At 71.1% G+C, this 56657-nt stretch carries 53 protein-coding genes and 1 tRNA gene (2 of these 54 cut by a window edge); 24 read left to right on the top strand and 30 right to left on the bottom strand.

Annotated features, from left to right (window positions below):
* The 3 genes in view from A4R43_RS21455 to A4R43_RS21445 are tightly spaced (at most 2 nt apart) and all read right to left on the bottom strand, a layout consistent with a single transcriptional unit that may run on beyond the window.
* Positions 1 to 1010 carry the 5' portion of an adenylosuccinate synthetase gene (locus tag A4R43_RS21455; protein WP_113693975.1) on the bottom strand. 166 nt of this gene lie to the left of the window's left edge, so the window shows 1010 of its 1176 coding nt (coding positions 1-1010); the start codon lies at positions 1008 to 1010; its stop codon lies off the left edge, out of view.
* Positions 1007 to 1981, bottom strand: a complete 975-nt coding sequence (locus A4R43_RS21450) for a hypothetical protein (RefSeq protein ID WP_113693974.1) — start codon at positions 1979 to 1981, stop codon at positions 1007 to 1009. Before A4R43_RS21450 ends, A4R43_RS21455 begins: the two co-directional genes overlap by 4 nt.
* A gap of 2 nt (positions 1982 to 1983) precedes the next feature.
* Positions 1984 to 2970 (bottom strand): adenylate cyclase, encoded by a 987-nt coding sequence (locus A4R43_RS21445; RefSeq protein WP_113693973.1) that lies wholly within the window; start codon positions 2968 to 2970, stop codon positions 1984 to 1986.
* Positions 2971 to 3086: 116 nt separating this feature from the next.
* Here A4R43_RS21445 and A4R43_RS44045 point away from each other — a divergent pair, with 116 nt between their 5' ends.
* From A4R43_RS44045 to A4R43_RS21420, 5 genes are all read left to right on the top strand, one after another.
* Positions 3087 to 3956, top strand: coding sequence for a TIGR03086 family metal-binding protein (locus tag A4R43_RS44045; RefSeq protein WP_113693972.1), 870 nt, complete (start codon positions 3087 to 3089; stop codon positions 3954 to 3956).
* 20 nt (positions 3957 to 3976) lie between these two features.
* Positions 3977 to 4384 carry a VOC family protein gene (locus A4R43_RS21435; protein ID WP_113697781.1) on the top strand — a complete coding sequence of 136 codons (408 nt, stop codon included), beginning with the start codon at positions 3977 to 3979 and terminating at the stop codon, positions 4382 to 4384.
* Positions 4385 to 4438: 54 nt separating this feature from the next.
* The gene (locus tag A4R43_RS21430; protein WP_113697780.1) at positions 4439 to 5062 is read left to right on the top strand and encodes a VOC family protein; all 624 of its coding nucleotides are present in this window, start codon (positions 4439 to 4441) and stop codon (positions 5060 to 5062) included.
* Positions 5059 to 5496, top strand: coding sequence for a pyridoxamine 5'-phosphate oxidase family protein (locus A4R43_RS21425; RefSeq protein ID WP_113693971.1), 438 nt, complete (start codon positions 5059 to 5061; stop codon positions 5494 to 5496). Before A4R43_RS21430 ends, A4R43_RS21425 begins: the two co-directional genes overlap by 4 nt.
* 208 nt (positions 5497 to 5704) lie before the next feature.
* Positions 5705 to 6259: a DUF3558 family protein gene (locus A4R43_RS21420; protein ID WP_113693970.1), complete on the top strand. Its 555-nt coding sequence runs from the start codon at positions 5705 to 5707 to the stop codon at positions 6257 to 6259.
* A gap of 31 nt (positions 6260 to 6290) precedes the next feature.
* On the opposite strand, the gene A4R43_RS21415 is transcribed toward A4R43_RS21420, so the two are convergent.
* Together A4R43_RS21415 and A4R43_RS21410 are read right to left on the bottom strand one after the other, a co-directional pair.
* Positions 6291 to 6617 carry an antibiotic biosynthesis monooxygenase gene (locus A4R43_RS21415; protein ID WP_236809255.1) on the bottom strand — a complete coding sequence of 109 codons (327 nt, stop codon included), beginning with the start codon at positions 6615 to 6617 and terminating at the stop codon, positions 6291 to 6293.
* A 47-nt stretch (positions 6618 to 6664) separates the two neighbouring features.
* A complete protein-coding gene (locus tag A4R43_RS21410; protein ID WP_113693968.1) occupies positions 6665 to 7009 on the bottom strand; it encodes a hypothetical protein in 345 nt (114 codons plus the stop codon).
* 110 nt (positions 7010 to 7119) lie between these two features.
* Between A4R43_RS21410 and A4R43_RS21405 the strand changes: the two genes are divergently transcribed.
* The 7 genes from A4R43_RS21405 to A4R43_RS21375 all read left to right on the top strand — a co-directional run bounded on the left by A4R43_RS21405 (position 7120) and on the right by A4R43_RS21375 (position 13851).
* Positions 7120 to 8304 carry an MFS transporter gene (locus tag A4R43_RS21405; RefSeq protein ID WP_113693967.1) on the top strand — a complete coding sequence of 395 codons (1185 nt, stop codon included), beginning with the start codon at positions 7120 to 7122 and terminating at the stop codon, positions 8302 to 8304.
* A 25-nt stretch (positions 8305 to 8329) separates the two neighbouring features.
* The gene (locus A4R43_RS21400; RefSeq protein ID WP_113693966.1) at positions 8330 to 8893 is read left to right on the top strand and encodes a TetR/AcrR family transcriptional regulator; all 564 of its coding nucleotides are present in this window, start codon (positions 8330 to 8332) and stop codon (positions 8891 to 8893) included.
* Positions 8894 to 9057: 164 nt separating this feature from the next.
* A complete protein-coding gene (locus tag A4R43_RS21395; RefSeq protein WP_236809254.1) occupies positions 9058 to 10386 on the top strand; it encodes a GntP family permease in 1329 nt (442 codons plus the stop codon).
* Between the two features lie 17 nt (positions 10387 to 10403).
* Positions 10404 to 11579: a CaiB/BaiF CoA transferase family protein gene (locus tag A4R43_RS21390; protein ID WP_113693964.1), complete on the top strand. Its 1176-nt coding sequence runs from the start codon at positions 10404 to 10406 to the stop codon at positions 11577 to 11579.
* On the top strand, positions 11576 to 12373 hold the full coding sequence (locus tag A4R43_RS21385; RefSeq protein ID WP_113693963.1) for an HpcH/HpaI aldolase/citrate lyase family protein: 798 nt from the start codon (positions 11576 to 11578) through the stop codon (positions 12371 to 12373). The genes A4R43_RS21390 and A4R43_RS21385 overlap by 4 nt, the downstream gene beginning before the upstream one ends.
* A 12-nt stretch (positions 12374 to 12385) precedes the next feature.
* Complete coding sequence (locus A4R43_RS21380) at positions 12386 to 13315, top strand: LysR substrate-binding domain-containing protein (protein WP_113693962.1); 930 nt, start codon at positions 12386 to 12388, stop codon at positions 13313 to 13315.
* Complete coding sequence (locus tag A4R43_RS21375; protein ID WP_162788537.1) at positions 13312 to 13851, top strand: AAA family ATPase; 540 nt, start codon at positions 13312 to 13314, stop codon at positions 13849 to 13851. Before A4R43_RS21380 ends, A4R43_RS21375 begins: the two co-directional genes overlap by 4 nt.
* A 13-nt stretch (positions 13852 to 13864) precedes the next feature.
* Here A4R43_RS21375 and A4R43_RS21370 read toward each other — a convergent pair whose 3' ends face one another.
* Entirely contained in the window at positions 13865 to 14644 is a 780-nt protein-coding gene (locus tag A4R43_RS21370; RefSeq protein WP_113693960.1) for an NBR1-Ig-like domain-containing protein, read from the bottom strand.
* Between the two features lie 253 nt (positions 14645 to 14897).
* On the opposite strand from A4R43_RS21370, the gene A4R43_RS21365 reads away from it, so the two are divergent.
* Positions 14898 to 15716, top strand: coding sequence for a peptidoglycan-binding domain-containing protein (locus A4R43_RS21365; protein ID WP_113693959.1), 819 nt, complete (start codon positions 14898 to 14900; stop codon positions 15714 to 15716).
* 54 nt (positions 15717 to 15770) lie between these two features.
* On the opposite strand, the gene A4R43_RS21360 is transcribed toward A4R43_RS21365, so the two are convergent.
* Positions 15771 to 16691: a helix-turn-helix domain-containing protein gene (locus tag A4R43_RS21360; protein WP_113693958.1), complete on the bottom strand. Its 921-nt coding sequence runs from the start codon at positions 16689 to 16691 to the stop codon at positions 15771 to 15773.
* A gap of 71 nt (positions 16692 to 16762) precedes the next feature.
* On the opposite strand from A4R43_RS21360, the gene A4R43_RS21355 reads away from it, so the two are divergent.
* Positions 16763 to 17764 (top strand): saccharopine dehydrogenase family protein, encoded by a 1002-nt coding sequence (locus A4R43_RS21355; protein ID WP_418190835.1) that lies wholly within the window; start codon positions 16763 to 16765, stop codon positions 17762 to 17764.
* Here the strand turns inward: A4R43_RS21355 and A4R43_RS21350 are convergent.
* From A4R43_RS21350 to A4R43_RS21320, 7 genes are all read right to left on the bottom strand, one after another.
* Positions 17745 to 18095 (bottom strand): hypothetical protein, encoded by a 351-nt coding sequence (locus A4R43_RS21350; protein WP_113693956.1) that lies wholly within the window; start codon positions 18093 to 18095, stop codon positions 17745 to 17747. The genes A4R43_RS21355 and A4R43_RS21350 overlap by 20 nt on opposite strands.
* A 95-nt stretch (positions 18096 to 18190) precedes the next feature.
* Entirely contained in the window at positions 18191 to 19249 is a 1059-nt protein-coding gene (locus A4R43_RS21345; RefSeq protein WP_162788536.1) for a hypothetical protein, read from the bottom strand.
* A gap of 28 nt (positions 19250 to 19277) precedes the next feature.
* A complete protein-coding gene (locus A4R43_RS21340; RefSeq protein WP_113693954.1) occupies positions 19278 to 19859 on the bottom strand; it encodes a GNAT family N-acetyltransferase in 582 nt (193 codons plus the stop codon).
* A gap of 11 nt (positions 19860 to 19870) precedes the next feature.
* Complete coding sequence (locus A4R43_RS21335) at positions 19871 to 21250, bottom strand: sensor histidine kinase (protein ID WP_162788535.1); 1380 nt, start codon at positions 21248 to 21250, stop codon at positions 19871 to 19873.
* Positions 21247 to 21933 (bottom strand): response regulator transcription factor, encoded by a 687-nt coding sequence (locus A4R43_RS21330; RefSeq protein ID WP_113693953.1) that lies wholly within the window; start codon positions 21931 to 21933, stop codon positions 21247 to 21249. Before A4R43_RS21330 ends, A4R43_RS21335 begins: the two co-directional genes overlap by 4 nt.
* A gap of 4 nt (positions 21934 to 21937) precedes the next feature.
* Positions 21938 to 22687: an ABC transporter permease gene (locus A4R43_RS21325; protein WP_205215391.1), complete on the bottom strand. Its 750-nt coding sequence runs from the start codon at positions 22685 to 22687 to the stop codon at positions 21938 to 21940.
* Positions 22684 to 23595, bottom strand: a complete 912-nt coding sequence (locus tag A4R43_RS21320) for an ABC transporter ATP-binding protein (protein WP_113697778.1) — start codon at positions 23593 to 23595, stop codon at positions 22684 to 22686. The genes A4R43_RS21325 and A4R43_RS21320 overlap by 4 nt, the downstream gene beginning before the upstream one ends.
* Positions 23596 to 23746: 151 nt before the next feature.
* On the opposite strand from A4R43_RS21320, the gene A4R43_RS21315 reads away from it, so the two are divergent.
* Both A4R43_RS21315 and A4R43_RS21310 read left to right on the top strand, forming a co-directional pair.
* A complete protein-coding gene (locus A4R43_RS21315) occupies positions 23747 to 24568 on the top strand; it encodes an ATP-grasp domain-containing protein (RefSeq protein ID WP_162788847.1) in 822 nt (273 codons plus the stop codon).
* Positions 24569 to 24618: 50 nt separating this feature from the next.
* A complete protein-coding gene (locus A4R43_RS21310; RefSeq protein ID WP_113693950.1) occupies positions 24619 to 25749 on the top strand; it encodes an SMI1/KNR4 family protein in 1131 nt (376 codons plus the stop codon).
* Positions 25750 to 25759: 10 nt separating this feature from the next.
* Here A4R43_RS21310 and aspS read toward each other — a convergent pair whose 3' ends face one another.
* Together aspS and A4R43_RS21300 are read right to left on the bottom strand one after the other, a co-directional pair.
* A complete protein-coding gene (gene aspS / locus A4R43_RS21305; protein WP_113693949.1) occupies positions 25760 to 27016 on the bottom strand; it encodes an aspartate--tRNA(Asn) ligase in 1257 nt (418 codons plus the stop codon).
* 180 nt (positions 27017 to 27196) lie between these two features.
* A tRNA-Leu gene (locus A4R43_RS21300) sits at positions 27197 to 27270 on the bottom strand.
* Between the two features lie 107 nt (positions 27271 to 27377).
* On the opposite strand from A4R43_RS21300, the gene A4R43_RS21295 reads away from it, so the two are divergent.
* Positions 27378 to 27599: a DUF3618 domain-containing protein gene (locus A4R43_RS21295; RefSeq protein WP_113693948.1), complete on the top strand. Its 222-nt coding sequence runs from the start codon at positions 27378 to 27380 to the stop codon at positions 27597 to 27599.
* A 19-nt stretch (positions 27600 to 27618) separates the two neighbouring features.
* Here A4R43_RS21295 and A4R43_RS44040 read toward each other — a convergent pair whose 3' ends face one another.
* Both A4R43_RS44040 and A4R43_RS21285 read right to left on the bottom strand, forming a co-directional pair.
* Positions 27619 to 28086, bottom strand: coding sequence for a hypothetical protein (locus tag A4R43_RS44040; RefSeq protein WP_236809173.1), 468 nt, complete (start codon positions 28084 to 28086; stop codon positions 27619 to 27621).
* Positions 28087 to 28238: 152 nt separating this feature from the next.
* Positions 28239 to 28850, bottom strand: a complete 612-nt coding sequence (locus tag A4R43_RS21285) for a TetR/AcrR family transcriptional regulator (protein WP_113693947.1) — start codon at positions 28848 to 28850, stop codon at positions 28239 to 28241.
* Positions 28851 to 28939: 89 nt separating this feature from the next.
* On the opposite strand from A4R43_RS21285, the gene A4R43_RS21280 reads away from it, so the two are divergent.
* Entirely contained in the window at positions 28940 to 30421 is a 1482-nt protein-coding gene (locus tag A4R43_RS21280) for a flavin-containing monooxygenase (RefSeq protein ID WP_113693946.1), read from the top strand.
* 563 nt (positions 30422 to 30984) lie between these two features.
* Here the strand turns inward: A4R43_RS21280 and A4R43_RS21275 are convergent.
* The 3 genes from A4R43_RS21275 to A4R43_RS21265 all read right to left on the bottom strand — a co-directional run bounded on the left by A4R43_RS21275 (position 30985) and on the right by A4R43_RS21265 (position 35625).
* Positions 30985 to 31458 (bottom strand): helix-turn-helix domain-containing protein, encoded by a 474-nt coding sequence (locus A4R43_RS21275; protein WP_113693945.1) that lies wholly within the window; start codon positions 31456 to 31458, stop codon positions 30985 to 30987.
* A 190-nt stretch (positions 31459 to 31648) separates the two neighbouring features.
* Positions 31649 to 33319: an LCP family protein gene (locus A4R43_RS21270; protein ID WP_113693944.1), complete on the bottom strand. Its 1671-nt coding sequence runs from the start codon at positions 33317 to 33319 to the stop codon at positions 31649 to 31651.
* Between the two features lie 125 nt (positions 33320 to 33444).
* Positions 33445 to 35625 carry a phospholipase A2 gene (locus A4R43_RS21265; protein ID WP_113693943.1) on the bottom strand — a complete coding sequence of 727 codons (2181 nt, stop codon included), beginning with the start codon at positions 35623 to 35625 and terminating at the stop codon, positions 33445 to 33447.
* Between the two features lie 275 nt (positions 35626 to 35900).
* Here A4R43_RS21265 and A4R43_RS21260 point away from each other — a divergent pair, with 275 nt between their 5' ends.
* Positions 35901 to 36605 (top strand): helix-turn-helix transcriptional regulator, encoded by a 705-nt coding sequence (locus A4R43_RS21260; protein WP_162788534.1) that lies wholly within the window; start codon positions 35901 to 35903, stop codon positions 36603 to 36605.
* Positions 36606 to 36707: 102 nt separating this feature from the next.
* Entirely contained in the window at positions 36708 to 38711 is a 2004-nt protein-coding gene (locus tag A4R43_RS21255; protein ID WP_113693941.1) for a BTAD domain-containing putative transcriptional regulator, read from the top strand.
* A gap of 158 nt (positions 38712 to 38869) precedes the next feature.
* On the opposite strand, the gene A4R43_RS21250 is transcribed toward A4R43_RS21255, so the two are convergent.
* Positions 38870 to 40354 (bottom strand): GGDEF domain-containing protein, encoded by a 1485-nt coding sequence (locus tag A4R43_RS21250; RefSeq protein ID WP_113693940.1) that lies wholly within the window; start codon positions 40352 to 40354, stop codon positions 38870 to 38872.
* A gap of 501 nt (positions 40355 to 40855) precedes the next feature.
* Positions 40856 to 42046 carry an MFS transporter gene (locus A4R43_RS21245; protein ID WP_113693939.1) on the bottom strand — a complete coding sequence of 397 codons (1191 nt, stop codon included), beginning with the start codon at positions 42044 to 42046 and terminating at the stop codon, positions 40856 to 40858.
* A gap of 422 nt (positions 42047 to 42468) precedes the next feature.
* On the opposite strand from A4R43_RS21245, the gene A4R43_RS21240 reads away from it, so the two are divergent.
* Positions 42469 to 43380 carry an SDR family NAD(P)-dependent oxidoreductase gene (locus A4R43_RS21240; protein ID WP_113693938.1) on the top strand — a complete coding sequence of 304 codons (912 nt, stop codon included), beginning with the start codon at positions 42469 to 42471 and terminating at the stop codon, positions 43378 to 43380.
* A gap of 547 nt (positions 43381 to 43927) precedes the next feature.
* On the opposite strand, the gene A4R43_RS21235 is transcribed toward A4R43_RS21240, so the two are convergent.
* From A4R43_RS21235 to A4R43_RS21205, 7 genes are all read right to left on the bottom strand, one after another.
* Positions 43928 to 45787 carry an AMP-dependent synthetase/ligase gene (locus A4R43_RS21235; RefSeq protein WP_113693937.1) on the bottom strand — a complete coding sequence of 620 codons (1860 nt, stop codon included), beginning with the start codon at positions 45785 to 45787 and terminating at the stop codon, positions 43928 to 43930.
* A gap of 164 nt (positions 45788 to 45951) precedes the next feature.
* Positions 45952 to 47139 carry a TetR/AcrR family transcriptional regulator gene (locus A4R43_RS21230; RefSeq protein ID WP_113693936.1) on the bottom strand — a complete coding sequence of 396 codons (1188 nt, stop codon included), beginning with the start codon at positions 47137 to 47139 and terminating at the stop codon, positions 45952 to 45954.
* A gap of 30 nt (positions 47140 to 47169) precedes the next feature.
* Positions 47170 to 49008 (bottom strand): AMP-binding protein, encoded by a 1839-nt coding sequence (locus A4R43_RS21225; RefSeq protein WP_113693935.1) that lies wholly within the window; start codon positions 49006 to 49008, stop codon positions 47170 to 47172.
* Between the two features lie 73 nt (positions 49009 to 49081).
* On the bottom strand, positions 49082 to 50230 hold the full coding sequence (locus A4R43_RS21220) for an LLM class flavin-dependent oxidoreductase (RefSeq protein ID WP_113693934.1): 1149 nt from the start codon (positions 50228 to 50230) through the stop codon (positions 49082 to 49084).
* Complete coding sequence (locus A4R43_RS21215) at positions 50231 to 51229, bottom strand: ABC transporter substrate-binding protein (RefSeq protein ID WP_113693933.1); 999 nt, start codon at positions 51227 to 51229, stop codon at positions 50231 to 50233.
* Entirely contained in the window at positions 51213 to 51926 is a 714-nt protein-coding gene (locus A4R43_RS21210) for an ABC transporter ATP-binding protein (protein WP_113693932.1), read from the bottom strand. Before A4R43_RS21210 ends, A4R43_RS21215 begins: the two co-directional genes overlap by 17 nt.
* Positions 51911 to 52666, bottom strand: coding sequence for an ABC transporter permease (locus A4R43_RS21205; RefSeq protein ID WP_113693931.1), 756 nt, complete (start codon positions 52664 to 52666; stop codon positions 51911 to 51913). The genes A4R43_RS21210 and A4R43_RS21205 overlap by 16 nt, the downstream gene beginning before the upstream one ends.
* Before the next feature lie 953 nt (positions 52667 to 53619).
* Between A4R43_RS21205 and A4R43_RS21200 the strand changes: the two genes are divergently transcribed.
* The 3 genes in view from A4R43_RS21200 to A4R43_RS21190 are tightly spaced (each overlapping or abutting the next) and all read left to right on the top strand, a layout consistent with a single transcriptional unit that may run on beyond the window.
* Positions 53620 to 56136, top strand: a complete 2517-nt coding sequence (locus A4R43_RS21200; protein WP_113693930.1) for a sensor histidine kinase — start codon at positions 53620 to 53622, stop codon at positions 56134 to 56136.
* The gene (locus A4R43_RS21195; RefSeq protein ID WP_113693929.1) at positions 56136 to 56552 is read left to right on the top strand and encodes a roadblock/LC7 domain-containing protein; all 417 of its coding nucleotides are present in this window, start codon (positions 56136 to 56138) and stop codon (positions 56550 to 56552) included. The genes A4R43_RS21200 and A4R43_RS21195 overlap by 1 nt, the downstream gene beginning before the upstream one ends.
* A protein-coding gene (locus tag A4R43_RS21190; protein WP_113693928.1) for a DUF742 domain-containing protein crosses the window boundary here: on the top strand, positions 56549 to 56657 show its start. Its footprint extends 254 nt past the window's final position; the window shows 109 of its 363 coding nt (coding positions 1-109); it begins with the start codon at positions 56549 to 56551; its stop codon lies beyond the right edge, outside the window. The genes A4R43_RS21195 and A4R43_RS21190 overlap by 4 nt, the downstream gene beginning before the upstream one ends.

Genomic DNA, 56657 nt, shown 5'->3' with positions numbered 1-56657 from the left:
ACCGCCAGCGCGTCGACCCCGTCGCAGGCCGCGATCGCGTAGTCCAGCAGCGTCGCGTCGAGGTGACCGACCCGCCACGCCCCCTGGTACCGCCCCAGTCCATTGTGGACCTCCGGGAACCGGCCGAGCAGGGCCGCGTCCTCGGTCGGGAACGGGCCCGCGCCGTGCCTGGTGTGGTAGGTGCGCGTCACGCCGAGCACGGTGTGCGGCCGCCCGCCCAGCAGCTCACGCGCGTTGTGCGGGGTGGTGGTGGACCAGGTCGTGTGCGGGTGGAAGCCGTGGTGCTGGTCGAGGAGCACCCCCTGCGCGCCCTCGAACACCACCCGGCCCGCGTCGGCCAGCCGCCCGGTTTCGCCGCCGTCGGTGATCCGCACGGCGCCGGCGAAGTCGCGGTACAGCGCCACGAGTTCGTCCACGCTGTGCCGCGGCGAGGCCAGCGGCGCGTAGAACCGGGCCAGCGCGTCGAGCTTGCGGCGCAGCACGGCGGGTCGCGTGCAGTCGGCGACCGTCGGCGCCGATCCCGGTTCTCCCAGCACTTCCTGGCCTTCCACCACCTCGCCCGGCGAGGCCCCGGCCAGCAGCGAATACCAGACGGTCTCGCCGATGCCCTTCCCGCACGAACCGTGCCGCTCGTTCCCGCGAGCGTCCTCGCGGGCGCGGTTGGCGTGGATGTGGAACGGCGTGGTGAGCAGCGCGTCGCCGTCCACGCTCAGCAGCGCGAGCGGGTTCCGCACCCCGGCCGCTTCCAGCTGACGTGCTTCGGTGGCCAGCGCGAACGGCTCGACCAGCACGAACCGCGACAGGTGGGTGGGCACGCCGGCGAACGTGCCCGCCCCGAACTGGCTGAACGTGTGGTGCCGCCCCTCGGCCACCACGTTGTGCGCCGCCTGCGCGCCGCCGTTGAAGCGGACGACGGCGGTGGTGGGCCGGTCGGCGCAGAGGGCGTCGACAACCGCGCCCTTGCCCTCGTCACCGAAGCCGAGCCCGACCACCACCACGTGCCCGTTCACCGCAGCACCACGTCGTCCGGCCCGCCGGGCTCCGGCACCGCCGAGGTGACCACCGACCGGCCGCCCAGCCTGGTCAGCGCCTTGCCGACCGCCGCGCCCTCGGCGGCCGAGCCGATGTCGGCGAGATCGGCCAGCGCGCCGTCGACGTCGACCACCTGCTCCTCCAGCCCGATGGTGGCCGCGATCAGCTCGCACACCGCGCCGGGGTCATCGAGCTTGAGGAAGTTCTGCCCGAGCAGCCCGCTCCAGTGCGCACCGATCTCGGGATCGTTGTAGTACGACGACTGGTTCGGCAGCACGTAGTAGACATTCCACTTGCGCGCCAGCTCGCGGTACACCGACGCCGGGTCGATGTCCTGGTGCACGTCGTCGCCGATGATCCGGCGCACGTGCTTCGCCCGCAGCGAAGGCTTGTTCAGCTCGTCGCCGATGATGAACAGGTAGCCCTTGCGGCCGCGCTTCTGCCACGCGTCGGTGACCACGTGCCGTGCCATGAAGTAGGCGGCCAGTTCGTACGACTCGCTCTTCTGCCCGCCGCCACCGCCTTCGAGAAAGATGGTGCGCAGCTGCTCGTCCATCCGGTTGTCCGACTCGAACTGCCCGACCTGCAACGGAACCCGGTCGCTGTCGGCGTCCCCGATGGCGCCGAAGAGCACCTGCGGATCGGCCAGGTAGCCCTTGCGCTGGATCAGCCCGTGCAGCTTGCCGAGCTTGCCCTGCATGATCCGCGGCACGCGGCGCATCGAGCCGGTGACGTCGAACAGCACCGCGATCGGCGTCGAATCGGCGTGGTCGGCCGAATCGCGGCATTCCCGGATCGCGTTTTTCGGGTCGAGCGCGGGCGCGACGCGCCATTCCTTCGCGGGCTTGGCCCGCAGGTTCGCGGTGTAGCCGAAGTCGTCTTCGCCCTTGGCGGCGCGGAAGGTCTTCGCCGCGGCGTAGGCGTTGTCGTCCCAGTGTCCGTATCCCATGGTCAGGCTCCTGTCTCGGGGATTTCGAAAGGTCTGAAGGTGCGCGGGCCGTAGAGCTCGTCGAGCAGTTCGTCGTACTCGTCGAGCAGGTCGACGGCGTCGGGGCGCTGGGCGGGGGAGTCCTGCGTGCACCAGGTGGCGAAGGTGCGCTGCCGCTGTTCGCCCGGTGCCAGCAGGTCCGCCATCATCGTGTGCAGCATGTGGACGTCGGTGGCCGTGGTGACAGGTTGTCCGTTGTGGACCTCCGGCGGGTAGTGGGTGGATTTGTCCACTGCGGACGGAAGTTCGCCGTTGCCGACGGCGAACGACCAGCCGACGAGCACGATGCCGTGCTGTCGCGGGTGGACCAGGACGTTGTCCGCGGTGATGTGCCCGTGCACGAGCCCCGCGCGATGCGCACCCGCCACGGCACGCAGCAGGCGCCGGTGCATCCAGGCGTAGTCACGGCCGTCGAGCCCGCCGGGAAAGGCCTTCTTGACCTCCGCGAGCGTGGTGAACCCGTCGATGAGCGGTTCGAGCACGGTGAACGCGCGGTCGCCGCGAGCCACCGGGCCTGAGGTGTCGATCAGGCGCGGGTAGTACGGGCGCAGCCAGCGGTGCCGCTCGGTCAGGTCGTCGAGTGCGCGCAGGGCCGTCCATTCGGCGTGGACCAGCGGGTTGAGCGCCGGGTTGCGGACGAGCTTGACCAGGTGCGGGCCGGTGGTGCGGTAGGTGGTCGCGATGCTGCCGACCGCGTGCGGGCCGGTCAGCGGGTAGGCCGAGGTCGCCGTGGTGACCGTCTGGTGCCGTGGCCGCTTCCAGCTGTCGTAGAGGCGGTTGAGCGTGGCGGCCGCCTGGTGGGCACGCGTGTCGCCGGGGTTGCGGTCCGGGTGCAGTGCGGCCGCGAGTTCGCGGTAGCGGCGGTGCGCGGTCGCCGGGTCGCGGTCGAACAACGCGGCGGCGTCACCTGCCTCTTCGACCATCTTCACGGCGTCTTCCCTGGTGAGCATAGTTTGAGTCTACAAGACTCTTACCTGGCGGCGCAAGCGGTGTCCGATCGGCGGGGCCGGTTCCGACGTCTCGGGTGTGGCGGCGCATCCTGGCGTCGCGAGGTGGAAGGAACGGGATGAAGTACTTGATCTTGGTGTACGGCACGCAGCGCGACGCCGGTGACGACAGGGCGGCCGCCTTCCTGGACGAGTTCAACCGCGAGCTGCGTGAGTCGGGCGAGTTCGGCGAGGCGCAGGGGCTCGCGCAGCCGGCGGAAGCCAGGCGGATCGAGCTGACGCAGGGGATTCCGGTGGTCACCGACGGGCCGTTCGCCGAGACGCAGGAGGTGCTGGCCGGGTACTGGCTGGTCGACTGCGCCGGGCTCGACCGGGCCACGGAGGTCGCGGCGCGGCTGGGGGAGGGCACGGGCTGGCCGGTCGAAGTGCGCGCGGTCGACTGCGTCGCGGAGCTCGACCTGGCGCCCGCGTGCGCGGCGATGGCCGAGGTGCTGATGGGCATCGCCGACGACCAGCTCGCGTTGCCGACCCCGTGTGCCGACTACACCGTGGCCGACCTCATCGCGCACGTCGACGAGGTGACACAGGGCTTTGCCGCGATGGGGCGCGGGGAAGAAGAAGGGGAACCGGTCACCGGCCTGGAAAACGGGTGGCGGGTTCGCCTCGCCCGGCAACTCGCCGCGCTCCGGCGGGCCTGGAGTGATCCGGTGGAGTGGCAGGGCGTGGCGGGCACGGCCGGGCTGGAGCTGCCGAAGCGGACGTGGGGCCGGATCGCGCTGACCGAGCTGATGGTGCACGGCTGGGACCTGGCCAAGGCCACCGGGCAGCCGTTCGACCCACCGTCCGGCACCCTGCGCGCGTGCCTGGACCACGTCGCCGAGTTCGTGCCGCGCGCGCCGCTGCCGGAACTGTGGGGGCTGCCGGTCGAAGTACCGGCCGACGCCGCACCACTCGATCGGATCGTCGCGATCACCGGCCGGGTGCCCTGAGCGCGCTTAGCATGCTGGTCATGGACATCACGATTCACACGACGGTCCTGCCGCACGAGGACCCGGAGGCGTCGCTGTCCTTCTACCGCGACACCCTCGGTTTCGAGGTCCGCAGCGACGTCGGGCAGGGGAAGATGCGCTGGATCACGGTCGGTCCCGCCGGGCAGCCCACCTCCATCCTGCTCGCGCCGCCCGCCGCCGATCCCGGGATCAGCGAGGAGGAGCGGGCCACCATCGCGCGGATGATGGCCAAGGGCACCTACGGCTGGATCCTGCTGGCCAGCCGGGACCTCGACGGCACCTTCGAGAAGGTGCGGGCCGGGGGCGGCGAGGTGGTCCAGGAGCCGGTCGAGCAGCCGTACGGTGTGCGTGACTGCGCGTTCCGCGATCCGGCGGGCAACATGGTGCGCATCCAGGAGGTCGCCTGAGCCGGTCAGGAATCGAGAAGCGCCGGCGGGGGCGCCGGATCTAGCGTGATCGCCATGGCAATCATCGAATCCATCGTGCTCGACGTGACCGACACCGCGGCCGCCCGGCGCTTCTACGCCGCGGCCTTCGACCTGGACGAAACCCGCGTGGGCCTGCGGACCGCGACGCCCGGCACCGGCTTCCGCGGGTACACGATGTCGCTCACCGTGGCCCAGCCGTCCACTGTGGACAGCTTTGTCCGGTCCGCTGTGGACGCCGGGGCCACCGCGCTCAAGCCCGCCGAGAAGTCGATGTGGGGATACGGCGGCGTGGTGCGGGCGCCGGACGGGGCGATCTGGAAGGTCGCCACCTCGGCGAAGAAGGACACCGGCCCGGCGACCAGGGAGATCGGCGACCTCGTGCTGCTGCTGGGCACCGAGGACGTGGCCGCGAGCAAGCGGTTCTACGCCGAGCACGGGATCGCCGTGGCGAAGAGCTTCGGCCGCATGTACGTCGAGTTCGACACCGGGACGGGCCCGATCAAGCTGGGCCTGTACCGGCGGCGCGCGCTGGCCAAGGCCGCGGGGGTGCCGCCGGAGGGCAGCGGCTCGCACGGGATCACCATCGTCGGCGAGGCGGGCTCGTTCACCGATCCCGACGGTTTCGCCTGGCAGCGCGAAAAGGCCTTCGCCCAGTGAAGGCGCGCGGACTCGAGGAGCGGCTGCGGGACACCTGGCGGAAGCTGGAGACAGACGTCGACCTGTGGGTCGCGACGTCGGGCACGCCGGGCGGCGCCCACCTCGTTCCGCTCTCGTTCCACTGGGACGGCACGACTTTTCTCGTCTCGACCCCGCGCGCGTCGGTCACCAGCCGCAACCTGCTGGCCGACCCGCGGGTCCGCCTCAGCCTCGGGCCGACGCGCGATGTGGTCATCGTCGACGGCGTCGCCGAACCGGTGGACATCGACGCGAAAACAGGCGACGAGTTCGCGGCGCGCACCGGGTTCGATCCGCGTGCACTGGAGACGCCTTACCAGTACTTCCGAATCCGCCCGCGACGCGTCCAGGCTTGGCGAGAAGAGAACGAACTGCAGGGCCGCACCCTAATGCGGGACGGGCACTGGCTCGGCTGACCGGTTTCGTCGCTCCCGGTGTGGTGCGGGAGACCGGTGGAGCCAAACTGCAGCAGGTTGACTGCGATTTACGTCGAAAGCTGGGACTTCGCCGGAACGCTCCCGTGCACGTGGGTATGGCTGCTAGCGTGTTGGACTGGGCGGCGTTTCATCGCGGCGTTCGCCGAAAATACGGACAGAGCTTCGCATCCAAGGCGGTCGATTCCGAGTGAGCCGGAAGTCCTACATTCTTGTTGGTGCCACGCTGCTGGTGGCGTTGTCGGCTTGCTCGGAAGAGCGCAACGGGCAGGCGATGCCGACCAGTGGCCTCGGCGCGACCACCATGCCAAGTCCGGGATCCCCGCCGTCAGCTGGCGGTGATGGAGTCTTCGGCGGTATCAAGGCGTGTGAAATCCTGGACAAGGCTCTCGAGGGACAGGGTTTCAAGCCAGGATATGTGCAGAATGCCGGTAGTCACAACGGGTGTGCTACCGAAAAAACCAGTTTCGCGGTGGCCCTGGACCTGGATGACCAGCAAGGGCTTGATGACCTGCGCAGTGATCCGGCGCGAACCTACGATGCGCGGCTCAACGGTCGCAGCGCCAAGCAGGTAAAAGGGCAGGACAAGGAAGACGGTGGCTCCTGTGAGGTGTTTTTCGAGGTGGCCGCGAAGGCACGCACCGGGGTGACCGTTGTTTTGGGAACCGGTAGGTCGACCGACGAAGCGTGCCAAGAAGCCGGGAAGCTCGCTGAGGCTGTCGAGCCATTGCTGCCGAAGGCGTAAAGAAGGTTCACAATGGCGAGGGGCGCCTGGCTCAGCTGAGCGGCCTCGTCGCCTGAAACCGCGGACTACGGCGGTGGCCAGGCCGCCACGATTTCGGTGTGGCGCAGCCCTCCCGAGGACAAAATGTGGCGGAACCACGAAGCACACTCCGGCACCGAATGACCGTCCGCGCCGCTTCTTCGGCTTCGGCCCGGCTGCGCCAGAGGACCACGTCCAGCCAACTGCCGTCGTCCTCCTTGGTGAGGTAGGCCGCGACGCAGCCGGGGAAACGCCGTCGCAGCGCGGCCACCATCGCCGGGCGCTCGGCCACCAGCTGCGCCTCGGCGCCCTCGTGGATCTTGAACTGGGCCAGCTCCATCGTCAGCACGGTGGCAAGCTAGCCGACCCCACCGACAAAACCGGGGCTCACGTCCGGCACTTGTTGTACGCCGCGTAGGCCGCCTTCGCCGCCGCCTGGCGTTCCGCGGCCCGCTTCCGGTGGTACTCGGCGAGCTTGGCGTCGCCCGCCTTCTTCGCCTTGTCCGCCGCGACCAGGTGTTCCTTGGCCGCCGCCTCGTGGTCGCGGGCCTGCTTGAGGTACTTCGCACACGGGTCCACGCTGGACACCGGCACCGCCTGGGCCGCCGAAGCCGCGGCCGCCGGTGCGGCCAGGCCACCCGCGAGCCCGAGTGCCAGCACCGCCACCGAGCCGGTGACGAACTTGCTGATGATCGACACGATCTCCCCTTTCGCCGTCGTTGCGGTGGCCATGCTGGCCCACCCCGCTTTCACGGCGGTTTCCTCGCTTGCCAGCCGGCGCCGGGCTCTGGTAGACAAATCTAACGATCGTTCAAGTTTCTCCCGTCGAAGGGCCCGCTGCCATGGCCAATCCCTACCGCGAGCTGTTCGCCGCCCGCGGCTCGCTGGCGTTCACCGTCACCGCACTCGTGGCCAGGACCGCGGTGCCGATGACCGGCATCGGCCTGATCACGATGCTGTCGCAGCTCCGCGGCGACTACGCGCTGGCGGGCGCGGTCTCGGCCTGCTTCACGCTGTCGATGGCCCTGCTCGGCCCGCAGCTCTCCCGGATCGTCGACCGCCGTGGGCAAAGCCGCGTGCTGCTGCCCGCGTGCGGAGTCAGCGTGTCCGCGCTCGGGATGTTGCTGCTGTGCGCCAGTTTCGGGGCACCGGTCTGGCTGCTGTTCGTCTTCGCCGTGCCCGCGGGCTGCCTGCCCAACCTGGCCGCGATGGTCCGCGCCCGCTGGTCGCACCTGTACCGGGAGTCCGCGCGGCTGCACACCGCGTTCTCGTTCGAATCGGTGGTCGACGAGATCACCTACGTCTTCGGCCCGGCGTTGTCGGTCGCCTTGTGCACCACGCTGTTCCCGCAGGCGGGACCGCTGGTGGCGGCCGTGCTGCTCGCCGTGGGCACGCTGCTGTTCACCGCCCAGCGCGCCACCGAACCGCCCGTGCACGTCGCCCCTGCGGGGCCCGCCAGATCGGTGATCCGCGATCCGGCCATGGTGGTGCTGGTACTGGTGCTGACCGCGGGCGGCACCATCGTCGGCACGGTGGACGTGGTGAGCATCGCCTTCGCCGAAGCCCACGGCAACACCATGGCGGCGGGCGTGGTGGTTTCGGTGTACGCCATCGGGTCCGCGGTCGCCGGGCTGGTGTTCGGCGGGCTCAAGCTGACCGTGCCGCTGCCGCGCCTGCTGCTGCTCGGCACGCTGGGCACCGCGCTCACCACGGTGCCGATGCTGCTGGTCACCAGCGTCACCGGGCTGGCGGCGACGGTGTTCTTCGCGGGCGTTTTCTTCGCGCCCAGCATGATCGTGATCATGACGCTGGTGGAGCGGATCGTGCCCGCGTCGGCGCTCACCGAAGGCATGACGTGGGCGCTCACCGGCCTGAACGTCGGGGTCGCGCTCGGCGCCGCGGTGGCGGGCCAGGCGGTCGAGGGCTTCGGGCCGTCCGGCGGGTTCACCGTGGCCGTGGTCGCGGGCGGCGCGGCGGTGGTGATCGCACTGGCCGGCCACCGCGCGCTCGCGCACCGGTTACCCTGATGCCGATCACCAGGGTGGAGGTGCCATGCCTGCCGAGCGGGACGGCCGCCGGATCAAGGGCGAACGCCGCAAGCAGGAGCTCATCGAGGCGACGCTGCGGATCGTCGGCCGCGACGGCGTGGCGGGGGTGAGCCACCGGACGGTGGCCAAGGAAGCCGGGCAGCCCGCGACCTCGGCCGCGTACTACTTCGCCAGCATCCAGGACCTGCTCACCGCGGCGCTGACCCGCTGCATGGATGAGGACGCGGACCGCATGCACCGCCTGGCCGCCGACGCGGGCGGGGGCGCGGACAGCCTGCGCGCACTGGCCGAACTAATGGCCGAGGTGGTCCGCGGCCCGGCCCGGCTGCTCGCCGAGTACGAGCTGTACCTGCTGGCCGCGAAGGACGCCACGCTGCGGCCGTCCACCGACCGCTGGATGCGCGCGGTGGCGGACTTCGCGTCCCGGTTCACCGGCGACGCGGTGCGGATCCGCACGTTCGTCGGCCTGGTCGACGGGGTGATGCTCCAGGCGCTGCTGACCGACCACCCGCCGACGGCCGCCGAGTTCGAAGGCATGCTCCGCACCGTCCTGCCGCAGGACGCCTGACCGCCCCAGCGTCCACACGCGACTCCGGGGTATCAGCGTTCCTTATGGCGGTCTTGGGAATTGCCGCCTACCGGGGGCCGGACCGCTGTGTTCTGATCTCGCAGCACGGGCGGGTCGCGACGAGGCGGCCCGGCCTTCGCGGGAGAGGAACTGGCACGTTGATTGTGTTGCACACGGCGATCGCGATCGTCGGTGTGGTGCTGCTCATCCTGGTGACCAGGGTGGACCCGGTCATCGCACTGGTCGTCGGCTCGCTCTACCTCGGGCTCACCGGCGGACTGGGGTTCGACGGCACCATCAAAGCCGTCGCCGAGGGATTCGGCGACATCATGGCCGAGGTCGGCCTCCTCATCGGGTTCGGTGTGCTGCTGGGGTCACTGCTCCACGCCATGGGAGCCCTGCAGAAGCTGGTCGAACTGCTGATGCGCGGACTGGGACCGCGGAAGATCCCGCACGTGCTCGGCGTGGTGCTGAGCACCGTTTTCCCGTCGATCTACGTGGACGTGCAGCTGGTGCTCGCGGCCCCGCTGGCCCGCGCCGCGGCGCCGAAGATGGGGCGCCACGGGCTCGCCATGATGGGCGGCTCGCTGACCGCGGGCATTCTCGTCGGCTACGTTTTTGTGGTGCCCGGCCTCGGTACCGTCGCCATCGCGGGCCTGCTCGACCTGCCGCTGGGCGCGATGCTGGGTTACGGGTTCGTGCTCGGGCCGATCACCGTGGTGCTCACCATGCTGATCTACGGCTGGCTGCTCAAGCGCGGGTTCTGGAACGCCGCCAAGGACGAATCGGCGATCGAATTCCCGGAGCCGCCCGAGGCCGAGGCGCCGGTGCGCCGCCTGCCGCCGCTGCCCGTCTCGCTGCTGCCGATCGTGGTGCCGCTGCTGCTCATCGCCACCGGCGCGATCACCGAGGCGGCCGGTGTCGAGTCCAGCGTGCTCGCCTTCCTCGGTGACCCGGTGTTCGCCTTGTTCGTCGGCCTGCTCGGCTCGTACCTGCTGGCCCGCCGGACGCTCGGCCGCGACCGGGTCGCCGAGTCGATGTCCACCGGCTTCAACTCCACCGGCCAGATCCTGCTGATCACCGGTGTCGGCGGCTCGCTGGGCGCGGTCATCGGCAAAACCGGCCTCGAAGACGTGCTCGGCGGCTTCTTCTCCGCTGAGGCCGGCGTGCCGGTGGTGGTGACGATCCTGCTGGCCTGGCTGGTCGCGGCCGTGCTGCACCTGGCCATCGGCTCGATCTCGGTCGCCGCGATCACCGCGGCGGGCATCCTGGCCCCGATCATGGGCGGGCTCGACGTGCCGCCCGCGGTGCTCGGCCTCGCGATCGGTTCCGGTGCGTTGTTCGCGCTGCACGTGAACAGCAATTTCTTCTGGATGTTCCAGACCATGCTCGGCGTCACCACCAGGGGCGCGCTGAAGGCGCTCACCTTTGTCACCGCGCTGGCGTCGGTGGTTTCGCTCGTGCTCGTTTCGGCCCTCAGCTTTGTGGTGTGACCGGCAGGAAGAAGGATATGCAGCCCCTCCGTGGAGTGACCGTTGTTTCGCTGGAGCAGGCGATCGCCGCGCCCTACGCCAGCCGTCACCTGGCCGATCTCGGCGCCAGGGTGATCAAGGTGGAACGCCCGGGTGCCGGTGATTTCGCGCGCGCCTACGACACGCGCGTGAACGGCCTCAGTTCCCATTTTGTCTGGGTGAACCGGAACAAGGAATCGCTCACGCTCGACATCAAAAAGCCGCGTGGCAAGGAAATCCTGCGGCAATTGCTGGCTGAGGCCGACGTGTTCATCCAGAACCTGGCACCCGGCGCGGCGGCTCGTGCCGGGCTCGGCGCCGAAGAACTGCGGGCGGAGCACCCGGAACTGATCGTCTGCGACATTTCCGGCTACGGCACGCCGGGACCCTACGAAACCATGAAGGCCTACGACCTGCTGGTGCAGAGCGAAGCCGGGCTGCTGTCCGTCACCGGCAACGGGGACGACATGGCCAAGGCGGGCATTTCGGTGTCGGACATCGCCGCGGGCATGTACGCCTACAGCTCGATCCTCGCCGCGCTGCTGGAACGCGGCCGGACCGGGCAGGGCGCGCACCTCGACGTGTCGATGCTGGAGGCAACCGTGGAGTGGATGGGTTTTCCGCTCTACTACGCCTACGACGGCGCGCCGCCGCCGGTGCGCGCGGGCGCCGCGCACGCCACGATCTACCCGTACGGCCCGTTCGAAGCCGGGGACGGCGGGGTGGTGATGATGAGCATCCAGAACGAGCGCGAGTGGCGTGCCTTCTGCGAGAAGTTCCTGTCCCGCCCCGAAATCGCCACCGATCCCGACTACGTCACCAACGCCGACCGCAACCGGAACCGCGAGGCGCTGGGCGCGCTCGTCTCCGCGCGGTTCGCCGAGCTGACCGCCGCCGAGGCGATGGACCTGCTCGCCGCGATCCCGGTCGCCCACGCCAGGGTCAATACGATGGCCGAGGTCTGGGCGCACCCGCAGCTCGCCGCCCGCGGACGCTGGCACGAGGTCGGCACCCCGGCCGGGCCGGTCCCTTCGCTGGCCCTGCCAGGCCTGGTCACCGCCGAGCCCCGCATGGACCCGGTGCCGGAACTGGGCGCGCACACCCGCTCGATACTGGCCGGGCTCGGACTGTCCGAAGTGGACATCGACGAGCTGGTCGCGGAGGGCGTGGCGTGACCGGCGCGCTCGCCACGGCGGTCAGCTGGCTGTTCGTGCCCGCGACCAAGCCGGAGCGGTTCACCAAGGCCACCGCCAGCGGTGCCGACGTGGTGATCATCGATCTCGAAGACGCCGTGGCGGCCGCGGACAAGGCGGCCGCGCGTGCCGCGTTGCGGGCGCACTGGCCGCCGGACCCGCCGGTGCCCGTGGTGGTGCGGATCAACGCGATCGGCACCCCGGAAGCGGCGGACGACCTGGCGCTGTGCCGTGAGCTGAGCCCGGCCGCCGTGGTGGTGCCCAAGGCGGAATCCGCCGAAGACCTGCGGGCGGTCGGCGGGCCGGTGCTCCCGCTGATCGAGTCGGCACGCGGGCTGGTGAACCTGGCCGAGATCGCGGGTGCCGAACCGGTGGTCCGCCTGCTGTTCGGCAGCATCGACCTGGCACTGGACCTGGGCGTGACCGACGACGCCGCGCTCGGCCCGGCACGCAGCGACCTCGTCCGCTGGTCGGTGGTCAGTTCGCTGCCCGCGCCGGTCGACGGCGTCACCACGGCCATTCGCGACACCGAGGCCGTCACCTCGGACGCGGCGCACGCGAAGGGCTGGGGTTTCGGCGGCAAGCTGTGCATTCACCCGGTGCAGATCCCGCTGGTCCACGCGGCTTTTGCGCCTTCGGCGGAGGAGGTGGCGTGGGCGCGGCGGGTGCTGGCCGTCGGCCTCGAAGGCGCCGCGTCCGTGGACGGTGAGATGATCGATCGCCCGGTGGTCGAACGGGCCAGGCGGATCGTCCGGGAGGCGGAGCGCGCCGGCTGAGGGGAGGGGAGCGTGGACATCGCCCACCTGCGCGACCTCATCGCCGTGGTCGAAGCGGGCAGCCTGTCGCGTGCGGCCGCGCGGCTGCACGTCTCCCAGCCCGCGATCAGCCAGCGGATGGCGCAGCTGGAGGCGCACCTCGGGGTGCGCCTGCTGGACCGGGGGCCGCGGGGCGTGGTGCCGACCTCGGCGGGAAGCGCGCTGTACCGCGACGCCCAGCAACTGGTCCGGCAGTTCGACCGGCTGTCCGAGACCGCCGCCAACGGGCGTCACCACATCCACGGGCCGGTCGCGGTCGGCCTGCCGACGACGGTGGCCACGCCGCTGGCGGCGGAGTTGTTCTCCTGGACGAAGGCGCACCACCCGGGCATCCACCTGCAGTTGTTCGAGTCGATGAGCGGGTACATCCACGAACTGCTGCTGGTCGGCAGGCTGGACCTGGCCGCGGTGTATCCCGAGAACGACGCGCCGCGGCCGGGGGAGACGCCGCTGTACTCGGAGGAGCTGTACCTGATCGGGCAGCCGTCGCCGCGGCCGCGCTCGGACGACGAGGTGTCGTTGCTGGAGCTGCGGTCGGTGCCGCTGGTGACGCCGGGTGCCCGCAGCAACCTGCGCACGCTGATCGATCGGGCGTTCGCCGGGCACGGCCTGGTACCGACCGTGGTCGCCGACGTGGAGTCGCTCGGCACGATGGTGCGGATCGCGGAAAGCGGGCAGGCGTGCACGATCCTGCCGTTGTCGGTGGTCGCCGGGCACGGGCCGGAGCTGGGGGTGCGGCGGATCGTGGACCCGTCGCTGCGGCGGCACGTCGCGGTGCGTGCTTCGACCGAGCTGTACGAGCCGCGGGATTCGGTCGCCGCGGTACGGGCGGGCATCGTCGAGGTGACCAGGAAACTGGCCGCGGATGGGCGGTGGCCGGGGATCCGGCCGGTGAGCCGATGACGCGCTTTGTGCACCTGAACGGACCGTCGGCGGTCGGCAAGTCGACATTGGCGCGGCGGTATGCGGAGGCGCACCCCGGTGTGCTGAACCTGGACATCGACCAGGTGGTGAGCCTGATCGGCGGCTGGCGGGACGACTTCTACGGCACGCTGGGCCCGGCGCGGGAGCTGGCGATCAGCATGGCGGAGACCCACCTGCGGTCCGGGCACGACGTGGTGATGCCGCAGCTGGTGACCAACGTCGAGCAGGCCGGCCGCTTCGAGGCGGCGGCCGCCCGCGCCGGGGCGGAGTACCGCGAGGTCGTGCTGACGGTGGGCAAGGCGGAGATGGCCACCCGGTTCGACGGGCGGGTCGCCTCCGGTCACCACCGGGACATCGACGACCTGGTGGTGCGCCAGGGCGGGCGGGTGGTGCTGGCGCGGATCCACGACCACCTGACCGCGTATCTCGCCGAGCGTCCGGAGGCGCTGCTGGTGCCCACGGACGATCTCGACGCCGACGGGACCTATGAGGCCTTCGTGGCGGCACTGGCCTGAAACGCCGCGGCGGTCAGGGGCGGACCAGGACGGAGAAGTAGATGGGTCGGCGTCCCGGCAGGAACTCGCGGTCCTGGTCGTCGACCATCTTCCAGTAGACCCGGCAGTCCACCGGCGCGGTGGGCGGCGCACTCACCGTGACGGTGATCTGCACGTGCTGCTGCGGCGCGGTGTCGTTGATCGGGATGCGTTCCGGCGTGCGGCACGCGTTGGGCGCCACCGGCAGGTCGGTCCGCCGCAGGAACCGGTTCCGCCACTCGACCGTGCCGGTGTTCTGGATCTCCCACACCTTCACGAACTGCTCACCGGGCTTGACCACGGTGTCGTCCGGAATGGTCACGTCGGCGACAAAACGGCTCGAGTCGCCGGGGTAGGGCGGCCCCGGCGGCGCGGCGGCCTGCTGTTCCCGCGGCAGCAGCACCACCACGGCCACCGCCACCGCCGCCACCAGCACGGCGACCAGCGGTACCGCCACCCGCTTCGACCGCCACCAGGCCACGGGCGCGGCCGATGCCGGAGTCCGCTCGCCGGACAGCGCGAGGTGCACCCCCTGCCACCGGGCGTGCCATTCCTCCTCGTCACCGTCGCAGGCGCGCACGAACTCGCGCACGGTCTCCCAGGGCTGCAACCGGCGGCCGGTGACCGTGAGGTGCAGGGTCGCGTGCGACACCGCGCCGGACTTCGCCGCCATCTTCCGGAACGACGGTTCCCCGGCGCGCTTCCGCAGCTCCCGCAGCCCGGCCATGAAGGATTCCAGCTCGGGTGCCCGTTCTTCCGCTTGCAGTCTCGGCACGCTCCCTTCGCGGTCGTGTCAAACCGGGCGCGACTTCCTGTCACTCTCCGCGACCGGGCAACTATACCGCGAACACCCCCGTCAATGCCGTGCTGACCAGCGGGATCGGCCTGGTCCGCGCGCTGTCAAACGCTGTCAACCTGCGGGTTCTGACGTCAGACGTTGCGTCCAGGTGCTTCCGGACGGGCACCCGTCCGGGCCAGTGTCGACCACACGTTGTTCGCACGGAGCAGCATCGAGTGAAGGAGCAGACATGCGCAAGGTGGTTACCGCCGCGATGGTCACCGCCCTCTCCGGCGCCGCGCTCATCGGCACGACGGGCCAGACCGCGGTCGCCGCGCCGGCGGTGAACATGCAAGCCGTGGTCAAGGCGGCCATGTGGGATCCGTACAAGCCGGACCAGTCGATCACGCCGGGTTCCGGCGACAGCGTCAAGGTGGTCGAAGAGGCGCTGGCGGCGAAGAACCTGCTCGACCGCAAACAGGTGGACGGGCACTTCGGCACCAGCACGGTGACCGCGTACCAGAAGTACCAGAAGTCGCTGGGCCACAGCGGGCTGGCCGCCAGCGGCCTGCCGGGCAAGGGCTCGCTCGCCGAACTCGGCAAGGGCCGCTACACGCTGACCGCGCCCATCGACGTGGGCTCGAAGACCACGGTGGACGGGCAGACGCTGAACAAGCGCACCGCCGACATGATCGAGGCCGCGGAGAAGAAGGCCGGGGTGAACTTCACCATCACCCAGGGCTCGTACAACGCGGGTGGCGTCGGGGCGTCCGGCGGCACGCACGACGGCGGCGGCGCCGTGGACATCTCGGTGAAGAACCTGTCCAACGTCGACGCCGCGGTGAAGGCCCTGCGTGAGGTCGGGTTCGCCGCATGGCACCGCACCCCGAGCCAGGGCGACTGGGTGGCGCACATCCACGGCATCGCGATCAGCGACACCGACATGTCACCGCAGGCGCAGGCCCAGGCCGGTGACTACTACCTCGGCCGGAACGGACTGGCCAACCACGGCAAGGACGACGGTCCCCAGGTCAAGAAGGTGACCTGGGAGGAGTTCAAGCGCGGGTGACCGCGGCCCACTGGGGGTGGGGGCGGGCGGCTGTGAAGCCGTCCGCCCCCTCCGCTACTTCCGGAAGGTGCGGCGATAGGCGTCCGGCGGCACGCCGACCGTCCGGTTGAAGTGGCGTCGCAGGGTGGTCGCGGTGCCCATGCCGACCGCCGACGCGATGGCGTCGATGCTGTCGCCGGTGGTTTCGAGCAGTTCCTGCGCCCGCCGGATCCGCTGCACCAGCAGCCACTGCAACGGCGTGGTCCCGGTGGCCGCGCGGAACTGCCGCCCGAGGTGGCGGCTGCTCAGGTTCGCCTGCCGCGCCAGGTCCTCGACGGTCAGCGGCTGGTCGAGCCGTTCGGTCACCCAGGGCAGCAACGCGGTGAGCGGGTGGTCGTCGGTGGCGGGCACCGGGCTGGTGACGAACTGCGCCTGACCGCCCGCCCGGTGCGGCGGCACCACCAGGCGGCGCGCGGCCGCGTTGGCCACGGCGGAACCGTGGTCGAGGCGGACCAGGTGCAGGCACAGATCGACCGCGGCGGCCTTGCCCGCCGAGGTGAGCACGCGGCCGTTGTCCACGTAGAGCACGTCCGGATCGACCTCGACCAGCGGATACCGGGCGGCGAGCACGTCGGTGTGCGCCCAGTGCGTGGTGGCGCGCAGCCCGTCGAGCAGTCCGGCGGCGGCCAGCGCGAACGCGCCCGTGCACAGCGACGCGACCCGCGCGCCCGCGTCGTGGGCCGCGCGCACCGCGTCCAGCAACTCGGCGGGCGGCGGCTCGTCGACGTCGGCCAGCGCCGGCACGAGCACGGTGTCGGCGTGTGCCAGCCGGTCGAGCCCGTGGTCCGGCTCCAGCCGGAAGCGCCCGGCGCGCACCGGCCCCGACCCGCAGACGACCAGGTCGTAGTGCGGCTGCCCGGAACCGAAGATCTCGCAGGCCACACCCAGCTCGAAGTGCAGCATGCCCTCGGTGGCGGCCAGCGCGACGGTGGTCATGTCCGGAATTGTACGGGTCGTGTCGTTCCGGACACTGTTGCCGAGGACCCGCCGCGGTCAGGATGTCCACTGTGGAGACAACAGTTGTGGTTTTTGGTGCCTACGGGCACACCGGCCGGTTCGTGGTGGCGGAGCTGGCGGCACGCGGGTTCGTGCCGCTGCCGTCCGGCCGCTCGGCGGACAAGCTCGCGGCGGCGTTCCCCGGCCTGGACACCCGGGCCGCCTCGGTGGACGACCCGGCTTCGCTCGACCGGGCGCTGGCCGGTGCCGCGGCGGTGATCAACTGCGCCGGGCCGTTCGCGGTGACCGCCGGGCCGGTGCTCGAAGCGGCGTTGCGTGCCGGGATCCCGTACGTGGACGTGGCCGCCGAGATCGAAGCCAATCTCGACACCTTCGCGCGGCACGCGGATCGCGCTCGTGAGGCGGGCATCGCGGTCGTCCCGGCGATGGCCTTCTACGGCGGCCTCGGTGATCTGCTGGTCACCGCGGCGATGGACGACTGGACGGCCGCCGACGAGGTGCACGTCGCGTACGGGCTGAGCAGCTGGCACCCGACGGCAGGCACCCGCGAGGCGGGCGCGGTCTCCCGCGAACGACGTGGTGGCAAGCGAATCCGTTACGCGGGAGGGAAAATCGAGTACCGCGACGACGCGCTGCCCACCCTCGACTGGGATTTTCCGGAACCACTGGGCACCCGGCCCGTGCTCGGCGAGTTCAGCATGGCCGACATCGTCACCGTGCCGAGCCACCTGCCGGTCCGGGAAGTGCGCACCTACATGACCACCAACGCTGCGGCGGATCTGTCCACTTCGGACTCGGCGCCACCGGCGGACGGGCCGTCCGACCAGACCTTCGTCGTCGACGTCCTCGTGCGCTACGGCGGCGACGAACGCCGCGTTTCCGTGAGCGGACAGGACATCTACGCGGTCAGCGCCCCACTCGCCGTGGAAGCCGTGCAGCGAATCCTCAATGGACAGACGAGGGCGGTCGGCGTGGCTTCGGCCGGGAAGATGTTCGACGCGCCCGATTTCCTGGACGCCCTGTCCGGAGTGCTCAAGTCAGCCGGACGGTGACGGCGACGCGGCCCTTCGCGTCCCGTCGGGCGGTCGCGTGCCCGGAGCGGTCCACGCCGTCGAGTTCCACGGTGATCGGCCCGCCCTCGCCGGTGAAGTTGCGCCACCAGTTCTTCGCGTCCGGCATTCGCACGCCGATCACCACCACGTCGCCGCGCTGCTGGTAACCGACCGGAATGGTGAACTTCCGACCAGACCGGCGGCCGGTGTAGGTGACCAGCGTCAGGTGCCGGCGCACCAGCGGCCCGAACCGCCGGGACGAGCGCAGCGCCAGCATGCGGGCGTTGAAGCCCCGTACCGCTCGTTCCGCCACCGCTCCGCCACGCCGCATGGGTGCCCTCCCTGGTTCGCCCTTCCGCCGCCACGCTACCCAGGCGACCGGCGGCGGGCGGCGAAGTGAGAGGCCGGGCGTGCGATTTGCCTCGGTCAGCGGGCCGGTTCGGCCAGCGGGCGCAGCCGGTCGCCGAACGCCCGGTGGTCGAGGCCGAGGGTCAGCGTCCGGTGGTAGTCGTCGAGCTGGCTCAGGCAGTTCCGGTCGTCGCCCACGGTTCCGGGCAGGGTGAACTCCTCGACCACCGAGCCGTCGCGGGCCTGCCGCACGGTGACGTGGTAGTTCGCCTCGAACAGGTCGAAGTCCATCGGGGAACTGGTCGGGCTGGCCAGCGAGGCCGAGTAGTGGCAGGTGAGATCGCGGCCGGTGTCGGTGGTGGGTTCGACCCGGACACACGCGACCAGCTGCGTGTTCGCGTGCTCGGGAGTGCTCTCGTCGTGGATCTCGTGCGGGGACCAGTCCTCGTCGAGAACGACGTCGTCGTAGCGGAAATCGCGGCTTTCGGCATGGGCGATCACCGCGACCAGGTGCGGGCCGGGCCCGGCGAACGGCGGCGCGTCCGGATTGAACACCACGCGCTTGGGCGAGGTGCAGACCGCGGCGTCCTCGGTGCCGACGGCCTTCCTGGGCCATCGCGGCGTCGACGGTGGCGGCAGCTGTCCCGTGACAGGCCCGCCGGGACGGTCGGCCGGCCACGAGCACGGACCGGTCGCGCGGAGGGTGAGCCGCGGGCTTTCCCAGTCCCAGTGCACCTCCAGCCGCGCGCCCTCGTTGCTCACCCCGCTGACCGCCTGACCGCCCGCTTCGCGGCCGCGGTCCTCGTATTCGGACAGGTCGGCACCCGCCAGCCAGGAGGTCAGGTCCTCGAAGTACTTGCGCACCCGCGCACCCGCTTCGACCGTGCGCTCCGCACGCGGGACCACACCCCAGCTGACCTCCTTTTCGGCGCACGGGGCCTGGCTACGCGTGATCGGTGACGCCTGCGCGCCGGCCTCCAGGGTCTGATCCGCCATGCTGGTCAGGTACTCGTCGAGCCGCTGGGCGATCTCCGGCGCGGCCACCGGCGGCGGCGTCTTGCCCTCGTCCGGATCCGGCTCGGCGCAGGCGGTCAGCACGAGCAGACCGGTCAGCAGCACGGCGCCGATGGCTTTCACCCGGTCCATTGTGCCGCGCCGGAGCCGCTCAGCAGCCGCGGCGCATCGCCCAGGTCTTCGGGCCGCCGCGTGGCAGCTCGACCTCACCCACCACCTCGAACCCGAGCTTGCGGTACAGCTCGACGTTGCGTTCGGTCGAGGTCTCCAGGTACGCCTGCACGCCGTCGGCTTCCGCGGCGTCGAGACCCGGCTGGATCACCGCACGCCCCAGCCCGCGGCCCTGGTTGCCCGGCCGGACGCCGACCGTGCCCAGGAACCACGCGGGTCCCGTCGGCCGGAACGGGGCCAGCGCGGCTTCGGACTCGGCCGCGATTTCCGCGCGGTCACCGGCGAGCTCGGCGAGTTCGGGTGCCACGTCGGCGAACACCCGGCCGAGATCGGCCGCGTCCGGGGTGGTCCACGCGGCGACGGCTTCGGCGTGGTCGCTCACCCACACGCGGCCGTGGGGCAGGCCGATCCGGGTGAGGAACAGCCGCTGCGAGCGGGCCAGGCGCCCGGCGTGGTCGTCGGCGGCGATGGTGTGCCTGGTGAACGGGTAGTCGGCGAAGGCCATGGACAGGGTGGTGACCGCGGCGTCCACATCGGCGGCGGTGGCAGGGCGAATGATCATCGCTTTCCAGCTTAGCCAGCGGACGGGAGCACGACCCGGAACGTCGCGCCCGCGCCGGGTTCGGTGATCACGGTGACCGTGCCGTCGTGCGCGGTTACCAGCGACCAGACGATGGCCAGGCCCAGGCCCGCGCCGCCGCCGTGGTCGCGGGCCCGCGAGGTGTCCGCGCGGTAGAACCGGTCGAACACCAGCGACACCTGGTCCGGGGACAGGCCCGGACCGCTGTCCGCCAGCTCCAGCACGGACTTGCCGTGCTCGGTGCCGACGCCGATGCGCACCGCGGAACCCGGCGGCGTGTGGGCCACGGCGTTGCCCACCAGGTTGCTCACCACCTGCCGCAACCGCGCTTCGTCGCCGAGCACCGGCGCCGGGGCGGGATCCGGGGTGTCGCCGAGCCCGGTGAGCGTGACCTCACGAGCCGGGTCCAGCGCGCGGAGGTCGTGCCACGCGTCGGCGGCCAGCGAGCGCAGGTCCATCGGCGCCCGCCGCAGCCGCAGGCCGCCTTCGTCCAGCTGCGCGAGCAGCAGCAGGTCGTCCACCAGGCCGGTCAGCCGGGTCGACTCGCGTTCGATGCGGTCCATGGTGGCGTCGATTTCGCTGCCGCCCATGCGGTACAGCTGGATGAAGCCGCTGATGCCCGCCAGCGGCGTGCGCAGTTCGTGGCTGGCGTCGGCGACAAAGGTCCGCAGCCGTTCCTCGGACCGCGTGCGCGCGGCGACCGCGGCCTCGATCTGCGCGAGCATGCCGTTCAGCGCGGTGGTCAGCCTGCCCACTTCGGTGGCTTCGGCGGCGGTGAACGGAACGCGCCGCGACAGGTCGCCGCCCGCGATGGCGGCGGCGGTTTCCTCGATCCGGCGCAGCGGGCGCAGTCCGGCCCGCACCCAGAACCAGCCCGCCGTCGCCAGCACCACCAGCAGTCCCGCGCCGACCAGCACGCAGACCAGCCGCACCCGCGCCACCGTTTCGTCCACTTGGGACAGTGCACCGGCGACCACCACGCTGCCGCCGTCGCGGGCGGGCAGGGCCAGCACCCGCCAGCCGGGCACCTCGAACACCGTGCCGTCGCGCGCGAGCACCGCGGCTCGGTCGAGCGGGGGCAGTTCGGGTGCGTCGGGCCCGCGCAACGCCAGCGACGACTGCCCGTCCGGGGTCAGGTAGGCGAGGTACAGCTCGTCGGGTCCGTCGCGGGTGGTGGCGCCCGCCAGGTTCGCGACCGTGGCCCGCGGCAACGCGGCCAGCACCCCGGCGGCCACCGTCACCTGCAGATCAACCCGCTCCACCAGCGGTTTCCGCAACGTCACCAGCACCACGACGCTGCTGGTGACCATGCCCGCCACCAGCAGCGCCATCGTGATCAGCACCAGGCGCGCCCGCAGCGACAGCCGCTTCACCGCGGTGCCCGCAGCACGTACCCGACGCCGCGCACGGTGTGGATCAGCTTCGGTTCGCGGTTGTCCACCTTGCGCCGCAGGTAGCTGATGTAGGACTCGACGATGCTGGCGTCACCGCCGAAGTCGTACCGCCACACGTGGTGCAGGATCTGCTCGCGCGTCAGCACCCGATCGGTGTTCTCCAGCAGGAACCGCAACAGGGTGAACTCGGTGGGGGACAGCGGAACGGGCTCGCCGCTCCGGGTGACCAGCCGCGCCACCGGGTCCAGTTCGAGATCGCCGGCGGTCAGCACTTCACGCGGGGAACCGTTGGTGCGCCGCAGGATCGCGCGGATGCGGGCGATCAGCTCCTCCAGCCGGAACGGCTTGGTGACGTAGTCGTCGCCGCCCGCGGTCAGCCCGGCGACCTTGTCCTCACCGGCGTCACGGGCGGTCAGGAACAACACCGGCACGTCCCGGCCGGGTGCCGCGCCGACGCGAAGTCGGCGCAGCACCTCGAAGCCGTCCACGTCCGGCAGCATCACGTCCAGGACCACCAGATCGGGTGACCGTTCGGCGGCGATCCGCAGCGCCTCGACCCCGCTCGCGGTGGCGGACACCGCGAACCCGGCGAACCGGAGGCTCGCCGCGAGCAGTTCGCGCAGCGTCGGGTCGTCCTCCACCACGAGCAGGTCGGCCGTCATCGCTTCACACGTCCCTCGTGCGCAGCACGGTGTACCCGGCGGCGCCGATCACCGCCACGAAGCCGCACAGGAGCGCGAAACCGGTCCACGGCGACAGCATGCCAGCCACCGGCAGCACGTTCACGATCTTCTCCCCGGCGGCCGTCGGCCAGAAGCGGTCCATCCAGCCGCTCCACGGTTCGGGCAGCATCTGCGCCACCAGCCGGATGAGCAGGGTGGCCGAGACGAGCACGCCGATCGCGCCGGCGGTCGAGCGCAGCACGGCGCCCAGCCCGAGGCCGAGCAGGCCGACCGCAGTGAGGTAGAGCCCGCTGCCGAGCACCGCCCGCAGTACTTCGGGCTGCCCGAGCGTGGCGTGGGGGACGCCGGCGGCGGCGATCATCGCCTGCCCGGCGAAGAACGACGCGAAGCCGATCACCTGGCTCAGCACCAACGCGACCCCGCCGAACACGACGGCTTTCGCGGCCAGAAGCCTGCCGCGGGCCGGGACCGCGACCACGCTCGGCTGGATCGTGCCGGTGGCGTACTCGGAGGTGACCACCAGCACGCCCAGTACGCCGATCGCCAGCTGCGCCATGATGATGCTGGTCAGGCTGGTCGCAGTGGGGTCCCAGTCGACGGGGTCGTAGGCGTTCGCCTTCGCGGAGGAGGCCAGTGTGCTGACGCCGACGCCGAGCAGCACGGTCACCGCGGCGGTCAGCCAGGTCGAGCGGAGGCTGCGGAACTTGGTCCATTCGGAACGGAGGAGGTTCACGCGCGCACCCCGTATTCGACGGAATCGTGGGTCAGGGCCATGAAAACGTCCTCCAGCGAGCCGCGGCTCGGGGTCAGCTCGGACAACGCGATGCCCTCCGCGGCGGCGAGCCTGCCGAGGTCGGCGGCGGTCCGGTCGAGGACCAGCAGCGCGTCGTCCCGGAGTTCGAAGGTGGCGCCGGTGCGGCGGAGCAGGCGGGCCATGCGGTCGGTTTCGTCGGTGCGCACGAGCACGGTTTCCTCGCTGTGCAGGCGGAGGAAGTCGTCGATACCGGTGTCCGCGATGAGCTGACCGCGGCCGAGCACGAGCAGGTGTTGCGCGGTGAGCGCCATCTCGCTCATCAGGTGGCTGGAGACCAGTACCGTGCGCCCCTCGGCGGCGAGTTCACGCATGAGGCCGCGGATCCAGCGGATGCCTTCGGGGTCGAGGCCGTTGACCGGTTCGTCGAACATCAGCACCGGCGGGTCGCCGAGCAGCGCGCCCGCGATGCCGAGGCGCTGGCTCATGCCGAGGGAGAAGGTGCCCGCGCGCTTGCCCGCGACGTCGGAGAGGCCGACGAGCCCGAGCACCTCGTCGACGCGGGCGCGGCCGATGCCCGCGGTCTGGGCGAGGGCGAGCAGGTGATGGGCGGCGGTGCGCCCGGGATGCACGGCGCGCGCGTCGAGCAGGGCGCCGACCGTGTGCAGCGGGTGGAGGAGTTCGGCGTAGGGGCGGCCGTGCACGGTGACCGTGCCCGAGGTGGGCGCGTCCAGCCCGAGCACGAGCCGCATGGTGGTGGACTTGCCGGCGCCGTTGGGGCCGAGGAAGCCGGTCACGCGGCCGGGTTGAATGGTGAAGGTGAGCTCGTCGACGGCGAGCCGGTCGCCGTAGCGCTTGGTGAGGCCGCGGGCCTCGATGGTGTCGGTCATGGTGGCGAGCGTCGCCACGCCAGGTGACGACGGGCTGGGAACCGGGGTGCCGTCCAGGGCGAACCAGCCCCGATTCCCAGGAAACTCCCAGGAACGCCGATGGCAAAACCCATGGAGGTTCCAGGCGAGGCCGGGCATCATGCCTCGGGTGATGTTGCTGGTCCCAGCGGACGTACTGCGTCCCCGTCGCCCCGATGCCCACTTCGCGGACGAGGCCACCGCCGCCCGGGAGGCCGGGCTGGACGTCGCGCTGGTCGATCACGATGCGCTGGCCCGGCCTGGTGGGGCCGACGAGGCCGTGCGGCGGGTTCACGGTGAGGGGCAGGCGGTTTACCGCGGCTGGATGGTGAGCAGCCAGCGGTACGCCGAATTCGACGCGGCGCTGCGAAGGCGCGGCGTGGTGCTGCGGACGACGGCCGAGCAGTACCGGCGTGCCCACGAACTCCCCGGCTGGTACGCCGATCTGGCCTCGGTCACGCCGTCGGCGGTCTGGACGGAGGGCGCGGATCGGGCGGCGTTCGCGCGGGCATGCGGTGAACTCGGTTCCGGGCCGGCTGTCCTGCGCGACTACACAAAATCCCTGAAGCACCACTGGCACGAAGCCGCGTTCATCCCCGACGTCGCCGACACGGCCGCGGCTTGGTCGGTGGCCAGCCGATTCCTGGAACTGCGTGGCTCCGACTTCGCCGGTGGCTTTGTGCTGCGCCGGTTCGAGCGCTTTGTTTCCGCGGAAGTGCGCACGTGGTGGATCGACGGCGTTCGCCGGGTCACCGGGCCGCATCCGGATACGCCGGACGACCTGCCCGACGCCGACCTCACCGCCGCCGAAGCGGTGCTCCGCGGGCTCGGACTGCCGTTTGTCACCGCGGATTTCGCCTTGCGGGAGGACGGGGTGTGGCGGCTGATCGAGCTGGGGGACGGCCAGGTGAGCGACCGGCCGCGCACTGTCTCACCTGAGGCGCTGCTGCCCTAGGAATCCTCCGGCGGTGCCGTTGCGCACGCGACCGCTGCCATAGTGGGCGCATGGAGTGGCGGCCGTGGTTGTCCAGGTGGAGTGAGGAATGGGTGCGCAGCGCGGAGCCCGGTGAGCTGGAGCCGGAAGTCGCGCGTGCTCGGTGGCTGGGGTTCGCGCCCGCGACCGAGGACGCCGTGGCGGCCGCCGAGGTGCGGCTCGGGTGCCGGTTTCCGCCGTCGTACCGGGAATTCCTGTTGACCACGGATGGCTGGCGGCAGGCCGGTCAGTTCGTCTGGAAGCTGCGTGACACCGGCAATCTCGGCTGGCTCCGCGACATCGAGCCGTTCTGGGCCGAGTGGGAGGACCAGACCGACAACCCCGGACCGGCCGACGACAACCGGTTCAGCCGTGGGCTGCTGATCTCGCTGGAAGCCGACGCGGGCATTCTTTTCCTCGACCCGGGCGACGTGAACGAAGCCGGGGAATGGGCCGCGTACAGCCTTTTCTCGTGGCGCGCCGCGCCGCCGTCGCGCTTCGAGTCGTTCGCCGAGTTGATGGAGGTCCTGTACGCCGAGTTCCACCGGATGCGCCAGCCGCCAGGCGAAACGCGTGACCACTGGGACGCCGAGGTCGAGCGCGCCCGGCTCGATGCGCTCGCCGGGAACCTCGACGAAGCCGGTGCGGCACTGGCGAAAGCCGAAGAGTTCGGCCGGACCAGGGCCACCGTGCTGCGTGCCCAACTGCTGTTGTTCACGCAGCAGTACGAAGCCGCGACGCTGGTGAGCAGGCTGCTGCACCCGGCCTTCCTGCCGGAAGGCTTCCTCGGCGACCCGCTGTTCACCGAGGAGTTCCTGCCGTGGCTGTTCCGGGAGCACGAGCAGACGACCATGCCGTGGCGCAACTCGATCCTGAAGTCGGCCCTGATCGGCGACCGGCCGGAGATCCACCGCCTGTTCGATCGCCAGGCGCACCAGCCGGATTTTGGCAACCCCGAATTCGACACGCTCGTCCGGCACGCCCTCGACACCCACGCCGACGACCCGGATGCCTTGTGGGCAGCCGTTTCCGCCGCACTACCGCGGTGGCGTCCGCGCACCGCCGACCACGTCGCGCCGGTCGTCCTGCTGGCACACCCGATCTTCGCGGCCACCCTCACCCCGGAGCGTGGCCGCACCCTGCTGACCCAGCCGCGTTCCTGACCGGCGCGGGTCAGGGGCTGAGGCGGTGCAGGTCGCGTGGGAACAGGGTGGCTTCCCGGACGTTGGCCAGCCCCAGCAGGCGCGCCGTCCAGCGTTCCAGGCCGATGGCGAAGCCGCCGTGCGGTGGCATGCCGTGGGCGAAGGCCGCCAGGTAACCCTCGAACGGCGCCGGGTCGATGCCGTGCGCGGCGAGCGCGGTGAGGTAGTCGGTGTGCCGGTGGAGGCGCTGCCCGCCGGTGACCAGTTCCAGCCCGCGGAAGAGCAGGTCGAAACTGCGGGAGTAGCCGGGCCGCGCGGGGTCCGGGTGCGTGTAGAACGGGCGCTTCGCCATCGGATACCCGGTGACGAAGAGGAATTCCGAGCCGTGCGTGCGCCGCGCCCAGTCGGAGAGCTGCCGCTCGTCGGCGGGCGCGAGGTCCGGTTCGCCCGGCTGGTGCCCGAGCAGGGCTTGCGCGTCGGCGAAGTGGATGGCCGGGATTTCCGCGGGCACCACCGGGAGTTCCACGTCCGCACCGCGCTCGGCGATCGCCGCGACCATGCCCGCCAGCACGTCGCGCAGCACCGCCATCACGTCGTGGTGGTCGCCGACGAAGCCGAGTTCCGCGTCCAGGCTGGTGTACTGGGCGAGGTGGCGGGCGGTGTCGTGCGGCTCGGCGCGGAACACCGGGCCGACCTCGTGGACGCGCTCGAACACGCCGACCATGGCCTGCTTGAACAACTGCGGTGACTGCGCCAGGTAGGCGGGACGGCCGAAGTAGTCGACGGCGAACACGTTCGCGCCGGATTCGGTGGCCGCGCCGACCAGCTTCGGTGTGTGGATCTCGGTGAACCCGGCCCGGTCCAGCACCGACCGGAAGCCGGCCACGCTCGCCGCCGCGACCTCGAACCGGGCGCGCAACCGCGGATGCCGCAGCGCGACCGGTGCGTGGTCGAGGATCGTGGGCAGGCTCGCGGTGAGCGTCGGCCGGTGGAGGTCGAACGGCGGCGCGGCGGCCGGTTCGCTCAGCACGGTGATCTCCGGCTCGGTGAGTTCCACGCCGCCGGGGGCCTGCGGGCTGGCGGTGACCAGGCCGCGCACCTCGACCACGGTTTCCTCGGGGAGCCGGGTGTGTTCCGGCGGCAGAACCACCTGCGCCAGCCCGGACCGGTCCCGCACCACCAGGAAGGTGACCGACTTCAGGCGCCGCTCGCGGTGCACCCAGCCGCCGATCCGCACGGCACGCCCGGCGTGCCGGGGCAGTGCGCCGGCCAGCACCCGAGCGGTCATGTCACTCCAAAATGGACGATCTACGCCTGGTCATCAGGCAGCCAGCGTAAGCAACGGGCGGCCACGCCTGCCAGCGAATAACGCGGCACGCAGACGGGCAGGGGCGCTCGCCTGGCACGGAGGGAGAACCAGAGCGCGGGCGAGTGCGAGGACCACGGCCCGTCCGCGTGGGGGATCGAGTGGGCCCGGTGAGACTCGAACTCACACTGGCACGGACCTAAACCGTGTGCCTCTGCCAATTGGGCTACGGGCCCCGCTCGCCACGGGAGCTTATCGCCGCGGCCGGTGGGTCGGCTCGGCGGGCGCACACCCGGTGATCTAACGTTGGGGCCTGCGACAGGCTGCCTGGCGAGGAGGACCCGTGGCGCGCGACCCGGACACCATTGAGCGTGAGATCGAGAAGGCCAGGGACGCGCTCGCGTCCACCCTGGACGAGCTCAGCGTCAAGGCCAACCCCAAGCGGCTCGCGGACTCCGCGAAGACCAGCGTGCTCGCCAAGCTGAGCGAGCCCAAGATCAAGTACCCGCTGATCGGCGCCGGTGTGCTGATCGGTGCGCTGCTGCTGCGGAAGCTGGTCCGCTAGCCCTTCGGACCGCTGGCCTTCACGCGCTGGCGACCGGCTTCGTCGCTTCCACGGCGTCGCCGGTCTCCTTGCGCTGGGCGCCGATGGCGTTGCCGAGCTCGGTGAACACGCCGCCGTCTTCGGCGTCGATCGCCTCCTGCAGCTCGGTTTTGCCGGACTCCGCGTCGCCGTCCTCGTCCTGCTCCTCTTCGGCGGACTCGGCTTCGGCCTCCCCGGTGGCTTCGGTGGCTGCCTCGTCCGCGGCCTCCTCCGGCCGGGTCAGGCGAGCGCTCATGTAGGCGTGCGTGAACTCCAGCGCACTGCCGTTGAGCAGGTGCACCACGGTGGCCTTGGCCCCACCGGCGAGCTTCTCCGCCAGCTGGTCGGCCTGGTCACGCGCGGCGATGATGCCGGGTGCCTTGCCGGTCAGCGTTTCACCTGGACCGGTGACGGTGACCGTCCAGTCGTCGTTCTCCGGCGTGTACGTCGCCGTGATGGTCGCCGCCATCTGCCCCACCCCTCTCGTGCAGCTGACACCCTGGTCGGGGAAAGCTGGTGCCGAGGCATTGTAGATCCGCCTGCGCTTCTATCGATACCGCACGAGCGACGCTGTGTCACAACTAACCGGGAAAAAGCTACTTTGGGTAGTTGGTTGATGGCTCAAGTGATAGCACGATCGTGTAAACCGCCCCACAAAAGGTCCATCGCGTACCCGGTAGCCATCTCTGGGGTGATTTTGTCGTGGCGTTCACACCAGATCGCCAGCCGTTCGCAGGCACCCACGACAAATTCGGCTGAAGCTTCCACCTGCAGGGGTGAGTCGGCGTCGAAGTAGCCAGCCATCAGGGTGGCGATCAGGTCGGTCTGCTGACGCCGCGTGGCCTCGATGCCCTCGGCGGCGGGTGTGCCGATCAGCGCCATCTCGTGCCGCAGCAGTGACCACGACTGCCGCCGGTCGCGGATGAACGTGAAGAAGGCGAGCAGGCCGCGGCGCAGCGCGTCTTCGGCGTCGGCGGCCTTGGCGACCGCCTCCTCGGTGGCCACGCGCAGCTCGGCCCGCGCCTGCCCGATGCACGCCAGCAGCAGGCCTTCCTTCGAGTTGAAGTACTCGTAGAGCATCGGTTTCGAGACGCCGACGCGTTCGGCGATGTCGTCCATCGACGCGGCCACGTACCCGCGTTCGGCGAAGACCGCCTCGGCCACTTCCACCATCTGGCGCTCGCGCTCGGCGCGGGGCATGCGCTTGCGGCGCGGGGCCTGCTCGGCTGTCATGCGGCCCACTCTACCGACCATCTACCGCCGGTAACCTACTCCGAGTAAGATGGACTCCGGGTAACAGTAAAACGGTGTGGAGGCAGGGCATGAACCAGCGCGACGAAACCGGTGTGCTGATCATCGGGACCGGCTTCTCGGGCCTCGGGATGGCCGCGAAGCTCCGCAAGCAGGGCAGGACGGACTTCGTCATCCTCGAGAAGGCGGACGAGGTCGGCGGCACCTGGCGTGACAACACCTATCCGGGCTGCGCCTGCGACATCCAGTCGCACATGTACTCGTTCTCCTTCGAGCAGAACCCGTCGTGGTCGCGCGCGTTCTCGCCGCAGCCGGAGATCTGGGCGTACCTGCGCGGGTTCGCCCGCAAATACGACCTCTACTCCTACGTCCGCTTCGGTCAGGAGATGACCGCCGCGCGCTGGGACGCCGACGAGCAGCGCTGGCACGTCACCACCGCGGCCGGCGACGAGTTCGTCGCGCGGTTCCTGGTGGCCGGGGTCGGCGCGCTGCACCTCCCGCAGATCCCGGACCTGCCCGGCATCGAGAAGTTCGAGGGACGCGCGTTCCACTCCGCGCAGTGGGACCACGACTACGACCTGCGCGGCAAGCGCGTCGCGGTGGTCGGCACCGGGGCCAGCGCGGTCCAGTTCGTGCCGAAGATCGCCGAGGAAACCGCGGCCGTGCACCTGTTCCAGCGGACCCCGCCGTGGATCATGCCCAAGCCGGACCACGAGATGCCGGACTGGATGAAAACCCTGTTCGCGCGCGTGCCGGGCGCGCAGCGGCTCTACCGCAGCCTGCTGTACTGGATGCTCGAGGTGCGCGCGGTCGGGTTCAACGGCCGTCCGTGGCTGATGAAGCTCGCGCAGCAGCTGGCGAAGGCGCAGATCAAGAAGGCGATCAAGGACCCGGAGCTGCGGCGGAAGGTCACCCCGGACTACACGCTCGGCTGCAAGCGGGTGCTCATCTCCAACGACTACTACCCGGCGCTCGCGCGTGACGACGTCGAGGTGGTCACCGACGGCATCGCCGAGGTCAAGGCGCACAGCGTGGTCGACACGGCGGGGGTGGAGCGCGAGATCGACGCGATCATCTACGGCACCGGGTTCCACGTCACCGACGCCTTCGACTACCTGGAGATCACCGGCGTCGACGGGCGCAGGCTGAACAAGGAATGGGCCGCCGACGGCATGCGGACCCATCTCGGCATCACCGTTTCCGGCTACCCGAACCTGTTCTTCCTGCTCGGGCCGAACACCGGGCTGGGGCACAACTCGGTGGTGTTCATGATCGAGTCGCAGACCGAGTACATCAGCGACGCGATCCGGCTGGTGGAGCGGACGGGCTCGGGCTCGATCGAGCCGCGGCAGGTGGTGCAGGAGCGGTTCAACGCCGAGATCCAGGGGCAGCTGGAGCGCGGGATCTGGACGCAGGGCGGCTGCCGCAGCTGGTACCTGGACGCGCAGGGGGTGAACCGGACCATCTGGCCGGGCTTCACCTGGCGGTACTGGCTGCGCACCCGGCGCGTGAACCCGGCGGACTTCCAGCTGGTCGGACAGGCGCGGGGGTAGGCCGGGGTCCGTGCAATGAATGTGGCTTTCATAGCGTCAGGCGCTATGAACGTGGCTTTCATTGCACGCCGAGGGGGTGGCGCCCCGGGCCGAGGGAGGACGGCCCGGGACGCCGGTGGCGCGACCCCCAACGGGGGCGGTGCTGGGGGCGCGCACGTCTTCGGGAGCGGCGGTCTTGGCGGCGGCGGTCTTGCTGGCGGACGTCTTGGCGGGCGGACTCTGGACGGGCGGTGTCTGGGCGGGCGGACTCTGGGCGGGCGGACTCTGGGCGGGCGGAGTTTGGGCGGGCCGGTGTCTGGGCAGCGGCAGCTTTGGCGGCGGGTGGCTGGCGGCGGAGCTGGACACGAATGCGGCTTTGGGGGCGAAATCCGCCCCGAAAGCCACATTCGTGTCCGAGGGGTCGGGGCCCGCGGGGCGGGTTGGGGGCGGTCGGCGGCGGCTGCCCGGTGGTCGCCGTCGGCTGGGGCGACGCCGCGGGTGGCGGCGCCAGCCGGGGGTCGTGGTCGGCGGGGGTGGCGTCCGCAGGCGGTCAGGATCGGCTGCGGCAGCGCCCGCGCGTCGGGTCAGCCGGCGGGTGGGGTGGAAAGGGTGCGCAGGCGGCCCACCAGGTCCGCCGGGCCCAGGCCGCACAGGGCGGCCAGTTGCTTGATCGCCGCCTCGTCGAGCTGGATTTCCCGCGCCGAGTTGCCGTGGTTCAGCCTGCCCTCCGCCCACCGGCGCAGCGGCAGCAGCTCGGGCTGCGTGTCGGCGACCACCTGCCGCAGGTCCAGCCGCACCCGGCCGGGCTCGTCGGTGAACACCCGCCGGTGCACTCTGGCCAGCAGGTCCTGCGGCAGTTCGTCCATCGTCAGGCACAGCTCGACCAGCCGCACCACCGAGCACTGGCGGGTACCGAGTTCATAAGTGGCGAGCGTCTGCAGCGAGATGTCGCTCTGCAGGTGCTGGTTCAGCTCCTTGCGCGTCCAGCCGCGCCGTCGACGGAGCTTGCGAAGCTCTTCACCGAGGACCCGCTGATAGATGTCTCCGTCGATCCTCACTCCGCGTCCCCTGCCTCGACCGCGCGTCTGTCCGCACTCCGGCGCCGACGCCCCCGTTGGAATGCGCGCTGTGTTCACGGTTATGTAAGTCGGCAGGAACGCTTCTCTTACGTGATTTCGGGAGGGTGTTTTCTAGCCGATACGTTGTCCCACCTGAATGGCGCAATGGGGTAGACCAAATGGCCTAGCGTCAGTTGACGCAGGTGACGCCATCGGCGGTAATCGGCTGCTCTGCGGAGCCGTCCGGTTGCGGAGCCGACTGTTGCGGCTGGGGTGCGGTGAACTGACGGGCAGGGGTCGAGCCGACCGCCTGCGAGCTGGCCCCGGCACCCGAGTAGTCGCTCCCGACGTAGACGGTCACGTGACCGGCCGCCACCGTCGGGTCCTCCTCGGCGCTGAGCTGACCACCCAGCGCACCCGCCACCGCCTGGCCCGCCGCCTGACCGCCGGTGCCGTAGCGGACCACGCTGGTCTTGCGGGGTGCGGCGTTGGACGTCTCACCCGCGGTGAAACCCTGCCCGGTGAGCGCCTCGGACACCTTCGCGGCCAGCCCGGTCACCCCGGAGGCGTTGCGCACGTCGACCGTGGTCTTCGCGTTGTCCGGCCCGGCCGGTGCCTCCGGCGCGGGCGCCGGCCCGGCCAGGCCCTGGACGAACTTCTTCACCTCGCCGGGATCGACCTGGATGGCCTTGCCGTCGTCCGGCGTGGAGTAGTCCATGTTGACCACCGGGATGGTGCGGAACTCCAGCTGCCCGCCGGTCAGCCCCTTCATCTGCTGGGCGAAGCCGACGATGTCCCAGCCCTGGTTCAGCACCACCGACTTCTGCAGCGCGCCCGCCAGGTCGTTCAGCTTCACCGGGTCGGCGAGCGTGCCGGCCGAGAGCACCTTGCGGGCCAGCCCGGCCATGAACACCTGCTGGCGCACCACCCGGTCGAGGTCACCGCGCGGCAGGCCGTGCCGCTGCCGGACGAAGGCCAGCGCGTCCGCGCCGGAGATCGACTGCGGGCCCTTCTGGAAGTTGGCGCCGGAGAACTCGTCCTTGACCGCCTCGTTCAGGCAGACGTCCACGCCGCCGATGGCGGTGGTCACGTCGTGGAAGCCGAGCAGGTTGATCGATGCGTAGTTGTCGATCTTCGAGCCGGTCAGCTTCTCCACCGTGGCGACCAGGGTCTTCGCGCCCTCCTGGTTGCTGCGGAGCTCCAGCTGCTGCGGGTCGGTGACGCCCTCGGACTCCAGCTTGCGGCGCGAGTCCGTCTTCGCGCGGGCGTACGCCGAGTTGATCTTGTGCTTGCCGTAGCCGCCGGGAATGTCCACGTAGGAGTCACGCGGCAGCGAGATCGCCACCGCCTTGCTGCCGTCGTTCGGGATGTGCACGAAGATCAGCGTGTCGGTGTTCAGCTCGCCGTCGGCGGCCCCGGCGCGCAGCTGCGCCAGCACCTCCTTCGGCAGCGGGTTGCCCTGCGCGTCGGTCCGGCTGTCCATGCCGACCAGCAGGATGTCGCGCGCGCCGTCGGCCGGCTTGTCGCCACCGGCGTCGGCACCGATCACGTCGGTCGTGGTCAGGCCGCTGACCAGGCCCTGCATCGCCGCCCACGCGTACCCGGTCAGGCTCATCACCAGCAGCGACACCAGCGCCAGCGCGATCTTCACCCCGCGCCGCGACCGCCTGGGCGGGGGCGGCGGCGGAGCCGGGCGACGGGCCTCGGGACGCCGGACGGGCGGGCGCGACCCACCGGCGGGCGGGCGCCGGGGCGGCAGGTCGCGGGGAGCGGAAGCGGATCTGGGGCGTGCCGGGGAGTCGTCCTGCCATGGCCGCGCGGGGCGCCGTGCCCCTCGGTCATCTCGTGGCGGGTACTCCAACGCGGACAGCTCCTTGGTTCGCTTGCCTTACTCACTCATCAAGACGTACGGCACCGGCGCACGGTTGTGCGCCGGAGATCTCAGCGTGGCACATCGTGCCGCGAAATCATGCCGCAACTCCCCCACTACGTGGCTCGTGCCACCTCCGGGGTGGCGAACAGCCTGGTCAGCAGCGTGCCGATGACGGCAAGAACGGCCAGCACGGCGACCACCCCGTGCAGCGCGACACCCAGCCGGTCGATCACCGGCCCGGCCGTCGCGGACAGCAGCGGCGGCACGCAGGCGATCGCGGTGAGCACCCAGGTCAGCGGGGTGTCGCTGGTGCCGATGCGCTGCGTGTGCAGCAGGAACACACCGAGCAGCAGGTGCACCAGGTGCTGGATCGGGTCGGGCACCAGCCCGAACTGCGTGCCGAACTGGGTCAGCGCGAAGCCGAACAGCCCCATCACCGCGAAGCCGAGGCCGAGCACCACGGCGGACCGCCCGAGCAGCCTGCCGAAGCCGCCGTCGGCCACCGGCGGGGCGGGCGGGTGCGGCGAGTGGCTGTGCGCCCGGCGTTCGAACCACCAGAAGACCAGCACCGCGGGCCCGGCGAGCAGGCCGAGCGCGGCGATCGTGCGCGGGTGGGTCAGCCACGCCCAGGCGTCGATCACGTTCACCGGCAGGTAGACCACGGTGACCAGCAGCAGCATGGTGGCGAGGAAGCTGAGGTACAGGCTCATCGGCGCGCGCAGCGCCTGCGCGGCGGCCCTGGCGACGTCCTCGCGGGCGGCGAGCCTGGCCAGCGGCTTGGCGAACAGCCCGAGCAGGCACAGCTGGGCAACCCCGAGCAGCAGCACGGGCAGCGTCGGCGCGGCCAGCGCGGGCGGTGCGGCCGAGACGTTGAGCAGCATCGGCGGCACCCCGCCCGCCGTGGTGGCCAGCACCAGTGCGCCGAGCCCGCCCGCGGCACCGGCGACCAGCGGCAGCCGCTTCGGCGAACCGGCACCGGTGTGCACGAAGGCGACCTGCTGGGCGAGCAGCGCCAGCGCGAACCCGCCCGCGTACCGGGCGATCGGCGAGCCGATCAGCTCGGCGGTGACCACCAGCGCGGCCAGCGCGGTGACCACCGGCCAGCCCGAGCGCAGGCGCCGCTGCAGGGCCGACATCGCCGGGGTGAGCACCACGGTGAGCAGGTAGAAGCCGAGCAACCACAGCGGGTGCAGCGCGATCCGGGTGACCACCGCGGTGGTGCCCGCCGGGATGTGCAGCAGTTCGAGCGCGGTCGGCACGGCGAAGGCGACCAGCACGAAGATCAACGCGGGCCGCAGCAGCCAGCTGGCCCGGTGCGCGAGGTACTGGCGGTACCCGCCGCCGTTGTCCACGCACGCCCGCCAGCCCGCCGCGTTGGCGTGCCCACCGGCGAAGAAGAACACCGGAGCCAGCTGCGTCAGCCAGGTCAGCGGCCACAGCCAGCCGTCGGGCACTCCCGCCCAGTGCCCCAGCGCGACCGCCGACTCACCGAGCACCAGCCCGGCGATCGCCGCCACCGCGAGCACCATCCAGCGACCGCACGGCAGCACCGGCGGGATCGCGGCGGGCGCGGCGGTGGCGCCGGTGGCCCGCGGTTCGGCACGCCGGGCCCGCAGCCAGCCACGCAGCCGGAACACCAGCAGGCAGCCGATCACCGCCACCCCGGCGAGCATCGGGCCGATCGGCTCGCCGGTCGGCGGGCCCCAGCGCTGGTGCCACGAGTTGACCACCAGCCCGGCGGTGTACAGCGAGGCGACCGCCTGGCAGGTGCGTGCCGAGTCCATCGGGTTCAGGTCGCAGGTGGCCTGCATGTCGGCCGACAGCCGGGCGTCGAGCGCCTCACGCCACTTCGGGTCCAGCGGGTGGCCCTGGTTGTCGGCGTAACGCAGCAGGTCGTAGCCGAGGTCGTGGGACTTGCAGGCGACGCCGAAGTCCCAGCGGGTGCTGTCCTCACCCCACGGCGCCGAGCAGCCGCCGCCGACGTGGACCGCGCGCATCGTGCCGTCGCGGGCCGGTTCGGCCGCGGCGGTCACCCCGAGCACCTCGTTCAGGTCGGCCGGGAGCAGGCCGAGCGCGGTGGCCTCCTGGCCGGGGTTGACCAGTGCCTCCACCGCGCGCTGCGCGTCGGCGACACCGCCCTGCGGCGGGCCCTGGTCGGGGACGGGGGCGGACCTCGAGGCGACGAAGCCGAACCCGACGACGATCAGCGTCACGAGCAGGAGCCAGGCCGAGGTCGACAGAGAAAGCCGGACGCGCCGAGGCGCGTCCGGCCGGATGTCGGCGGCTGCGGTCATGGACTCCAGGGTCTCAGTCCGATCTCGGTGGGCACATCCGGATAACCCCCGGACGTCTTCCGCGCAGGCTACCGGTCCGCCGGGCGGTTCCGCCGCAACCACAAGGGCACCCCGAATTGCCCCTTCGGGCAGCGACTGTCCGATTTGTACCCGTTCGCGCGACCATTTTCGCAGGTCAGGGCGTTGGACTGGGGTGCGGTGGGTGATCGGCGGCTCCAGCCGTACTCGACCCCGGCCCGGCTAGCCTCGGATCTCCGAATCGAGGGGGACTGTCCGTGAACTACCCAGTACCGCCCGCGGTGACGCGGGTGCTGCTCTGCGTCCGCGACGGTGATCTGCGTGCCGACATCGTGGTCGAACTTTCCGCCCGGCCGGGGCTGGTGCTCGCCGCCCCCGCCGACGACGTGCGTCACCTGGTCCACCGCGCCCGCGGCTGGCGCGCCGACGTGGTGGTGCTCGATCTCACCATCGACGAGCTGGCGGTGGCCGAGGTGAGCAGGCTGCTCACCGACCCGGCCGCCGAGCACCGCCCGCGTCCGCTGCTGCTCGCCGGGGACGGGCAGGACGACCTGGTGGTGGCGGCCATCCGCGCGGGCGCGCGCGGGGCGGTACCGCGGTCCAGCCCGACGCGGGAGATCGGCGACGCGGTGTGCGCGGTGGCGGGCACCGGTGCCTATCTCGGCGCGCCGCTGACCCGGCGGGTGCTGGACCAGCTCACCGCGCCCGGCCGGGAGCTGGCGGAGGTCTTCCCGCGGCTGACCCGGCGCGAGCGGGAGGTGGTGCGGTACCTGGCGAAGGGCATGTCGAACGCGGAAATCGCGCGGGAGACCGCGCTGACCCTGCGCACGGTCAAGTACCACGTTTCCGGGATCCTGCGGAAGCTCGACTGCCGGACCCGGGCGCAGGCCGCCGCGCTGGTCGGCCCGGCCGCGGATTTTCCCTTGCCTGAAGCCAAACTCGAGGAAAGCGCAGGTTTGTAGCGGCGCGTCCGTTCGGGTGGTCTGGACCGCGATGCCGGTGGTCGCGGGGACCGGCTGCGCCAAGATGGCGCCGTAGTCGGCGAACGGGGCGGGGGAGCCACCGTGGAGCGGGTTGAGGGTGGGTTCGGTGCGGTGCTGCGCGCGCACCGCAGCCGGGCGAAGCTGACCCAGCGTGATCTGGCGGAGCGGTCGGGCATCAGCCTGCGCGCGATCCGGTACCTGGAGCAGAACCGGGTGGAACGGCCGCGCCGGGATTCGCTGCGGCGGCTGGCCGACGCGCTGGACCTGCCCGGCGCGGTGGCCGCGGCCTGGGCCGGTGGCCAGTTCCGGCTGCCGCCCGACCAGCTGTCGGCCGGTGTGCTCGGCCCGCTCACCGTGGCCAGGGACGGCACCCCGCTGGAGCTGGGGCCCGCCAAGCAGCGGTGCCTGTTCGCCCTGCTGGCGCTGCGGGCCGGTGAGGTGGTCGACCGGGCGGAGATCATCGACGCGCTGTGGGGCGACCGGCCGCCGTCGAGCTGCCTGAACCTGGTGCACACCTATGTGTCCGGGCTGCGGAAGGTGCTGGAACCCGACGGCGGTCCGTTCGCCCCGGCGCTGCAGTCCGGTTACGGCGGTTACCGGCTCGAGGTGGCGGACCTCGACCTGAACCGGTTCGACGGGTTGGCGCGGCGGGCGCGGGCCCTGCGGCACGCGGAACCCCTGCGAGCGCTGGAGTTGTTCGCGCGGGCGCTGCGGGAGTGGCGGGGCCCGGTGCTGGCCGGGTTGCCGGCGAACCTGCGGGAGCACCCGGCCGCGGTGGCGGTGGCGCGGCGGCGGCTGGTGACCGCGCTCGACTACGCCGACACCGCGCTCGCCGCCGGGGAGGCCGCCGCCGTGGTCGACCACCTCCAGCCGCTGGCCGAGGAGGAGCCGTGGCACGAAGGGCTGTCGGCGCGGCTGATGCTGGCGATGGCGGCGTCCGGGCAGCAGGGCGCGGCGCTCGCCCTGTTCGCCGGGGTCCGGCGGCGGCTGGCCGACGAACTCGGTGTCGAGCCCGGCGCCGAGCTGCGGGCGGCCCACCTGCGCGTGGTGCGCGGGGAACTCGCGGTGAGCGAGCCGGTGCCCGCGCAACTGCCCGCCGACGTGCAGGACGCGGTCGGTTTTGTCGGCCGCACCGGCGAACTCGCGCAACTCGACCACCTGGCGCCGGTCACCGTGCTGGAGGGCGAGGCGGGAGTGGGCAAAACCGCGCTGGCGGTGCGCTGGGCCCATCGCGTCCGCGCGCGGTTTCCCGACGGGCAGCTCTACGCGAACCTCCGCGAGGCACGTCCGCTGGAGGTGCTCGGCCGGTTCCTGCGTGCGCTCGGCGTGCCACCGGACGGCGTGCCCGGCGGGATCGAGGAGGCGGCGAGCCGGTACCGGGCGCGGCTCGCCACCCGTGCCGTGCTCGTCCTGCTCGACGGGTTGGACACCGCTCGGGACGTCGATGTGCGCGCGCTGCTCCCCGGCAACCCGGCCTGTGTGACGTTGATCACCAGCCGCGAACCGGTCGCCGCGATCGACGGAGCCCGGCGAATGACGCTCGAAGGGCTCGATGAGGCCGACGCGCGGCTTCTACTGGGCGGAATTCTTGGTGGCGAACGGGTGACTTGTGCACCAGCGGCAGTGGGCGAATTGGTGACGCTGTGTGCCCGCCTGCCGCTCGCGCTCCGGATCGCGGCCGCGAATCTGGCCGCCGCACCCGGCTCCGGAGTGGCCGCGTACAACGCCGCGGTCCGCGCGCACAGCGGGCTGCGGGGCTCGCCGACCGGGCGGCAGGCGGTGCGCGCGGCGGCCGAACTGAGCTACGCCCGGCTCGATCCGCGGGCTCGGCGATTGTTTCGCCTGCTGAGCCTGCTGCCGGGAACCGATTTCCCCGCGGAAGCCGCGGTCGCCCTGCTCGGGGACGCCGGTGGCGGGCGGGTGCTGACCCGGCTGGTAACGGCGAATTTGGTGCGGGAACCGGTGCCGTCGGTGTTCCAGTTCCACGACCTCCTTCGTGAGTACGCGGCGGTCCGTGCGATGGCCGAAGAAGGGGAGCGGGCGCTGGCGGCGGCTTTGTCGCGGTGGCGGGGAACCGGGCAATAGTGCATTGGCACTAGGCCGGGTAAAGGGGATTTTTGCCACTGCGTGGAACCGCCCCGGCGGAAAAATGCCCTGACCACCGCGTATTCGGGGCGGCCTTTGCCGGTAACCGGGTAATTGGTCCGTACCTATGACCTTCGGCGAGGGCCTTCGGGCATGGACTAGTCCTCGGGCGGCGGGCGCCTGGTGCTGCCGTCGGCGAAGCGGACCTGGTTGCGCCCGCCCTCCTTCGCGTCGTAGACCGCCGAGTCGGCGGCCTGCAGCAGCGCCTCCAGGGTGTCCCCGTGCCGGGGGTGCAGCGCCACCCCGATCGAGGTGGTGCGCCCGGAGATGGTGGTCGGGTCGCCGCGCTTGTCGGTGCTGTCGATGCTCAGCGCGGCGATGGTGTGCAGCACGCGCTCGGCGGCCAGCTTCGCCGCCGTGTGGTCGATGTCGGGCAGCAGCACGAGGAACTCCTCGCCGCCGAAGCGGCCGACCACATCGGACGGTCGCGTCACCTGACCGAGTGCTTCGGCCACCGCACGGAGGACGTCGTCCCCGGCGGGGTGACCGAACGTGTCGTTGATCCACTTGAAGTGGTCCAGGTCGATCATCAGCAGGGCGAGGCTGTCGTCCGCGCGGCTGGTCCTGGACAGCGCCCGCTCGGCGGATTCCGACCAGCCACGCATGTTCAGCAGCCCGGTCTTGGGATCGGTGCGCACGTCGCTCTGGAGCTGGTCCAGCTCGGCGAGCCGGTTGAAGACCACGGTGACCACCGCCATGATCGCCACCGTCGGCGGCATGGTGACCAGCAGGATGGCGGTCATCGCGCCGAGTCCGGTGGTCACCGCCTCCAGCACGTTGTCCGCCTTGCTGCCCAGGATGGTGGTCACGTTCGGGCGCGTGGTGGAGGCGGCCGCGATCGCGCCGCCGACGTAGATGATCTGGATCGCTTCGTAGATCGCCGCGGTGAGCACCACCAGGCCGAACTCGCGCAGCGAACCGCCGATGGTCAGCGAGGTCCAGTCCTGCGGGCCGAGGTCGGCGAAGGCCAGGTGCGCCATCGCCGCGGCCAGGCTGTGCGAGATGGTGGAGAAGACGAAGTTGTGCGCCGGGCGGCGGGCGGTGAACCAGCGCTGCCCCCGGATGATGACCACCAATGCGACGATCAGCGGTACCGGAATGACCAGCACGGCCGGGAAGATCCAGACCGCGGTGAGGTCGATCAGCACGGTTTTGGTACGACTCCGGCGCCGTTCTTCCTGCCGCTGGGTCAATTGGATGTGAATGGTAGCGCCCGCCACCAGTATGGCGAACCTGATCCAGTCGAGACCGTTCGGGGAATCGGAGACCGAAAATGCGTAAACCAGCCCGGTCGCGGCGATCGTCTCCATTACCAGCAAATAGGCGATCAGCTTCTTCGGCCGTTGCCAGATACCCCACGCGCGCGGGTCGAAAGGATGCCTGTCCGGTGCCGGTGAATTCTTCCCGGTTGCCGAATCCGGCCGGGATTCGGACGGCGATTCGGGCGGGGAATCCGGCCGCGTCGCGGGCTGGGATTCCGGCTGGCTCGCGCCCGCGGCGGGGGTGGCACCGGCTGCGGTGCCGCCTGCCGTGGCGGATTCGCCGGTGGACGGCGGCGGGTGGTCTCCGGGCTTCAGCGCCATCGGCACACCTCCCGTCCACCCGGCCCCGAGTACCTGGGTAACCTTTCCGGTACGCGAGCGGGCACCGGTTCGTCCTTCACGACCGGTACCATCTCACGGCACCGGAAGCGCAAGACAGGACGGGATGCGTGCCCAGGTGTTGTGACTGTCGCAGCGGGGCGTGCATGAGCGAAGATGCTGACCGCGTCTTCTTGACCGACAATGGAACGATGCGGGTGTGTGTGGTTTTGTTCCGCGAGGAGGTGTTCCCAGTGGCGGGTCGTGACTTCTGATCTCTGAATGTAATGGGTTCGTGGTGGCGCTTGTGCTTGGAGGTGTTGGACGTGACCGGCCGTGACTTCTGATGCGGATTCTGTTGTCGATTTTGGATGGATTACCCCGAGGAGGTGTTCGGAGTGGCCGGCCGTGACTTCTGAGTTCTCGAGCGTTGCCTCGCCGGACGGCGATGGCCTGGTGCTTGTCTTGTCGACGCCGGCGGCGTCGTCGTTACCGCGGTTCATGTCAGCCCGTGAGGTCCGCCTCGGCTCCGCGCCGGGCGCGTGCCCATGACACGGCCAGCGGAATGCCGAGCACCACACCCAGCGCGCCGCCGATCGCGATCGCCGCGGTGGCCGAACCGGCCAGCTGCGCGAGCGCACCGCCGAGCGCGGCACCGACTCCCTGGGTGACCCGCAGACCGGTGCGGTAGAGCCCACCGGCACCGCCCCTGAGCTCGTTGGGCACCCAGGTGATGAAGGTGGCCCCGACGGTGACTATGTAGGCCCCGGCGACCCCGGCCAGCGCCAGCGCGGTCAGCGCCAGCACCAGGCCCGGATCGACGGCGAAGATCAGCAGGATCGCGTTCGGCACGACGGCCAGCACGCCGATCACCCGGCGGCGGACCTCCGCCCGGACGTAGTTGGACAGCAGGAAGACCCCGAGGATGAAGCCGAGCGGGTCCGCGGCGAGCAGCCAGCCGACGGCCTCCGGCGGCGCGCCGATCTCCTCGGCCAGCGGTGCCGCGAGCCCTTCCGGGATCATCGCGAAGCCGACCAGCCAGGACAGCCCCAGCAGCACGCGCAGCCGCCGCTGCCCGGAGACCCAGCGGATGGCGCCGAACCACGGGTCGTCCCCGTTGCCCGCCGCGTCGCGGCGCGCCACCCGCAGCCGGATCGCCACCGCGCTGATCGCGAAGGTGACCGCGTCGATGGCCAGCGTCCAGCTCACGCCGATGGCGGTGACCAGCGCGCCGGCCCCGATCAGCCCGAGCAGCATGGCCAGGTTCGTGGTGATGCCACGGAGGTCCTGGCTGCGCAGGTACAGCTCGTCGGAGGTGAACACCTCCCTGGTCAGCGCGTTCTGCGCGGCGTTGGCCGGCGCGCCGAACAGGCGCGCGAGCACCACCAGCCCGACCAGCGCGACCAGCGGGGTGCCGGGCACTGCCATCACCGCGACCACCACCGCCTGCGCGGCGGCACAGCTCCACAGCACGGTGCGGCGCGGGTAGCGGTCGGCCAGCTGAGCCAGGCCCAGCCCGCCCGCGAGCGCGGGCAGGTAGGTCATCGCGTAGGCGAGCGCCGCCCACAGCGGTGAACCGGTGCGTGCGTAGACGGTGATCGCCACGGCGACGGTGGTCAGCTGATCGCCCGCCACGGACTGGGCCTCGGCCAGCCAGAGCGTGCGGAACTCGCCGTTCCGGAGTACCGCCCGCATCCGAGGAGGAGCGTTCGTCTTCACCGTCAGTCTTCTTCCCCCCGATCGGGTGAACTTGCTCGGGCAGTGCATTGTGTCGTGCGAGTGCACAGGCTCGGACAGGGCCTTCACCCGGACGACACGTCCGGCAACGTTCAGTATGACGTTCACCACTGCGCAGCGAGAACCCCACCTCAGTAGTAAGCCTGCGAACGTGTTCGGCCCGTTACCGAGGGTGGCGCCGTTCGGAGTGACCGAGTGACCCGTGCGGCGATATCACTGCGCCGATCAGGCTCACTCGTTCGGCGCAGCGAGGCAGCCGTTCGTCTCCGAAGCCGCGCGCCGATGACCCTTCGTGGCCAACACTGGACGTGAGGGCCGGTTGCAGCGGGTGAGCGAACCCGCGCGCGAGAGGCCAGGGGACGCACAGGAGGTCCAGGGCGATGAACGGATTGCTCGAGCACGGATTGCTGGAAAACAAGGCGGTCGTGATCACCGGCGGTGGCCGGGGCCTGGGGGAGGCCTTCGCGGTGCACGCCGCGCAGGCCGGGGCGGCGGTGGTGGTCAACGACGTGGACGCCGAGCTGGCGGAGCGGACCGCGGCCGGCATCCGCGCGCAGGGTGGCCGGGCGGTGGCCAGCGGGCACAGCGTGGCCGATCCGGTGCAGGCGCGGGCCATCGTCGAGCTGTGCGTGGCGGAGTTCGGCCGGATCGACGGGCTGGTCAACAACGCCGGGCTCAACTACGAGGCGCTGCCGTGGGAAGAGGACCCGGCGCAGGTGCGTGAGCTGGTCGAGGTCAACGTGCTCGGCGTGATGTACACCGGGATGGCCGCGGTCGAGGCCATGGTGGCGCGGGGCGGTGGCGGTTCGATCGTGAACATCTCCTCGGGTGCCTCGCTGGGGCAGCGCAAGCTGGGCGTATACGCGGCGAGCAAGGGGGCGGTGGCTTCGCTGACCTATTCCTGGGCGCTCGACCTCGAGGAGGTGGGCATCCGGGTGAACGCGGTGTGCCCGCTCGCGCACACGCGGATGGTCTGGAAGTCGGAGCGCTCGCTGCGCAACTGCCCGCCGGACCGCACGCCCGCGCGGATCGCGCCGCTGGTGCTGTTCCTGCTGGGGGAGAACTCGGCCGGTATCACCGGGCAGATGATCCGCTGCAACGGGCCGCAGCTGCACATCGTGGGGCAGCCGCACCTGAAGGCACCCATCCTGGAGCGGCCGGTGTGGGACACCGAGAGCGTGGAACGCGCCTTCGACGAGGTGTTCAGCGCGCACCTGGAGCCGTACGGCCTGGAGAAGCGGGTCCCGCCGAAGCTGCGGAAGTGGACTGAGAACCCGCTGCGCACGGCGTAGGCGGGACACGAATGTGGCTTTGGGGGCGTTTTTCGCCCCGAAAGCCACATTCGTGCCCTTGGCGGCAGGTGGCTCGGCTGCCTGGCCGCAGAGGTGAGCCACCGAGCCCTCGGAGGGCGAGCCCACTGCGCCGTCGGAGCCGGGGCCCGGTGTCACGAATGTGGCTTTCGAGACGTTTCGCGTCCCGAAAGCCACATTCGTGACATGAGCGGCGCCCGCGGCACGGGGAGCGCTCGTCGCGGCGGCACGAGCGCCGGTCGCGGTACGGGCGGCGGCGCGAGTGGCACCTGCACCACCGGCAGCACCGCGGGCACCTGACGTTCCGGCGGCTCGGGCGTAGCCCGCGGTACGGGCAGCACCTGCGACACCCGCGGCGCAACTGGCATCCGCGGCTGGGGCGGTACCGGCGCCACCTGCGGCTCGAGCAGCACGGGCGCCATCCGCGGTACCGGCGTCACCCGCGGTACCGGCGGCGCCCGCGGCACCTGCAGCACGGGCGGCACCTGAGGTACCGGCGGCACCCCCGGCAGCAGCGGCTTGGCTCGGGTCAGGCGGTGGGGGCTGGGGCACCGGCGTACAGGTCGGCGATGGTGGGGGCGTACCGGTCGTTGATCACCCGGCGCTTCAGTTTGAGCGTCGGGGTCAGTTCGCCGGTTTCCGGGGTCCACGCCTTCGGCAGCAGGTGGTACTTCTTGATCTGCTCGACGCGCGCCAAGCGGTTGTTCGCCGACTCGACCGCCCGGTCGATTTCGGCGCGGATGCCGGGGTGAGCGGCCAGTTCGGCGGGATCAGCGGGGTCCTTCACCTCGATGCCGTTCGCCGCGGCCCAGGCGGGGGCGATCTCGTCGTCGAGCACGATGAGCGCCGAGATGAACGGTTTCCCGTCGCCGATGGCCACCGCCTGCCCGATCAGCGGGTGCTCCTTGAGCAGCCCTTCGATCCGCGTCGGCGCGATGTTCTTGCCGCCGGAGGTGATGATCAGTTCCTTCTTGCGGTCGGTGATGTAGACGTAGCCGTCCTCGTCGATGGTGCCGATGTCCCCGGTGGGCAGCCAGCCCTCCTCGTCCACCGCCGGCTTGATCGAGCCGTCCGGCTGCAGGTAACCGAGGAACACGATCGGCCCGCGGACGAACAACTCCCCGTCCTCGCCGACCTTGACCTCCACGTCGGCGAGCGGACGGCCGACGCTGCCCGCGCGGAACGCGCTCGCGGTGTTCGCGGTGACCGCGCCGGTGGTTTCCGACAGGCCCCACACCTCTTCGATCTCCACGCCGAGCCCGGCGATGAAGTAGAGGATCTCCACCGGCAGCGCGGCCGCCCCGCTGGAGGCCAGCAGCAACCGGTCCAGTCCGAGCATCTTGCGCACCGGGGCGAGCACGGCCTCGTCGGTCCGCGCGATCCGCTCGGCGAGTTCGGCGGGCACCTCCTGACCGGCGCTGCGGAGCTTGTAGCCCTCCTGCAGCAGTTCGTTGGCCTCGGTGAGCGCCTTGCGGTTCTCCTCGGGCGCGGCGGCGAGCATGTTCCGCAGCCCGGCGACCATCTTCTCCCAGACCCGCGGCACCCCGAAGAAGCCCTGCGGGCGCACCCGCCCGAGCGCGGCCACGATGCCGCTCGGATCGGCCAGCGTGTGCACGTGCCCGGCGTAGGTGATCGGCATGTACAGCGACAGCTCACGCTCGGCGATGTGCGCCAGCGGCAGGTACCCGATGGTGTCGACGTGCATCGGGGTCTCGTGCAGCCGGTGCACGGCGAACGCCTCGTGAATCGTGTTGCGGTGCGACAGCACCACGCCCTTCGGCTCGCCGGTGGTGCCCGAGGTGTAGATCATCGACAGCGGGTCGTCCGGCGCGATGCGCTGCCAGGTCTCTTCGAACACCGACGGGTCGGCGGCGTGCAGTTCGGCACCCCGCGCCCGCACGTCGGCGAGGCTGACGAACCGCTTGTCGTCCGCGGGCACCGCGTCGGCGTCCATCACCACCACGTGCCGCAGCGCGGGCAGGTCGTCGAGGACCGTGCTCCAGCGCTCCAGCTCGGCCGCGCCGCCGAGCACCACCACACCGGCGGCGCTGTGCGTGGCCACGAACCGGATCTGCTCCGGGCTCAGCGTCGCGTAGGCGGTGCAGGGGATCGCGGCCAGGTGGGTCGCGGCGAGGTCGGCGATCAGGTGCTCCGGCCGGTTCGCCGCCATGATCAGCATCCGGTCCCGGGCGGTGAGCCCCAGCTCACCGAGCCCGCGGGCGACCGCGGCGATCTCGTCGCGCAACGCGGCCCAGGTCAGGGTCGGCAGGTCCGCGTTGTCGAGTGAGGTCAGTGCCGGGCGATCGCCGTATTCGGCGGCGTTGCGTGCGAGGAGCTTCGGAATGGTCTGGCCTTCGGCATCGCGGGCAACGGACGGCTGACTGGTCAACGCTGGCCTCCCTGGTCGGCTTTCGGGCCACTGTAAATGCTTGTTAACAAAACCGGAAGACCAGTGGCGAAGACCCCGTCGGCCAGTGAAGATTCCACCAACCGACCAGACATACCGTTTGGTCGGTCCAGCGGCTGGGACGCCGGTCACGGCGCGAATGGTGGTTAACTTGTCAGCAGTGCGCTGACCAGTTCCGCACCGAACGGCGGCCCGGTCAGCGGCGGCTCCGCCCTGGCCAGATCGGTGACCACGTTGAGTGCCGCGTACACCCGGAGCCGGGTCTCCGCGGCCGGTTCGTCCCCACGGCACGAGCCGACCAGCCGCACCCACTCGTCGACGTGCCGCCGTTGCGCGGCCCGCAGCGTTTCCCGGTCGCCCGGCGGCAGGTTGTCGTTCTCGGACAGGTAGACCGAGACCAGCCCGGCCTGGTCGAAGGCGATGCGCACGTAGGTCGGGATCAGCCGCTCCAGTGCTTCGCCGGGGTCACGCGCGCCGGTCAGCGCGGTGGTCGCCGCATCGGACAGCCGTTCGGCCGCCCGGTGGTAGATGGCCGCGAGCAGGTCGCCCTTGCCGGAGAAGTGGCGGTACAGGCTGGACGCGTTGATCCCGGCCCTGGTGCCGATCTCCTCCATGCTCACCGCCTGGAACCCGCGCTGGTGAAAGAGGTGCACGGCCTCGGCGAGCAGCCGTTCACGGCGGGAGACCAGGCGCAGCATCTCCTCGCGCGGGCGCTCGGCACGCGGCTGCGGCCCCGGCGGCTCCGGCAGCGCGAGCACGGTCGCGGCCAGCTCGCGGACGAGCGCCTCGGTCCGGCCCTTCGGCAGGCTGACGCGATGGGTGCTCAGGCTGCCGAGCACGCTGAACGCGGCCAGCGTCAGCAGCGTCGCCGACGCCTGGTCCAGTTCCGGGCGCGCGTCGAGCACCAGCGCGCGCACCGAGCGCACGGCCACCCGGGTGCGTGCGGTGGCCGCCCGGCGCTCGTCGTCGGGGAGGTGCCTGTCCTCCCACTGGTACAGCCGGGTCACCGTCCGGCGTTCGACGGCGAACGCGGCCAGGTTCCGCAGTGCGGAGTCCAGCCGGTCGGCGGCCGAAGCCGCGTCCTCGGCGGGGACGGCCGCGCCCGCCAGCCCTTCGGACAGCTCGGCCACCGCGTGCGCCAGGATCGCCTGCTTGGTGCGGAAGTGCCGGTAGATCGCCGGGCCGGTGATGCCGACCGCGTCGGCGATCTCGTCCACCCCGACGCTGTGGTACCCGCGGCGGCAGAACAGCTCGGCGGCGGCCAGCGCGATCTGCGCCTTCCGGTTCTTCGGCCGCCGGGCCCGGTCGGCCGGCGATGAGGTCGGAGCTGCCATCGAAGGCAGCCTACGCGCCGGCCGCCCGGTTCACCCCAGATCGACCACCTGCGGTCCGGGGCTCGCCTCGTACAGCCCGTCGATCTCGGCGCGGTACTTCTCCGCGATCGGCTTGCGGCGCAAGGACATCTTCGGGGTCAGCTCGTCGCCGCCGGGGTCCCAGGCGGCGGGCACGATCCGGAACCGCTTGATCTGCTCGGCCCGGTTGAGCTTCTCGTTGCCCGTCCGCACCGCCTCGGCGATCGCGGCCCGCACGGCCTCGCTCTCCGCCGCCACGCCGACCGACGGATCGCTCAGCCCCAGCTCGCCGGCACGCGCGGCCACCATCTCCGGGTCGAGCACCACGAGCGCGGTCACGTAGGCCTTCGCGTCGCCGATCGCCACCACCTGCGCGATCAGCGGGGACGCCGCCTTGAGCGCGTTTTCGATGTTGGTCGGCGACATGTTCTTGCCGGCCTCGTTGATGATCAGTTCCTTCTTGCGGTCGACGATGGTGACAAAGCCGTCCTCGTCGATGGCGGCGATGTCGCCGGTGTGCAGCCAGCCGTCGGCGTCGATCGCCTCGGCCGTCTTGTCCGGCTGCCCGTGGTACCCGGGGGTGACCAGCGCGCCGCGGCAGAGCAGTTCGCCGTCCTCGGCGAGCTTCAGCTCGACGCCTTCCATCGCCTTGCCGACCGAGCCGATCTTGAACGCGTCCGGTGCGTTGGTGGTGGCCGCCGCGGTGGTCTCCGACATGCCCCACACCTCGTACACCGGCAGCCCGAGGCCGAGGAAGTACTCGAGCGTCTCCGGCGGGATCGCGGCCGCGCCGGAAACCGCCCAGCGCAGCTCGTTCAGGCCGAGCGCGTGCCGCAGCTTGCTCAGCACGATCTTGTCCGCGACGGCGTGCTGGATCCGGTCGGCGGGGGAGGGCCCGGCGCCCGACGCCTTGGCGACCGCGACCCGGCGGCCGACGCCGATCGCCCAGTTCGTCAGGTTCCGCTTGACCGCCTTGGGCTCGGCGGCGAGCTTGGTTTCGATGCCACCGCGGATCTTCTGCCACACGCGGGGAACGGCGACCCAGATGGTCGGGAGCGCGTCGGGCAGCGCGGCGGCGATCGTCCGCGGGTCGTTGACGCAGGTGATCTGCACGCCGCGCACCAGGTTGAGGTAGTGCGCCGACATCCGGTCGGCCACGTGCGCGCTCGGCAGGTACGAGGTGATCCGGTCGTCGAGCCCGGGTTCGAGGTGCGGCAGCAGCGCGCGGGCCTCGGCCATCACGTTGGCGTGCGTGATCTCCACGCCCTTCGGCGGTCCCGTGGTGCCCGAGGTGTAGATGAGCGTGGCGATGTCACCCGGCTCGACCGCCTGCCACGCGGCTTCGAGGTCGAAGTCCTCGGCTCCGGCGGATTCCAGCTGTCCCAAGGTGATCGTGCCCTCGGCTTCGCCGTCGACGAGCACCACGTGGTCCAGTTTCGCGCCGGAGGCGGTGACCCGGTCGAGGAACTGCTGCTCGGTGATCACCACCCGGTTCTCCGCGTTGGCGAACAGATAGGCGATCTGCTCGGGGGAACTGGTGTTGTAGATGGAGAACGGGGTCGCGCCGAGGTGCAGCGCGGCGGTGTCGACCAGGTGCGCCTCCGGCCGGTTGGTCAGCATCATGCCGACCGTGCTGCCGCGCGTGACGCCGTGCGCGGCCAGCCCGGCGGCCAGCGCACGCACGCGCTGGGCGTACTCGCGCCAGGTGATCTCCTGCTTGCCGCCGGGCACGCGCAACGCCACCGCGCCCGGTCGCAGCCGTGCCGTCCGCTGGAAAGCTTCGCCGAGGGTGCGTACCGTGCCGCCCGCCGGATGCGGGCACTCGACCCCGGTCGCCGCGACGTCCGTCATCACTGACCTCCGCTCTTCACTGCGATTTGTGCAGGCTAATAGCGCAGCGTGAAAACGGACACCGCTCGCAAGGTCACAAGGCGGCCACGAACCGGTCAGGAAGGGCGGTTCCGGACTTACCGCCGAGCAGGCCACGCCGCTCGAGTTCGGGGCGCACGCCCTCGCCGAACCAGTACGCCTCCTCCAGGTGGGGATAACCGGACAGGATGAATTCGTCGACGCCGAGCGCGTGGTATTCCTCGATCAGGTCGGCGACTTCGGCGTGGCTGCCGACCAGCGCGGTGCCCGCGCCACCACGCACCAGACCGACGCCCGCCCACAGGTTCGGGTGAATTTCCAACCCGCGCACGCCGGCGTCGAGCTTTCCGCCGTGCAGCGCCACCATTCGCCGCTGGCCGACCGATTCGCTGGCGGCGAGCTGTTCCTGTGCCTTGGCCACCTGCCGCGGATCGAGTGCGTCGAGCATTTTCCGCGCCTCGCCCCAGGCTTCGACGGAGGTGTCGCGGGAAATGGTGTGCAGGCGGACGCCGAACCGCGGGGTGCGGCCCAGCCGCGCAGCGAGTTCACGCACCTTGCCGATCTTTTCGGCGACCTGTGCTGGCGGCTCACCCCAGGTGAGGTAGACGTCGGCGTGCTCGGCGGCGACCGGCAGCGCGGCGGGCGAGGAACCTCCGAAGTAGACGGACGGCACCGGATCCGGTGGGGCCAGCAGGGTCGCGCCTTCGACCTTCAGGTGCTCGCCGTCGAAGTCGAACGGCTCGCCGCTCCACACCCCGCGCACGATGGCCAGGAATTCGGCGGTCCTGGCGTACCGCGCGTCGTGGTCGTGCCAGTCGCCGAACCGCCGCTGCTCCACCGCGTCGCCGCCGGTGACCACGTTGAGCAGCAACCGGCCGCCGGACAGTCGCTGGTATGTCGAGGCCATCTGCGCGGCGAGCGTCGGGGAGATGACCCCGGGCCGGAACGCGACCAGGAACTTCAGCCGCTCGGTCTCGCGGATCAACGCGGCGGTGCTCAGCCAGGCGTCTTCGCACCAGGTGCCGGTCGGCGTCAGCACGCCCTCGAAACCGAGGTGCTCGGCCGCGCGGGCGACCTGCGCCAGGTAGTCGATGGTCGGCTGCCGCTGCGCGCTCGGACCGAGGGATCGGTTGGCGTGGAAGCGTTCCACGATCGTCCGGCCGTCGCCGGTGGTCGGCAGGAACCAGTGCAGGCGCACGCTCATCTATTGCTCCCTAGCTGATCGAAGGTCTTCCGAGTAGCGCTGGTCGGCGAAGGCGGCGAAGTCGATCGAGCCCGGGATGAGCTTCTCGTCGGTGAACGCGTTCGCCAGGTCCTGCTGGGACTTGAGCACCCCGTCGTCCAGCGCCACCGGCAGTTCCACGCCGCGTGCGGTGGCGGCGGCGGTGACTTCGGGCTTGAGCCCGGTTTCCGCGGCCCACGCGGCCGACCATTCCGGCCGGTGCGTGTCGGCCCACTTCTGCGCCTTGGCCACCCTGGCGACGTATTCGCGCAGCGCGGAGTTCTTGCCGGGATCGGCCAGCGCGTCGCGGCCCGCCACCTGGAACACGTACCCGTTGGTCTTGCCGACGCCGTCGACGAGCACCCGCGCGTTCGCTTCCCGCAAAGCCTGTGCGGTGTAGGGATCCCAGACGGCCCAGGCGTCGATGGCCCGCTGGTTGAACGCGGCGAAGGCGTCGGCCGGTTGCAGGTAGGACAGCTTGACGTCCTTTGTGGACAATCCGGCGGCACGCAGGTTGTACAGCACCTGGCCGTGCGCGGAGCTGCCCTTCGCCACGCCGATCGTTTTCCCCTTGAGCCCGGCGATGTCCTGGACCGGCGAATCACGGGGGACCAGCAGCGCGTCGTCGAACACCGGGGCCTGCGCGGCGGCCACCACCGAGATCTTCGCGTCCGCCGCGGCGGCGAAGATCGGCGGTGTGTTGCCGACCCGGCCGATGTCGATCGCGCCCGCCGAAGCCGCTTCCAGCAGCGGCGGCCCGGAGGTGAAGGTGGAGAACTCGATCTGGTAGGGCAGGTCGTCCAGCAGCCCGGCCGCGGTCAGCAGGGATTTCACCCCGCCTTTCTGGTCGCCGACCTTGAGCGTGACACCGGCCAGCTCGGCCGGGCTGACCGGTGCGGGCACCGCCGCGGTGGTGGGTTCCGCCTGACCGCACCCGGCGACCAGCGCGGCCGCCAGCAGGGTGCTAAAGAGCTTGCGCATGGTCGATCACTCCCAGATCGGCGAGCACTCGCGTGCGGGTATCGAGGTGGTCGGCGAGCTGCCGAGGCCGCGGGTGGGTGAGCACGTGCTCGGCGCCGATGCGGCCATCGTCGAGCACGAGCACGCGGTCGGCCAGCAGCAGTGCCTCGTCCACGTCGTGGGTCACCAGCAGCACCGCCGGGTGGTGGCGCGACCAGAGGTCTTCGACCAGCCGGTGCATGGCCAGCCTGGTCAGCGCGTCGAGCGCGCCGAAGGGTTCGTCCAGCAGCAGCAGATCCGGCTCGCGGACGAGGGCGCGGGTGAGCGAAAGCCGTTGTGCCTCACCGCCGGAGAGCGTGCGCGGCCAGTCGTCGGCGTGCCCTTCCAGGTGCACCTCGCGCAGTGCGCGCAGGGCCAGTTCGCGGTCGGTGCCGTGGCCGGGCAGGCCGAGCACCACGTTGCGCCACACCCGGCGCCACGGCAGGAGTCTCGGTTGCTGGAACGCCACCGAAACCGTGCCGCGCACGGCGGCCGTGCCGCCGATGCCGGTGTCCAGCCCGGCCAGCACGCGCAGCAGGGTCGACTTGCCGGAGCCGCTGCGGCCCAGCAGCGCGACGAACTCGCCCCGCGCTATCTCCAGGTTGAGTCCATTGAGGACGGTACGAGGGCCGAACTCCTTGGTCAGCCCGCGTACCTCCACGATCAGATCCCGCGCCATCGCAGTGCCCTTCCTTCCAGCAGCCGGACCAGCGCGTCGGTGGCCAGGCCGAGTGCGGCGTAGACGACCAGCCCGACCACGATCACGTCGGTGCGCAGGAACTCCCGCGCGTTGTTGATCAGGTAACCGAGTCCCGCGTCGGCGTTGACTTGCTCGCCGACGATCAGCGAGAGCCAGGCGATGCCGAGCGACTGCCGCAGCCCGACCAGCGTCTGCGGTACCGCGGACGGCAGCACCACGTGCCACAGCCGTTCCGTTCTGGTGTAGCCGAGCGCGGTGGTGGCCTCGACCAGCTGGTCGTCCACGGTGCGGATTCCGGAGTGGACGTTCAGGTAGAGCGGGAAGGCCACGCCGAGCGCCACCAGCACGATCTTCGGCGTCTCACCGATGCCGAACCACAGGATGAACAACGGGATCAGGCCGAGGAACGGCAGCGTGCGCAGCATCTGCACGGGCGGGTCGACGAGCAGGTTCCCCCACCGCGACAACCCGGCCACGATGCCCAGCACCAGCCCGATCGACGCGCCGAGCGCGAAGCCGATCAGCACTCTGGTGACCGAGACGGCGAAGGCTTCGCCCAGCTCACCGGTACCGGCGACCTCGACGCCGGCCTCCAGCACGGTCAGCGGGGAGCTGAGCTTTTCCGGTGGCAGCAGACCGGAACTGCTGGCGAGCTGCCACAGCACGAGCAGGGCCACCGGGCTGATCCAGCGCAGCAGGCCGGAATGCGTTGCGGGCACGGCAAAATCTCCCGTTCGGAGGCGGGATCGGTAGGGAAGGAGCGGAGTGCGGCCGAGTTTGCGGCCGGTCACCGGTGCGGGGCAAGGACTCCCGGATGATGGACCGCCGGGGTTGACTTGAACGTTGCTTCAGGTTTGTCCGGCTGGCTGATTCAGCGCGCTCGGCCGGCGGCTGACCTTCGCCTGCTTTACCGGCGCCGGGCTGCTGATGATCACCGGCACCTTCTTCGCCGCCGAGTCGAAGGTGGGACAGCGCCCGCGCGTGGACTGGGCCGGGCGCCGGTGACATGTCGGGGGCGTTCACCGGCGCCTGGCGCACGCCGCTCTGGGGCGCAGCGCATTCGCGACGATCGTCGTGAACCTGCTGCTCGGCTCCGGCGGTGGCGATCGGCGGAACGGCGTAACCGGTTCGCCCGTCCGAACCGAAGGCACGCCGCGCCCATTCTGGACTAGGCCTATTTCTCCGCGCGCGCGATACGGATTTGGTCGCGGAAGGTTTTCGTGACGATTCTCACCGTCTCTTCATTGACGATCTTGCCGCACGCGCACAAAATAGCGGGTGCGCGATTTCGCGGCTCCCGCGTGGTGGTGTGCCGCCCGTGCGCCGGGCCCTCGGCGTGCGGTATGCTACCGGACGGTAATACGTCGTGACCAGGGCGTTGCACCTGGTAGTCGGCGGACCGCCCGACACGAGGGAGAACCGGCTGAAAGGGGCTGTCCGTTGCTTGAGGTTGGCCCATTTCCGGTTGGCCCTTTCGGCTGTCAGAGATCAACCGACCGGTTGGTCTGTACGGAGTAGCGGATTTGACTCCGGCTGGCCGGGCTGCCTAATGTCTTCGCCGCCAAGCGGCCCGGGGACAGTTCGGCAGAGCTGATCCGGCTAGCTGACCCCGGGTGTGGGGACCCGGGATCGAGTTGTCTCAAGGAAGAAGCCGGAAGGAAAACGGACCGCGGTGAAGAAGCACCCCACTCGGCGAACCTCGTCGATCCGCTCACGCGTACTCGCCATCGCCCTCGTCCCGAGCGTCGCACTGCTGGCCGTCGGCATCGCGCTGTCCGGTTACCTGGTCTTCGACGCGATCAAGGTCCGCGACAAGGCGAACCAGGTCCGCGACATCGAGCGCCCCGCGGTGTTGTTCTTCGCGAACTTCCAGGAGGAGCGCCGGCTCACGCTGAAAGAGCTGGCCAGCCCCGGTTCCGAGCGGGCCGCGCTCGGCCCGCAGCGCGCCAAGGTCGACGCGGCCGCGCAGGAGGTCGTCTCCCGGCTGCAGGCCATGTCCGGCGACGCCGCGCCCGACGTGCAGAAGAACATCGTGGCCGCGGCCACCCAGCTCGGCCAGCTGCCGCAGTTCCGCCAGCAGGTCGACGGCGGCCAGCCGCAGCTGAGCGAGGCGTACGGCTACTACAACGGCATCATCGACCTGTTCACCGACGGCCTCAACGGCCTCGCGCAGGACGCGCCCGACGCGCAGATCGCCTTCCTCCGGGTCATCGCGGTGCCGCTGTTCACCAGCGCCGACCGGATGCAGCGCGGTGACGCGCTCGCCGCGGCCGGGGTGGCCGGCGGCGGCCTCACCGAGGCCGACTTCCGCACCTACATCGGTGAGATCGGTGCCTACCGCGCCGAGCTGAACGGCGCCGTGCCGCGCATGCCTGCCGACGTCAAGGCGAAGTACGACCAGCTGCAGGCCAGCCCGGCCTGGAACACCGTCACCACGGTGGAGAACGCCTTCCTCCGCGGCAACCAGACCGTGCTGCCGGTGCCGGAGCAGGAGTGGCGCACCGCCGCCCGCGACGTGGGCAGCGCGCTGATGGGCCTGTTCATCCAGCAGAGCGGGCAGGCCACCACGCTGGCCATCGACGAGAGCGAAGACAGCCTGGTCACCTCGATCATCGCGGCCGCCGCCGCGCTGCTGATCGCGGTCGCGGTGTTCTTCTTCGCGCTGCGCCTGTCCAACCGGCTGATCGGCAGGCTCGCCCTGCTGCGCGAGGAAACCCTCGACATGGCCGACACCCGGTTGCCCGAGCTGGTGGACCGCGTGCGGGCCGGCGAGGACGTCGACCTCGACAACGACGTGCGCTTCCTCGACCACGGCTCGGACGAGATCGGCCAGGTCGCCGCGGCGTTCAACCGCGCCCAGCAGACCGCCATCGCGGCCGCGGTCGACGAAGCGAAGACCCGTGAGGGCACCAAGAACGTCTTCCTCAACATCGCGCACCGCAGCCAGGTCATCGTGCACCGCCAGCTCAAGGTGCTCGACCAGGCCGAGCGCAAGCAGGAGGACCCGGACCAGCTGGACACCCTGTTCCAGCTCGACCACCTGTCCACCCGCGCCCGCCGCAACGCGGAGAACCTGATCATTCTCGGTGGCGGCCAGCCGGGCAGGCAGTGGCGCAAGCCGGTCAGCCTGGCCGCGGTGGTCCGCGGTGCCTCCGCCGAAACCGAGGACTTCACCCGCGTCGGCGTGGCGAAGCTGCCCTCGGTGGCGATCAACGGCCCGGTGGTCGGCGACCTGGTGCACCTGCTCGCCGAGCTGATCGACAACGCCACCTCGTTCTCCCCGCCCGAGTCCAGGGTGGAGATCCGCGGCAACGTGGTCGGCCGTGGGGTGGTCATCGAGGTAGAGGACCAGGGCCTCGGCATCGAGCCGGACCACCTGGCCGAGCTGAACGAGATGCTCAGCGACCCGCCGGACTTCGGCATCATGGCGCTGTCCGACGAGCCGCGGCTCGGCCTGTTCGTGGTGGCGCGGCTGGCCGTGCGCCACGGCATCGCGGTCACCCTGCGCGAGTCCGCTTACGGGGGGACCAGGGCGATCGTGCTGGTCCGCTCGGAGCTGCTCGGCACGCTCGACGAGCCGGAGCCCGAAGAGGACAACGTCGACGTGCCCAAGCAGCAGGAGCGCCGCCCGCTGCGGCGGCCGGACCAGCCGCTGATGGCCGCCCCGCCGACGGCCCCGCCGCCGCCCATGCCGTCCATGCCCAAGCTGCCCCAGCCGCCGGAACGGCCGGAGACGACCCCGCCGTGGCCGACGGAGTCGCAGGCCAACGGCAGGCTGCCCGAACCACCGCCGCGTGAGCGCGAGGACCTGTTCCGCCCGCGGCACCAGCTGCTCCCGCCGGAACCGCCGCCGGAGAACGGCAGGCCGCCGGAGGTCCGCCGCCCGGCGGAGTCGCGGCCCGCGGAGTCCCGTCCGCCGCAGGACGCGCGCCCGCAGCAGCCGCGCCGTCCCGCCGCGCCGGGCCCGGCCGCGCCGGGCCGCCCGCCGCTGCCGCAGCGGCGGAAGCAGCAGAACCTGGTGCCGCAGCTGAGAAACGACGCTCCGGCACCGGCCGATGAGCAGGAGTGGGAGGAGCCCGCCGACGGCGCCGAGCAGGCGCGCAACCGGCTGGCCGCCTTCCAGCAGGGCACTCGCCGCGCCAGGGAGCAGGAGCTGGGCAGGCACGACAGGTATGGAGAACGAACCTGATGGTCAACGCCGGAGTCAGTGAACTCGACTGGTTGCTCGACGACCTGGTCAAGCGGGTGGCCGGGGCCGACCGCGCCGTGGTGCTCTCGGCGGACGGGCTGCTGATCGGCCGCTCGGGCAACCTGTCCGAAGAGGACGCCGAACACCTGTCCGCGGTGGCCTCGGCCTTCCAGAGCCTGGCCAGAGGTACCGGCCGCCACTTCGGGGGCGGTAATGTGCGGCAGACCATGGTGGAGATGGACCACGCCTTCCTGTTCGTCACCGCGGCCGGCCGCGGGGCGTGCCTCGCGCTGCTCGCCGCCGAGGACGCGGACATGGGCATGGTCGCCTACGAAATGAACCTGATGGTGAAACGGGTCGGGGCCGTTCTCACCGCCGCACCGAGAAGCGCGGCCCCGCAGCGCACCTCGCCATGACCCCGCGGCACGAGGCCTGGTTCGACGACCCGCTGGTCCGCCCCTACGCGGTCACGGGCGGGCGCACGCGCTCGGAGAACGTCTCGCTGGACCTGATCACCCTCG

This window comes from Amycolatopsis albispora, assembly GCF_003312875.1.
Lineage (GTDB): Bacteria > Actinomycetota > Actinomycetes > Mycobacteriales > Pseudonocardiaceae > Amycolatopsis > Amycolatopsis albispora.
Note: the sequence above shows the minus strand (reverse complement) of the source record. Positions and strands in the feature narration are given on the sequence as shown.

Coding starts and splice junctions, on each gene's coding strand:
- A4R43_RS21450 (WP_113693974.1), bottom strand. CDS start 1,981: ATGGGATACGGACACTGGGACGACAACGCCTACGCCGCGGCGAAGACC.
- A4R43_RS21445 (WP_113693973.1), bottom strand. CDS start 2,970: ATGCTCACCAGGGAAGACGCCGTGAAGATGGTCGAAGAGGCAGGTGAC.
- A4R43_RS44045 (WP_113693972.1), top strand. CDS start 3,087: ATGAAGTACTTGATCTTGGTGTACGGCACGCAGCGCGACGCCGGTGAC.
- A4R43_RS21435 (WP_113697781.1), top strand. CDS start 3,977: ATGGACATCACGATTCACACGACGGTCCTGCCGCACGAGGACCCGGAG.
- A4R43_RS21430 (WP_113697780.1), top strand. CDS start 4,439: ATGGCAATCATCGAATCCATCGTGCTCGACGTGACCGACACCGCGGCC.
- A4R43_RS21415 (WP_236809255.1), bottom strand. CDS start 6,617: ATGGAGCTGGCCCAGTTCAAGATCCACGAGGGCGCCGAGGCGCAGCTG.
- A4R43_RS21410 (WP_113693968.1), bottom strand. CDS start 7,009: ATGGCCACCGCAACGACGGCGAAAGGGGAGATCGTGTCGATCATCAGC.
- A4R43_RS21405 (WP_113693967.1), top strand. CDS start 7,120: ATGGCCAATCCCTACCGCGAGCTGTTCGCCGCCCGCGGCTCGCTGGCG.
- A4R43_RS21400 (WP_113693966.1), top strand. CDS start 8,330: ATGCCTGCCGAGCGGGACGGCCGCCGGATCAAGGGCGAACGCCGCAAG.
- A4R43_RS21390 (WP_113693964.1), top strand. CDS start 10,404: ATGCAGCCCCTCCGTGGAGTGACCGTTGTTTCGCTGGAGCAGGCGATC.
- A4R43_RS21375 (WP_162788537.1), top strand. CDS start 13,312: ATGACGCGCTTTGTGCACCTGAACGGACCGTCGGCGGTCGGCAAGTCG.
- A4R43_RS21365 (WP_113693959.1), top strand. CDS start 14,898: ATGCGCAAGGTGGTTACCGCCGCGATGGTCACCGCCCTCTCCGGCGCC.
- A4R43_RS21360 (WP_113693958.1), bottom strand. CDS start 16,691: ATGACCACCGTCGCGCTGGCCGCCACCGAGGGCATGCTGCACTTCGAG.
- A4R43_RS21350 (WP_113693956.1), bottom strand. CDS start 18,095: ATGCGGCGTGGCGGAGCGGTGGCGGAACGAGCGGTACGGGGCTTCAAC.
- A4R43_RS21340 (WP_113693954.1), bottom strand. CDS start 19,859: ATGATCATTCGCCCTGCCACCGCCGCCGATGTGGACGCCGCGGTCACC.
- A4R43_RS21330 (WP_113693953.1), bottom strand. CDS start 21,933: ATGACGGCCGACCTGCTCGTGGTGGAGGACGACCCGACGCTGCGCGAA.
- A4R43_RS21320 (WP_113697778.1), bottom strand. CDS start 23,595: ATGACCGACACCATCGAGGCCCGCGGCCTCACCAAGCGCTACGGCGAC.
- A4R43_RS21315 (WP_162788847.1), top strand. CDS start 23,747: ATGTTGCTGGTCCCAGCGGACGTACTGCGTCCCCGTCGCCCCGATGCC.
- A4R43_RS21310 (WP_113693950.1), top strand. CDS start 24,619: ATGGAGTGGCGGCCGTGGTTGTCCAGGTGGAGTGAGGAATGGGTGCGC.
- aspS (WP_113693949.1), bottom strand. CDS start 27,016: ATGACCGCTCGGGTGCTGGCCGGCGCACTGCCCCGGCACGCCGGGCGT.
- A4R43_RS44040 (WP_236809173.1), bottom strand. CDS start 28,086: ATGGCGGCGACCATCACGGCGACGTACACGCCGGAGAACGACGACTGG.
- A4R43_RS21285 (WP_113693947.1), bottom strand. CDS start 28,850: ATGACAGCCGAGCAGGCCCCGCGCCGCAAGCGCATGCCCCGCGCCGAG.
- A4R43_RS21280 (WP_113693946.1), top strand. CDS start 28,940: ATGAACCAGCGCGACGAAACCGGTGTGCTGATCATCGGGACCGGCTTC.
- A4R43_RS21265 (WP_113693943.1), bottom strand. CDS start 35,625: ATGACCGCAGCCGCCGACATCCGGCCGGACGCGCCTCGGCGCGTCCGG.
- A4R43_RS21250 (WP_113693940.1), bottom strand. CDS start 40,354: ATGGCGCTGAAGCCCGGAGACCACCCGCCGCCGTCCACCGGCGAATCC.
- A4R43_RS21245 (WP_113693939.1), bottom strand. CDS start 42,046: ATGCGGGCGGTACTCCGGAACGGCGAGTTCCGCACGCTCTGGCTGGCC.
- A4R43_RS21240 (WP_113693938.1), top strand. CDS start 42,469: ATGAACGGATTGCTCGAGCACGGATTGCTGGAAAACAAGGCGGTCGTG.
- A4R43_RS21230 (WP_113693936.1), bottom strand. CDS start 47,139: ATGGCAGCTCCGACCTCATCGCCGGCCGACCGGGCCCGGCGGCCGAAG.
- A4R43_RS21225 (WP_113693935.1), bottom strand. CDS start 49,008: ATGACGGACGTCGCGGCGACCGGGGTCGAGTGCCCGCATCCGGCGGGC.
- A4R43_RS21220 (WP_113693934.1), bottom strand. CDS start 50,230: ATGAGCGTGCGCCTGCACTGGTTCCTGCCGACCACCGGCGACGGCCGG.
- A4R43_RS21215 (WP_113693933.1), bottom strand. CDS start 51,229: ATGCGCAAGCTCTTTAGCACCCTGCTGGCGGCCGCGCTGGTCGCCGGG.
- A4R43_RS21210 (WP_113693932.1), bottom strand. CDS start 51,926: ATGGCGCGGGATCTGATCGTGGAGGTACGCGGGCTGACCAAGGAGTTC.
- A4R43_RS21195 (WP_113693929.1), top strand. CDS start 56,136: ATGGTCAACGCCGGAGTCAGTGAACTCGACTGGTTGCTCGACGACCTG.